The following is a 57,671-nucleotide window of genomic DNA, read 5'->3' as shown; positions in this document are numbered from 1 at the left end:
TGACCCCAGTAATTTTATTCGGATAAGAAATCTGTATAAAAACAATTTCAATGAACTAAAAAGCAAACTGTCTTCGTATTCTTTTACTGATGAAGAAACGAAACAAGCCATACTTAGTATTTATAATTCATGTAATTACATTGCTGATCCTCATGGCGCTGTGGGTTATTTAGGCCTCAAGGAATATCAGAAAGATAAATCGGATACGTTTGGTGTATTTCTGGAAACAGCACATCCAGTTAAATTTTTAGACGTAGTTGAAGAAACTCTAAAATTGAAATTACCCATTCCTTCTCAAATTCAAAATGTCTTAGAAAAAAATAAAGTTTCCATCAAGATAGATACCTACGATGAACTTAAAAGTTATTTGTTAAACAATTAGGACATCTTATTTCCATAAGTCATAAAACATTGTGAAATCCAATTTAGCTATCTATTAATTTTCTATAAATTTGCGCAGCCAAAATTGATGAAATATGAAGAATACAGCACTGACTAAAACCCATGAAGCGCTCAATGCCAAAATGGTTCCTTTTGCCGGATATTTAATGCCGGTATCCTATGAAGGTGTTAATGCCGAACATGAAACGGTTAGAAAAGCTGTGGGCATCTTTGACGTTTCTCATATGGGAGAGTTCTTAATAGAGGGACCCAACGCTTTAGCGCTAATACAAAAAGTCACATCCAACGATGCTTCAAAACTTACGGTTGGAAAGGCTCAATACAGCTATTTTCCAAATGAATCTGGTGGTATTGTGGATGATCTTATTGTATACAGAGTAAAAGAAGAAGTTTATCTCCTCGTGGTGAATGCCTCTAATATTCAAAAAGATTGGAATCATATTTCTCAATACAATAAAAACATAGGGGCCAACCTTAGGAATATATCAGAAAACTACTCATTATTGGCAATCCAAGGCCCAAAAGCAGTAGAATCCATGCAGTCTTTAACATCTGTAGATCTGTCGGCAATTAAGTTCTATAATTTTGTGGTTGGCGACTTCGCAGGGATAGAACACGTTATCATTTCAGCAACGGGATACACAGGTTCAGGGGGATTTGAAATCTACTGTAAAAACGAGGAAGTAAAGCAAATTTGGGATAATGTTCTGGAAGCAGGAGCAGATTATGGTATTAAACCAATTGGTTTGGCTGCAAGGGATACTCTTAGATTAGAAATGGGATATTGTTTATATGGTAATGACATTAATGATGATACTTCTCCTTTGGAAGCCGGTCTTGGTTGGATTACAAAGTTTAGCAAAGATTTTGTGAATAGCGAGGCGCTGGCTAAAGAAAAGGAGCAAGCTCCAAAACAAAAATTAATTGCCTTTGAATTGGAAGAAAGAGGCATTCCAAGACAAGGTTATGAAATTGTAGATAATAATGGCATTAAAATTGGCTTTGTCACTTCGGGTACCATGTCACCTTCTTTGAATAAAGGCATTGGCCTGGGTTATGTGTCTTCTGCAATGTCTGAACCAGGTAGCGAGATTCATATTCAAATTCGCAAGAATAAAGTAAAGGCAAAAGTGGTTAAATTACCATTTTATAAAGCATAGAATGTTATTAGACACGAGGAGGACAAAAGGGTGAAAGACGGAGGAAAGAAAATACTGATACTGGGAGGAAGCGGATTTATTGGAAATGCTATTTACAAGGAACTCTGTAATTATTTTGATACATACGCCACCTATTGTTCATCCGGAGGGGCTTTTGAAGACAATAAACAATTTATAAGGTATGACATGCAGGAAGATGATATCTATCAACTTCTGGAGAAAATACGTCCACAAATCATTATTTCGGCCTTAAGAGGCAATTTTAGCGCACAAGTTCAGGCACATCAGCACATCGTGGAATATCTCGTTAAAAACGACTGCAAACTATATTTCTTATCTTCTGCCAATGTGTTTGATGCATATAGCAAATTCCCTTCATATGAACATGACAAAACCTTATCTGAAAGTGTCTATGGGAGATTGAAGATAAGAATAGAGAATATGCTTTTACGATTGCCTAAATCTAAAATGGCTATTTTAAGAGTACCCATGGTATTTGGGAATTCCTCCCCCAGGGTTAAAGAAATGAAGAAATTTATTTGGAATAATGAACCTATAGAAGTTTTTCCAAATCTGATTATCAATGTAATTAGCGATTACAAGCTTACTCAGCAAATCCATTATCTAATTAATCGAAATAAGAGCGGAATTTTTCATTTGGGCAGCTATGACCTGGTTCATCATGAAGACTTTATTAAGGATATCCTTGAAAGGATCGGAAGCTTCAATCCCATTTTTAAGAGGGTGTTCACTACAAATGAGGAGCGTTATCTGGCAGTCTTGCCCAAAGACAATAAACTTCCGAAAAACCTGCGAATTAGTTGCCAGGAAATTATTGATCATCATGTTATCGGTTAATAGTAAGAAATCTGCCAATTTTTAATTGCCTAAATCATATTTTTCTAACTTTAAGAAAAATAGAAACTTATGGAAAAACTAAGCGAAGAAGAAATAACCGGCAGGCTAAAAGAATTGGCTGGGTGGGAATATAATGATGGTGCCATTGAACGAAACTATAAGTTTAAAAACTTTAAAGACGCTTTCTCAACAATGACACGAATTGCATTTGAATGTGAGGCACAAAATCACCATCCGGATTGGTCAAATGTTTATAACTCTCTTAATATAAGATTGAACACCCATGATGTTGGCGGTATAACCAGCAATGATTTTAAACTCGCCGAAAGCATTGAGAACATTGTAAACAGCTAGATATTTATCTCTAATTATTCATCTCTTGTCCCACCATTTAAATTTGTTAAATTTGCTTTCAATAAATAGCATATTAATTTATGGGAAGAGCATTCGAATTTAGGAAGGCACGTAAAATGAAGCGATGGTCAGCCATGTCCAAAGCTTTTACGCGGATTGGGAAGGATATTGTTATGGCCGTAAAGGAAGGTGGCCCTGATCCGGATTCTAATTCCAGATTGAGAGCGGTCATTCAGAATGCCAAGGCAGTAAACATGCCTAAGGACAATGTTGAGCGCGCCATTAAAAGAGCGAGTGATAAAAGTCTTGGTGATTACAAAGAAGTATTGTTTGAAGGATATGCACCCCATGGCATAGCCATATTGGTTGAAACAGCCACTGATAATAATACCAGGACTGTTGCTAACATTAGAAGTTACTTTAATAAATGTAATGGTAGTCTAGGTACTTCGGGATCTGTAGAATTTATGTTTGACCATACTTGTAATTTCCGTATTTCGGGAGAGGGAATAGACCCCGAAGAACTGGAATTAGAGATGATAGACTTTGGTACTGAAGAAGTATTTGTTGATGATGATGGGATATTGATCTACGCTCCTTTTGAAAGTTTTGGTGCTATTCAAAAAGAATTGGAAAACAGGGAAATTGAAATTCTATCATCCGGTTTTGAGCGAATACCTCAAATTACCAAGCAACTTACGGCTGATGAATCTGAAGATGTTGAAAAGCTATTAGAAAAAATTGAAGAGGATGATGATGTACAGAATGTCTATCATACTATGCAGGAATAAATTTCCATATGCTTAAATAAGTATATTCTTCCAGATTTTTCTCTTAATAACTTCCTTCACTTACCCAATTTATATTTTTACATTTTTTATAGAAAGTAAAGTGCAAAATACTTCTAATAACTGCACTGGATTTATTGTTTGTCAAATAATTTTGATGGGGTGATGATTCAGATGAAAGCACAATAACGGATACAGGCCCGGATTTTACAATAAGTGAATTAGCAGGAAGTTGGGAAGCAACCCAATTGGTATTTACTCCGGGAGATGCGAATAGCCCGTATGAGCAGGCTAGTATTATTGCTGAAGGTGGTTCCTCATCTATGGTGGTACAAAGCAGTGGAAGTTTTTCCCTAACAATTAATCCTGTTGACCGCGATGCCTATGTTGTTACAGGGAAAATGTTTTTTGAAGACAACAAGTGGTTTTCCATAGAGTATAGCGATTCTCCCGGGGATTGGGAAACCTATGGTGCTACTCTAACATCAACAACATTTACAATGAACGGTGGCCCAAATTCTGCTGAATATGATTTTGACAATAATGGCACATCCGAAATTACAAGTGTGTATATGGTAATGGTAAGAATTTAAAAACTGTATTCAGGAATTTTTCCAACCACGCCCTTATAGAATTCTTTGTATTTTTTAAGATCGATTTCCATGTTATCTGTCGGAAATTGAGGCTCCGAAACCTTGACTTGCTTTTTGCCAAAATCGAAAGCAACCATTACAATTGGGACTTTGGCCGTCTTGGCGATATAATAAAACCCGGTTTTCCAGTCAGCTACTTTTTTTCGGGTACCCTCTGGTGCCAGTGCTAACCTAAATTTTTTGCGCTCATCAAATATTTTAACAATAGCAGCCACCTTGTTTTGGCTTTTACTACGGTCTATGGGAGCACCTCCCATCCATCGGAAATACCAACCGAATGGAGGCCTGAACAGACTTTCCTTTCCAATATAATTAACTTCCTCATTAAATACCTTTCTAACCAACAAGCCCAGAAAAAAATCCACCCAACTGGTATGGGGAACAACTATTACAACGCATTTATCCACATCCGGAAAAGAACCAACAAGATTCCATTTTAATATTTTAAAAAAAATAAACTTCGACAGTCTTTGCATAAAAAGTGTGAGGGGTTTCTAAGGAAGAAAGAGATCAGTGCCTTCTCCATCAATTAGTATCAAATAATCATAAAATATTAATTCCGTACTAATTAAATGTTTTTAGAGCTTATATTTTCTGGTAAATGGATTTTAATTTTTCCGGAGTTATGTATTTAGCCCAATCTATGCCCAAAGCATTTTCCCAAAGGGGCACCATACCCAGTGACACTTTTATCATAGTATTAAATTGGTCATCAGTTAAATTTTCGCAAATTCCTTTAGGAAGTTGAATGTCATGCTTTTTCATCATTTCATTAAAACTAACAACGCCTTCCGGATAAAACTCTCCCAAGTGCTGAAAAACCAGACAATTACCAATACCATGCCTGGTTCCCAGTAAGTAAGAAAGACCATAACTCATTGCATGGGCAACACCTACCTGAGAATAGGCAATGCTCATACCTCCATGCCATGAAGCCATCATTAACTTATCTCTCGAATCTGAATCTGAAATATCACCTAAGAAAACTTCTTCACATAACTCCAGTGCTTTTTCACCATAACTTTGACTAAATGCATTTAGGTAGGTTCCATTGAGAGATTCCACGCAATGAATAAAGCAATCCATTCCGGTATAGAACCATTGTTCCTTGGGTACTCCCTGAAGTAGATCGGGATCCAGGACAACCTGATCGAAGGGGGTAAAATCCGAATTAATCCCCAGTTTCTTCTCGGGACCAAGTAAAACCGTTGTTCTGGACACCTCGGCCCCTGTACCACTTATTGTAGGTATCCCAACATGATAGACCGCAGGATTATGTACTAAATCCCATCCCTGGTAATTCGCCGAAGAACCTTCGTTATTTAACATGATTGCGACCGCTTTTGCTAAATCCAGTAAAGTACCCCCACCAATGCCAACTATCGCTGAAGGCAATTCTGTAAAATCTTCTTTTATCTGACTAACCAAATCATCTACCTGTCCTGTTTTTGGTTCTTTGTCAGCAGAAATAAGAATAGTCTTATCATTGAACTGAACAGGAATTCTTTCCATTAAGGCTGAGTTAGTGAAAACATCATCTACAAGGAAGATGACAGGGGCATTCGGACTGCTTCTATGAGGCATTAATATTTCTCCTAATTGGTCAAAGCTACCGGATCCAAATACAACACGCGGTACCATTGGAAAATTTCTGTAAGGCCCTTTTGTAATTTTTGCAGAATTCTTTAATGGCATTTCTTTGTCTTGTTTCATAATTTTAATAAAGGTATTTAAGAATATCGGATATCGCATTTAATGTGAGGTGGTTATTCGTCATTTCCTCCTGAGTAACCTGTTCATGAGCCCAGGTTGTATGAAATGGTACATGTACTGCCCTGGCGCCTATATTCAAAATAGGTATTACGTCTGATTTCAGCGAATTTCCTATCATTAAAAATTCGTTAACATTAATTTCCAGATGGTCCAGTAAATTTTTATAATTCTCCTCTTTCTTGTCACTTAATACTTCAACATGATGAAAATATTTTGTAAGTCCGGATCTCTCTAATTTTCTCTCCTGGTCTAATAGATCACCCTTTGTAAGAACAATCAACCGATATTTATTGGCCAGTTTTTGCAATACTTCTTCCACGCCCTGTAAAAGTTCTACAGGCCTTGCTATCATTGACTTTCCAAGATTCAATATTTCAGTTATTGTCTGTGGAGGTATATGATTATTCGATAATTCCATTGCAGATTCTATCATGGAAAGCATAAAACCTTTTATCCCATAACCATACAACTCTAGGTTGTTCATTTCCATTTTAAATAGTTCCTGGTCCACCTTATTTTTGGTTTCATAATTTTCAAGAAGGTTAGCAAACCTTTCTTCCGCTTCCCGGAAATAGGTTTCATTTACCCAGAGTGTGTCATCGGCATCGAAGCCAACTACTTTTATATTACCAAAATCTAATTCCATACCTCTTTAGCTTTCTCAAGATCTTCAGGAGTGTCAATTTCTATTCCATTTACTTCCGTTACCACCATTTTAATTTTCTTTCCATACTCTAAATATCGTATGGCCTCAATTTTCTCTGCAGCTTCAAGAGTTAACATAGGTAAACTTCTAAAATCCATAAGTGCTCTTTTTCGGAAAGCATAAACACCTTTATGTTTAAAATAGTCAATTTCCATATCTGTCGCCCTCAGGTAAGGGATGGTCGATCTCGAAAAATAAAGTGCGAAATTCCTGTTATCTACAATAACCTTAACAATATTAGGGTTATTAATTTCATCCGAATCGGTAATTTTTGTCATTAAGGATGCTAAATCAATTTCTTCGTCCAAATCATTTTCAAATACCTCTAACATACTAATTAAACTCTCCTTGTCTGTAAAAGGTTCATCGCCTTGTATATTCACAATAATATCCACTTCCATGTCAGTCACGGCTTCTGCTATTCTATCGCTGCCACATTCATGCTCTTCATTGCTCATAATAGCATTACCGCCGTCTTTGACGATAGCATCAAAAATGATAGGGCTGTCTGTCACTACATAAACCTCATCAAATAATTTTGTCTTTATAGCAGCCTCATTGGTTCTGACAATAACAGGTTTACCTGCTAAATCCTGCATCAATTTTCCGGGGAATCTGGTTGCGGCGTAACGGGCAGGTATCATAGCAATTATCTTAGTCATTGACTTTGTTTTTATTAGTGTTTAATTCTTGGCCTTAGTTTTCGATATATGAAAAAAATAAAAATCAGTATAATAATAACCAGTACCATAGCAAATATGGGAGCAAATATCGATGCCGTTGAAACCACTATAGCTGTTCCAGATTCTAAGGTAGATACCAATGGATTTGCCAAACCTCCTGTTGTTGTTGTAGAAACAACTCTTCCCGCCGCTGAAGCTCCTTTTATTGCTGTTGCAGTACCTCCCCCGGCAATAATGGCCAGGGACCAGGTAACAACCGGATCCAAATTGGCGACGGTAGAAACCATTACAGCTGTACCTGCAATTGCAGCAAGAGGAATAGCTAAACTATCAAGTAAGTTATCTACCCAAGGAATAAAATAGGCTAATAATTCTACTAAAGTAGCAACCCCAAGCACAATTAATGCCGCAAGACTGCCAATCCATACCCAGTGCTGGTTCAATTCCCAAACGTCAAAATATGCTGCAAGGCTAAGTGCAAACAATGGCAAAAACACCCGAAAACCTACGGATGCGGCAAGTCCAATACCAAGAAATATGCTAATAATTGTTTCAGATGTCATTATAAAAATCTGTTGTACTAATTTAAGTCATTCCTGATCAACAAAAAAATCGCTCTTAAACCCTATCAGGTACAATTTTTCTTTCGCTCTGGTGACTGCAGTATAGAGCCATCGCAAATATTCACGATCTATTCCCTTGGGAAGATAAGGTTGTTCTACAAATACTGTATTCCATTGTCCGCCTTGCGATTTATGGCAGGTAATGGCATATGAAAACTTCACTTGGAGGGCATTAAAGTATTTGTTATTCTTTACTCCCAAAAAGCGTTTGTATTTCGATTTTTCGTGAGCATAATCGTTTTGCACTTCCTGATATAACCTATTTCCTTCTTCATAAGACAATGAAGGTGTATCTGCTCTTATTGTATCTAATAATAATACAGTCTCAAATGGTCTTTGGTTAGGATAGTCTACCATTTTCACCTTTACCTCGGCAAACTTGAAGCCATATAGCTCCTTAATAGAAAAAATCTCGAGTATTTCAATAATATCGCCATTTGCAATAAAACCGGCCTCTGAATTAGGTTTTAACCAAAAATAATTGTTCTTCACCACCATCATATAATCACCGGGGGCTAACTCATTTTCCAGGTATAATATTCTGTTTCTTATGTTTTCATTATACAAATTTGCTCTTTTATTTGAGCGAACAATTAACACGGTCTCTTCCTTGCCATTTTCGCGGTATGAATTATCAATTGCTTCCTGAATGTCGTAGCCATCAATAAGTCTTATTATGTCTTTATAGGGGTTAACATCAAATTTAAATTCATCTAAGAAGCCAGATTGTAATTGCTCCCGCAAATTGGTTGCATTAAGCAATATCCCAGAATCCTCTGCCTGTCTTACTACCTCATCCAACTCCAGGGTTGTAACTTCTTTGTTATAATTAAAAGCCAGTTTTTCGCTGTCCAAAGCAGGACTGATATGCAAATGAACCGGCGGCAACTGGGCAGTATCACCAATTAAAATCAATTTACAATTATGGCCGGAGTATACAAACATCAACAAGTCATCTAAAAGTGAGCCATTCCCAAATAACTTGGAATCTGATGGTGCATCCGGGATCATAGAAGCTTCATCCACAATAAAAATTGTATCCCTATGCTTGTTAGGTGCAAGTATAAACTTTATGCCTCCCCCACTTTCTTTTTTGGGAAAGTAGATTTTCCGGTGTATTGTGAAGGCCTGACTTTTTGAATAATTACTCATCACTTTGGCGGCCCTTCCGGTGGGTGCCAGCAAAACCGCCTTCATAGTTGTCTTCCATAAATTAGATACTATATCCCCCACTATGGTTGTTTTACCAGTTCCCGCAAAACCTTTCAACAAATAAACTTCCTCCTTTTTTTCAGATAACACAAAATGTGCAAGCTGTTGCAATGCCACTTCTTGTTTTGGTGTGGGCGAGTGAGGAAAGTTATCCTTAAGAAGTTTATAGAAAGAAGGCGCGGTAAGCAATTTCATAAGCCTTCAAATATAAAGAGGATTTTTGCGACAAAACCTTTTACGATTAAAAAAAAATTGTAGATTTGTGAAGACCACTTAAAGTTAATTAATACCAGTTAAAAATGAAAACCATACTTCAGATAGTACTTTGGATAATTTGTGTAGGACTTGGATACTTAATCTATAGATCTGTTACAGGACCTATTGAGTTTAAAAAGATAAAGGAAGAACGTTTTTCTAAAGTTATTTCTAGTTTAAAGGATATTAGAAATTCTCAGGCAGCCTACAGGTCCGTTAATGGAAAATTTGCGAATGACTTCAAAAGTCTTGTAGCATTTGTAGATGCAGGTCAATATACCATAACTCAGCAAAGAGACTCTTCCTATATGGAGTTCGACAAGGTCTACGGAATTGACCTATTGCGGGAAGTAACAATTATTGACACCCTGGGATTTGTTTCAGTAAAGGATTCTTTGTTTAAAGGTGATGATCGATATAAAAGCATGATGAATGTGCCTTTTGCGCAAGGTGGAGAAACATTTACTATGAAATCTGACATTGTTGATAAGGGAGGTTACAAAGCACCCGTTTTTGAGGCCAAAGTTAAAAAAGATGTTATTTTATATGACCAACCTAAAGATCTTATGTCCAGGGAAAATGCTCAAATAAGTGTTGAAGAAGTAAACGGACCTGAAATTAGAGTAGGTTCGCTTACAGATGTAAGTACCAATGGTAACTGGCCCCCTATTTATGACAAAAAAGGAGATCAATAACAATATTGAAAATTATCATAAATTGTCCATTCAGGTTAGCTTGAATGGACTTTCTTTTTGTATTGTGGACACAATAGCTAACACGATCAAACATTTCAAGCGGCTGAACTTTGGAAAAGAGCTAAGCCCTTATGAGACGCTAAAGGAATTAAAGCAGCTCTTTAGAGATTCACAGGTTTCAGATTATTCCTTTACAGAGGTGGTAGTCATCCATAGAAATAACCTCTTTAACTTAGTTCCTAAACCATTATTTGATAAAGCAGAACTTGCCAACTACCTTAAGTTTAATGTCAAAATACTCGCCAATGATCTGGTTGAATATGATGAGATAGATAGTTACGACCTGGTAAATGTTTATGTACCTTTTGTTAATATCAACAATTATGTTTATGATCTTTTTGGGGAATTTGAATTCATGCACCACGGGACAATTATGGTGCAATCCTTATTAAATTCGCACAGCAATGGAAATGAGCCCATTTGTTATGTTCATGTTGCCGATAAGCAGATGGATATTACAGTACTTACTCAAAAGCAATTATTATTCTTTAATAGTTTTCAATTTATAACCAAGGAAGATTTTATTTATTACCTGCTATTTACCTTAGAACAATTGAAGCTAAATACGGAAACCATAAAATTAAGGCTTTTTGGTTCAGTAGATATGGGAGATGAGCTTTACAATATTGCCTATGAATATATACAGCATATTTCATTATTCATTCCACCAAGCGATATTTATTCTACTGAAGAGTTAGAGAAAGAAGTAGTAGATTTTACCGTACTAAACGCACTTTAATGCGCATTATCTCCGGTTCACATAAAGGCCGCCGTATAACGGCTCCCAAGGGACTACCTGTGCGTCCCACTACTGACATGGCTAAAGAAGCTTTATTCAATATTTTAAATAACAACTACTATTTCGAGGACTTAGAAGTACTGGACTTATTTTCCGGTACAGGGAATATAAGTTTCGAATTTGCCTCCAGAGGCAGCAAGGAAATTGTAGCTGTTGATAAAGATTACAGATGCATTAAGTTTATAGCAAAAATGGCTAAAGAACTTGACTTTAATATTTCTGCAATAAAAAGTGATGTATTTAAGTTTATTGAAAAAATAAATCTGAATTTTGATATCATATTTGTTGATCCGCCTTATAGTTTTACCATCGACGATTGTTCAAGAATTGCTTCAATTGTTTTCCAAAGACAATTATTAAATGAAAATGGTATGCTAATAATTGAGCATTCCAAACACAGAGATTTATCTGTTCTTGAAAATTTTAAATACATGAAGAAATACGGAGGTAGTATTTTTAGTTTTTTTGAATCAAATGAGGCTTCAGAATAAAAAATTCCCTCACTCTTAAATCTAAAATTGACCTTATAGAGCAAGGGAGTTTTTCTAAAAGCAGGTCATAAGCCGGATTCTGTAAAGCCTCAAAGAGACTTCCTTATCATTTATCTGGACTTAAGGTTACCCAAAAGTTCTAACCGCCTACCCTTCAGCTTGAACGTGCAGTTCTCAAACGCTGATATACATGACGTTTCACCGCATAGAGTTTACCTGATTTCACTACAGCATTACCTGTACTTGCTTTCTGTTGCACTTGTCCTTCTTCCGCTTATAACGGAAGAGACGGGCGTTACCCGCTATGCTGCACTGTGGTGTCCGGACTTTCCTCACTAACATATACTGTTAGAGCGATAAGGGGACCTGTTTAATGCAAAGGTACAATATCCTATTTCAAATTCTCACAAGAAAATAATAATGATTATTTTGGTGTTTTCAACCTTAGGCAATAGTTCTGTTACCAAACAATTGTTGATAAAAATTGGGCATATATATTTAAAATAAACCCCAGAATTAGCGGCTATTTCTATATTTGTATATAACACAGTAGGCGTTTAAATTTTGTTTGCTAAACCTTATTTAATTGGAACCATTTATTGTATCAGCGCGTAAGTACAGACCCAAAACCTTCAAAGATGTTGTGGGTCAGGAAGCCATTACAAATACTCTGCTGAATGCAATAAATAATAACCATCTGGCCCAAGCGCTTTTATTCTGTGGCCCCAGAGGAGTAGGTAAGACTACCTGTGCAAGGATTTTGGCCAAACAGATCAACCAGGACGGTACACAGAAAGAAGATGAGGATTTTGCATTCAATATTTTTGAACTGGATGCGGCATCCAATAATTCTGTTGATGATATCAGGAGTTTAATAGATCAGGTACGAATACCGCCTCAGGTTGGAAAATACAAAGTATATATCATAGATGAGGTACATATGCTATCTCAATCCGCGTTCAATGCATTTTTAAAAACACTTGAAGAACCACCTAAACATGCTATTTTCATTTTAGCTACTACAGAAAAACACAAGATTATACCAACCATATTATCGCGTTGCCAGATATTTGACTTTAAACGTATAACCGTTAAGGACGCCGCAGAGTATCTCAAATATATTGCCGAGCAACAAGGTGTTGAGGCAGAAGATGATGCACTTCACATTATTGCCCAGAAGGCAGATGGTGCTATGAGAGATGCATTATCTATTTTTGACCGGGTAGTTAGTTTCTCCGGAAAAAAACTTACAAGAGCGGCTGTAACAGAGAATTTGAATGTTCTGGATTACGATACATATTTTGCCACTACAGATTTTATTCTGGAACATAATATTCCTCAATTATTAGTTTTGTACAATAAAACGCTGGCTAAAGGATTTGAAGGACATCATTTTATTAGCGGTCTGGCTTCACATTTCAGAGACCTTTTGGTTTGCAAGCATGAAGACACCATTGCCCTATTGGAAGTTGGTGAAAAAGCAAAAAACCAGTATCTCGAACAATCTAAAAAAACCTCTGAATCCTTTTTGCTAAAAGGGATAACTATAGCAAATGAGTGTGACCTTAACTACAAAGTCAGTAAAAACCATAGATTATTGGTTGAATTAACCTTAATGAAATTAGCCTCCATTGATTTTAATGGTGAAAAAAAAAATCTTGAAAACCTCAACACCGCCTGGAATGGTGAAATTCAATTAATACCCACTTCATTTTTTATTGATACTCTGCCCGCTAGCCAGTCCCCTAAATCTCCGGAATCGGCTAAATTTTTGGGGGGAATCCAAAAAGTCATACCGGATGAAAAGGAAGTCGAAATCAGGGAGCAGGGAGAATCTCCTGAAACAGAAAAAGTTGAACCTCAGCCCTTAACGGAAGTTATGTCTGAAGAGGTATTGATATCAGATCCTAATAAAAACATTAGAATTAAAGAGCGATCTAAAAGAATTTCAGGATTATCATTATCCAGTTTAAAGGCGAAAAAAGAACATCAGCTCAAAAGGATAGAAGTAGTAATTGATGAAGACGAGCTACCTAAAGAAAGTTTTGCAAAGGAGGAATTATTAAAACACTGGGGAAGTTATATTCAAAAATTAGACAAAGCAGGTAAAAAGATTATGGCTTCAAATCTAAGTTCTGATCAACCTAAAATAGTTGATGAAACGGAAATATGGATTGAGCTTCCGAATGGTACAATGAAAAAAGAAATTGAAAGGGAACAATATCAACTTTTGAAGTTTCTAAGAAAGCAACTCAACAATTATAGCATTGATTTGAAAATAACCGTCAATGACGAAGTTGCCAAAAAATTTGCCTATACTCCTGAGGAGAAGTATCAAAAACTAAGAGAAATAAACCCTGCTATTGATCTCCTAAGAAAGGAGTTTGATCTAGACCTTTGATTTATTTGCCAATCGCAACCTAAGGGCATAAATCAGCATTACCATTGCTACTATTAGCAGCCCCAAAGACTCTCTTCCCCTTTCAATATTCACAATATCTCCATTACCAATAGTTACGCCTTCAAACTTATCCGGCCATAAAATAAAAGTGCCAACAAAATATATTCCACTTAGAATAATTGCTCCGGTAAAGTTCAATTTTCCCAAATAGAAGAACAAAGATGCCGCAGCAGCAACTCCGTAGATAGCATACCACAACAAGGCGTCAGGATCATTGTATTGAACATAAGCGGCCCATATAAATAACAATGTAAATATTAAAGAAAGGTATTTAAATAAATTTTTCATGATTAAAGATTTTAACCGGTTAACAGTTTAGTTATAAGCTGGTAAACCTCTGTTGATTTAAAAAGTTCCTGTTTTAATGATCCTTTATTATTTGTTATAAAAACCGGGTAATCTGATTCATCCTCAGGAATTCTACCATGGGAACCCTTTACCAGATTTGCTTTTAGGGGTATAATATTCATTACAGTTCTAAACCCGAGTTTCTTTTTTAAAAGTTTCAATATCACTTTGGTTATCACAAATTTGTCTTCAGGGTCTGTGAACATTTCTACCGGGTCATAACCTGGCTTTTTGTGGATATCCACCATTCTTGCATAGTCTGGTGCTTTTGAATCATCCATCCAGAAATAATAAGTAAACCATGAATTTTTATCCGCTATCAGCAGCAAATCGCCACATCTATCGTGACTTAAATGCGCTTCCTCTAATTCTTTGTCCACCAATACCTTATCAATACCGTCAACACCTTCTAATAATTCCTTTACTTTTCCCTTAATTGTTGGATCATTAAGATAAACGTGTGCTATCTGATGATCAGCCACCGCAAAAGCTTTACTGGCACCTGCATCTAAAAGCTCCAGGCCTCGTTCTTCCCTGATACTTATTAAATGCTCAGATCGAAGAATACGGTTAATGTGAATTGGGTTGCTTACATTGGTAATGCCGTATTCTGAGAGTAGAATGATATTCGTATTTCCGTTGTCATAGTAGCTTACCAGCTTTTTCACAACCTCATCAATTTCATTCAGATCTTTACTGATCTTGGAAAAATTAATACCATATCTCTGCAAATTATAATCCAAATGAGGCAGATAAACTAAAGTAAGGGTAGGATCATGCAGTTGGTCCGTACTGATGGCGGCATCGGCTATCCACTGACTGGACTTTACCGATGTTTTGGGGCCCCAAAAATTAAATAAAGGGAAAGTGCCCAGTTCTTGTTGCAATTGGTCTCTTAATTCAGGAGGATGTGAATAGATATCGGGAATTTTTCTGCCATCGGCAAGATAGTTAGGACGAGGTGTAACGCTATAATCCGCGGTAGAATACATATTATACCACCAGAAAAGATTAGCACAGGTAAAACTACTGTTCAATTGCTTCATCTCATCCCATAACTTGTTACTTTGAATCAATTTATTGGATTGCCTCCAGAATTTTACTTCGCATTCATCCTTGAAATACCATCCATTTCCAACAATACCGTGTTCTGATGGCCATTTACCGGTAAGATAAGTCGTTTGAGAAGTACAGGTTACCGCCGGTAAAACCGGTTCAATTGAAGCTAACTCGCCTTTATCCAAAAAGGATTTAATAAAAGGTGTATGTTCGCCAATGAGTCTACTGGTCAGACCAACAACATTTAGAACAACCGTTTTATTCATACCTTTTATAGTTTATCTATTAACCATTTCATTTCTCTGATTATCGATTCTGAGAGTTCTTTTTTAAGAGAACCTGGAAGTACATCCCAGGTATATGTTTCAACTTCGAGGTGTTCTGAAATGTTATTTTCCCTGAGAATGGTTATCACTTTCAATATATGATCCTGTGTGGAATATAATTCCTCAAAAGATTCCAGAAAAATAGGAACATGAAAATGAGCTCTTAATTCTGAAACATCAGTTTTATTTTTAAGAACAACGGGCAAGTCATTATAAGTCTTAACTCCCTCGTTGGTATTTTCAGTAACCTGGTGCAGGTAAGTAGGCTCATCAAATTGCGCCAATGATTCCCATATTTTGTCTTTATCAGATGTGTCAAATCTAACTTTCAAAGCTGCACTTACCTGTATTTTTCCTATCTTAATTCCGGCTTCCTTTAATTTTTCGAAAGTAAAGGTGGGTTCTTCATAGGCTAGTGAAAAATGACAAATATCATAACATAGGGTACAATAGCGCAAAACAATATCTTTTGCCTTTTCTTCACTCACATCGAGGGTTTTTATTAGCTCCTTTTTCGCAATTGGTAAAAGAAAGTTACGGTAGAACGTTAAAACATCTTCCGTATTCTCAAGCATCCCATCGGGTTCCGGTTCTATATCAAGATGAAGATACTTGGATGTTCTTTCTTCAAGTTCATAGAGTTTTAATATAAGCTCGGTCAAATTATTTGCGCCCTTTTCCAGAACTGTCTTTTTCCTATCAGTATTCTTGTGCCAGTGTTTGTAACTAATTGGTGATGTGGAAATACCACCGGAAATACCTTCGGGTATAAGATAGGCTAACTGTTCAAATAATCTAATAGTATAATTAACTCTATCTCTTGTTGTCCAATCGGGTTCATGAACTTTATCTTTTACAACTTCATCATGAAAATTTCCATATGGAAATCCATTCATGGTAAATACATAAAGACCGTTTTTTATTAACCAAGTTTTAAATTGTGGAAGATTATTATTCATAGCAAGTTCTTCGCTTGCCTTATTGGATAGTCGCAATCCTATACCAAACGGTTGTTCTTTTGATATTTTATTCTTTATAATAGGCAGGTATTTCACTAAACTCTCAAAAGTGCTTGCCCAATCTTGTCCCGGATGAATATTGGTACAATAAGTCAGATGGTATTTATCATCGATCAGCATAGTTTATGCCACATTAATTTTACATTTATTATTTAGGGAATTTACTGCATTCTTCATTAATTCCATATCTATTTGGTGCACATCCATCTTCTGCCCAATACCGTTTATTAATGTTATTGTTAATTCGCCTCCAAGATGCTCACGAAACTCCTGAATTCCCTTTAATAACTCTTGCATTTCCTTGTGTCCTGAAATCGGAATAGACAAATCAAAGCCAACGTCCAGCATGACCTCTAAAATTTCATCTAAAATTTCCACTGAAATAAAACCTGCGAGCTGCGAATATGTTAAATCTAGTGCAATCCCCTTTGCCACGGCTTCACCGTGTCTCAAAGAATAATTGCTCATCTGTTCTAACTTATGTGCGGACCAATGACCAAAATCCAATGGTCTGGAAGACCCACTTTCAAATGGGTCGCCACCTTTGGCAATATGTTCCATATGCATTTCGGCGCACCTGTAAATAGTATTAAGCATGGCACCCATATTGCGTTCTTTCAATTTGATCGCATTTTCTTTAATTGTATTAAAGAAAAATTCATCTTTGATAAGAGCAACCTTAATGGCCTCGGCAACACCTGCAATCCAATCGCGTTGTTCAAGGCTTGTCAAAAATTCACTATCGTTTATTATGGCATAAGGTGGTGCAAAAGTTCCTATAAAGTTCTTTTTATTATAAGCGTTTATGCCATTCTTTACCCCTATTGCAGCATCATTCTGGGAAAGGACCGTAGTAGGAATACGGATGAGTTTTACACCCCTGTGTGCAACTGACGCAGCATAACCGCACATATCGATTACCGCACCACCGCCAATAACAATCACAAAAGAATGCCTGCAAATAGCATTATTATTGATAGCACTTATTATTTTATCTACATTATCGTAGTTATTTTTAGCTATTTCTCCACCCGCTATTACAAGACACTCTGTAAATTGCAGTTGAGAGCCGTGCAGAAGACAATAATTTCTAATACTCTCAATTAACTTAGGACGCTTTTTAAGAACGCCATCGTCCACAACAAAAAGGAGTTTAACCTGTTCTTTCGGCTTATATGACTTAATGACCTCAGCTAACAGGCTATTGTTGCTTTCAAACACTTCGTTTGTAAAGTGCAAACTATATTTAAAGTTTACAGCAAAAGACTGCTCTATGGGTTTTAATTGCATGCTTTTAATTTAAGTTACCGCAAATATCCTAGCGAGTATGTATGACACTGGTAGCAATAGTAAAACAATCAAACCAAACTGCCAACTATCAAATGCTACAGTTAGTGAGGCATCCAAGACAATTATTGAAAGTACACCCCTAACCACCGCTTTTTTAATGTTTTCCGGTGAATTTATTCTATATGCTCTAATTAATGAACTATAAATCAGAAATATAAATAAACCCAGGAAAGGAAATAAACTAATCCACTGTCTCTGTATATCGGGCGTAATCATCAAAATGATAAAAACAACTAATGCATATAATAGTCCTGCCCAAATTATATGCTTTTTGTTTTGTCCATAAACCTCTCCCCTGCTAATTAACGTAATGGCAAAAATATATAAAAGAGGAATTACGGCATACATCCAGTGAGATATTTCACCAAATACAGACATCCCTAAAATTAGATTTAAGGCTCTGCAAAGTCCCATATTTAATGGCCCAAGAAATTGAAATTTTTTGGAGAATGTATCATAAAGTAAGACCGTTAAAGCCAGAATTAATGCAATGACACCACTAAGGTAATTCACAAAAAAGGATAAGAAAATTCCTGAAATCAATAACCCGGTTCCAAATAATGAAGCTGCTTTTAGAGATACATCTCCTCTAGGAATAGGTCTTTCGGGTCGTTCTATCTGGTCTATCTTAAAATCAAATACGTCATTTAGCGCAACCCCTCCGGCGTAAAGGAAAGTTGAGGACAATATAAGTAAGATTAAATTCAGATATACATCTCCGCCTATAAAAGTGTCCGATGTAATTAGTAAAGTAAAACCAGATATACTGGAACCCGCCATTATATCGGCCATGGCAGTGGGTAAATTTGCAGGCCTGGCAAGCTTTGCGTAACCCAGGAGTTCCACGTTCATTCTATTTTATTTGATCTGTGTCTACACGAGGTTCCTGCCCTCGTAAAACGCTATTATCATTAAAAAGAATTGATTGATTAATTCCGTGCGGATTTAGCCAGTCTGATTCTTTCATTTTACCATTTTTACTAAAAGCATCCAACGCATTTTGATAACAGGTTTTTATGACGTCTTTACGATCAATACCTCGTTTTAACATTAGGGCTGCAGTTTTTGGTACAGCTAATGGGTCACTAACTCCCCAGTCTGCTGAACTATCTACAATGATATTTGAGCTGCCATATTTGCGCACTACTTCTACCATCCGTTCATTCCCCATTTTGGTTTTGGGGTAAATGGTAAAAGCAGCTATAAAACCTTTATCTAAAACTTCTTTTACTGTTTCCTCATTGTTGTGATCAATTATGACATTGCCGGGATCAAGTTTATGCTCCATGCACACTTCCATACTCTTGATTGTTCCAGCCTTTTTATCCCTATGAGGGGTATGAACCTGAACTGTCATATTTAGTTCTTTAGCCAGTTCTAATTGTTCCCTAAAATACTTGTCCTCAGCAGGAGTTTGATCATCATAACCTATTTCTCCTATAGCTACAACATTTTCCTTGTGAAGATATAAGGGTAAAAGTTCCATTACCTGCTCCGCCAGGGCTTCATTATTTGCTTCTTTAGAATTCAATCCAATGGTACAATAGTGTTTTATGCCAAACTGACTCGCCCTAAATGGTTCCCATCCAACAAGACTACTATAATAATCCTGAAATGATCCAACCTGGGTTCTTGGCTGACCCAACCAAAAAGAAGGCTCAATAATTGCAACAATTCCTGCTTCTGCCATAGCTTCATAATCATCTGTTGTCCTTGATGTCATATGAATATGTGGGTCAATTATCATCATTTTATCCTTCATAGCTTATTTTTTTAAATTTTCCCAGGTGACAGCCTTATTTGCAACCTCTTCCTTTAAATGAGGATACTTATCCAATAGTTTGATTGCTTCCGGCTGCTGTGAGTAATAACAACAAAGGGCAGCCGCCAGATTTTCCATTCTATCTTTACTCTTAAACAAATGATCCATATCCTGTAATAAATTACCTTCCAAAAATCTTGTTACAGGCCGCCAGAACATCGGGTCTATATCCCTTGAAGCCGCCCAGCGCTCATGGGCATAATCCGAAATAATTCTCGCCAAATCGCCATTGGCGCGTTTTTCAACATCAACAATCTCTCCCAAATTACGCTGCATAAATGCTGCTTTCAAATACATTTGATTCCATTGCTGATCATTAAAATATTTCGAGGGATATGGATTGTTTAACGCTATCGCGTCAAAAATTATCCCAATATTAGTTCGCAATGCTTCAACTCCTACTTGCTTATAGTCACCGGCATTTGGTAAAAGTATTAAAAACTTCAAAAAGGTCTCCAGTTCGCCGGTATCGGAAACTTGAATAAGATTTGCCACCTTAGTTGAAAAATATGCTATATCTGACTCAAGTACTCTAATAAGCAGATAAATCCTGGCTATTTGGAGTAGGTCTGCATTCTGGGCGATTAGATATTCTTTCAATTCCTGATTTATCCCTTGGATTCTTGGTTTTTTTGCAGGATCAATTTTTCCTGCAATTAAACTATAGGACAGATACAACTCCTTTGCAGATTTTGACTTAATAATTAAATCTGACTTATTCTCTACCCAGGTAAGTGTATCTTCAGATAAACTATCGCCCAGAATTTTAGATAATTGTTTGCGAGTATCCAAATGCTTTATATATTCCAATTACAAAATAAACAAGAAGTTAAACAAAAGAAAAATCTTTGGAAGAACAAATATATTAAGATAACAGCAAACCTCTGCTTTTAATAAGCGTATATAGTTTTAATAAAACCGATACGTGTTTCAAAGGTTCTTTTTAATTTAGCAAAAATTTAAATCATGTTAGGACTAAAATTACCAACTGATCCCCGTTGGGTAAACATAGTGGAAAAAAATATAGACGAAATTCTTACAGATCATGCCTATTGTGAGCAAAAAGCGGCCAGTACTGCTATATCATTGATTATTACTTTTCCTGAATATCCTGAATTGGTGCAGGAAATGATAGCATTATCAAGGGAGGAAATGGGTCATTTTAAAATGGTACACGATAAGATCCTTAACCGCGGTAAAACCCTGGGAAGATATAGAAAGGATGAATATGCTATTCAACTTTTGAAATTTTTCCCGAAAGGAGGAAACCGAACAACTCAGCTCGTACATCGTCTCTTATACGCTGCATTAATAGAAGCCCGAAGTTGTGAGCGGTTTAGGTTGCTTTCTGAAGAACTAAAGGACAAGGAACTGGCAGATTTTTATCATAAACTTATGGTTAGTGAGGCTGGACATTATACTATGTTTTTGAAATTTGCCAGAAAATATGGGCAGAAGGAGGAGGTAGATAAAAAATGGCAGGAACTTTTGGTATATGAAGCAGAGATAATGAAGGATTTAGGCAGAAAAGAAACCGTACACGGGTAGCATAAAATTACCTTAGAATAACAAGTCCATAGGCTTCCCGCCTATAATTTTTGAATAAATTAAAATTCGATATCAAGACTTTTCATAGTATAAGGTCTTAATAATCCCATCTGAAAGGCCAATTTTCGGAACTTCAAACTTTTAAATTTTTAGAATTTACTTTGTTAAGGTAATAATCATACATAGCAAATTGAGAGCGCAATTTAGGTTGTTCGTTATTCTTATAAACATTGTTCTGTTCCCCATTAAAAATCCGGGCTTTAACATTGTCACTCCAGGAGATTTCAAAGGTATCTATTAATTCCTGCTTAATGTCTTCGTCATAAATTGGACATCCAACCTCTACCCTATTATCTAAATTACGTGTCATCCAATCTGCAGATGAGATATAGATTTTAGGGTTACCCTCATTACCAAAAATAAATACCCGGGGATGCTCTAAAAATTTATCTACAATACTTATAGCTTCAATATTTTCGCTCATACCAACAACACCAGGAATAAGACAACACACACCTCTTATAATTAGCTGTATTTTAACCCCAGCCATACTAGCCTCATATAATTTATCCACCATTTCATAGGAGGTAAAACTGTTCATCTTTATTTTAATGTAAGCATCCCTGCCGAGTTTTGCAGACTCTATTTCATTGTCAATAAATTTCTTAAACAAACTTTTAGTATAATGAGGGGAAACAACCAAATGTTTGTATTTATATATTTTGTAGGTGGTTTCAAAAAAATCGAAGACAATTTTGACTTCTTTTAAAATAGCTTCGTTAGCTGTAAATAGGGTATAATCTGTATATATTTTGGCAGTTGATTCATTAAAATTTCCGGTACTAATAAACCCGTATCGCTTAATTATGTCATCCTCTTCCCTTTCAATTACACAAATTTTACTATGTACTTTTAAACCCGGGACCCCAAAGATCAGTTTTACGCCTTCAGCCTGTAATTCTTCCGCATAATTGATATTGGCCTGCTCATCAAAACGAGCCCTTAATTCTATCTGCATGGTAACTTTTTTACCATTTTTCACTGCATTTATTAAGGATGCCGCCACTTGTGAATTCTTGGCGAGCCGATATACAGTAATCTTAATGCTTTTTACTTTTGGATCCAGTGCGGCTTCCCTAAGAAATTTTATAATGTATGAAAAGGTATGGTAAGGTGCATACATCAGGTAGTCCTTTTCGGCAATACGTTCCAATAAGCTTCCTTCCAGACTTAGCCCTTTAACCGGTAGTGGATTGATTTTATCATACATAAGATCTTGTCTTCCTAAACTTGGGAAGCCCATATAATCCCTTCTATTGTGATAACGTCCTCCCGGAATCACACTATCTGTATCCTCAATACCCATTTTCCCTTTTAGAAATTCTAAGGTATCCATGGATATACTCTTATCATATACAAAACGAACCGGATCACTAATTTTTCTTCCCTGAACGCTTGATGATATTTTTTCTATAAATGTTTTGCTTAAGTCATTGTCTATATCCAATTCGGCATCTCGAGTAATTTTAATCATGTGTGCAGAAATGGCTTCATAGTCAAACATAGGAAATATCCGAGCCAGACAAAACCGAATCAGGTCATCGAGTATAATGATGTAATTTTTATCTCCTTCCCTTGGTAGTACAACAAAGCGGTCTATGCCTTTTGGAATTTCTATAAGTGCATATCGTTTTTCAACTATTCCTTTGTCATCTTGGTTTTTTTCGGTTTGCTTATGAACCATTCGTACGGCCAGATAGGCTTCGGTATCCTTTAAAAGTGGAAATTGGTTTAGATCATTCAGAACTATAGTCATTAACTGTGGACTTACCTTTTCCAGAAAGTAGTTTTTAAGAAATTCCGCCTGACTTTCAGATACCTCCGTTTCGTCAATAAAATAAATACCCTCAGATTCTAATTCTCGTTCAATATCCCCGTGAATTTCCAGGCTTTTAGTTTGCTGATCGATTACAATTTTGGTGATTTCTGCTAATAGGTCCTTTGCTTTTTCACCTCCTAAGGCACTTTTACCTTTCTTACCTGCAAGGACAATTCTTTTAATTGTAGCATACCTCACTTTAAAAAATTCATCCAAATTATTTGAAAAAATACCTAAAAATCGAAGTCGTTCTATTAATGGAACATTTTTATCTGCACTTTCCTGTAATACACGATCATTAAACATCAACCAGCTTATTTCCCTGTTGATGTATTGATTTTTAGATTTAATCATTATCTAAGTCGTTTTGGAATAAGAATATGTTCGGTAATACCGTTTTTAATCATTTGCCAACTAGAGACATCAAAGTTGATTTGCACCAAAGCCGAGGTAGGTACATTTTCTAAAGCCTTGTTCCCCCACTGATTTACGATGTTGGTGAGTGCATAGTTATGGCCAAAAATTAGGACTTTATTTTGGGTATCATCCAGTTGTTTTACAAAAGACATTACTGCCTCTCCGGAAAAATCATATAGCTGATCAGAAATTTTTAATTTTTCCAAAGGATAATTAAAAGTCCTTAAGAATATCATACAGGTGTGAAGAGCCCTGTTTGCAGGGCTTGAATATGCTGAATCTATGTTCTTTGATAGTCTTTTGAATTCGGCGCTTACCAGATGGGCATCATTAATTCCCCTCACTTGCAAGGGCCTGTCCTGATCGCTTACTCCGTAATCCCAGGATGATTTGCCATGCCTGACAAGAATAACTGTTTTCATAATTAAAATAGTTTTATGGAGCCAGTCGCTCTATTTTCCAATCAAAATCTGCTTGAAGTGAATACCGGATTCTATCGTGTAACCTGTTATCCCTACCCTGCCAAAATTCCATAGAAACAGGCCTGACAAGATAACCACCCCAATAATCCGGACGTTCAATTTCTTTGCCTTTATATTTTTCTTCCAATTTCTTTAATTCACTTTCCAAAGCTTCTCTCGACTCAATTACAGTACTTTGATCAGATACAATGGACCCTAATTTACTACCTTCTGGTCTAGACTCAAAATAACCATCGGAAAGATTTTGGGCTATTTTCTCAGCCTTTCCTTTAATAATTATCTGGCGTTCCAGATTGGGCCAAAAAAATGACAGACAAACTCTTGGATCTGCCTCGATAGCTTTTCCTTTTTCGCTTTGGTAATTAGAATAAAAAATAAAACCCTCAAATGTATATTTTTTTAGAAGGACCATTCTGCTCTTTGGAAATCCATCCAGTCCCAATGTCGAAATTGACATTGCATTCGTTTCATCCAAGCCGTCAGCAGCTTCAACTTCGTAATACCATTTCTGAAAAAGCTCCATGGGATTGTCCGAGATAGCGTCCTCAGTTAAGGCACTCTTTTTGTATGATTTCCGATGATTCCCTAAATCTCTATGCATTGTTTAAAAGACGAGCATTAGTTCTACAAAGTTGGGGAAAAGATGTATAAAAGTGAAGTGTTATTGAATTTTTATAACATAGAGGTAAGTATTACATATTAGTCTTATAATATAAACTAAGGTGTGATTTATATTTTCTAAAAACAGCTATTATCAAATTTCAAAAGTCTTACCGTCATCAGCCAAATCAACATTATTAAAAACTTCGATAGCCTCCTCTCTGAATGGTAATATAGATTTATACCTTGTAGAAAAATGTCCTAGAATTAATCTTTTTACGCTAGCTTCTTTGGCAACTGTTGCCGCCTGCCTGGCTGTAGAATGCTTTGTTTTTTTAGCCAAAAGTACTTCGGTCTCTAAAAAAGTTGCCTCATGATACAGTAGGTCAACACCGTTTAGAAGGGGTGCCAACTCAGCATTAAACCCCGTATCACTGCAATAGGCATATTGTTTTGTCTGAGGGGGATCCAGGCTGAGTTCTGAATTTGCTATAACCGAACCATCATCCATTTTTATATCCTTACCTTGTTTTATACCCGAAAAATACGCTTTGTCAATTTTATATTTTGCGGTTGCCAAAACATTCAATTTGCGCTCGCCGGGCAGTTCGCTAAATAAAAAACCGTTGGTATATACTCTATGATCCAAAGGAATTGTCTTCACCATTACCTTGGTATCTTCAAAAATAATTTCAGGATTTTTTGAAGTTAGTTCGTGAAAAATAAGCTTATAATTGGTCCAGGAATTGCCAAGCTTAAGAAATAAGGTAATAGCCTGTTGAATCCCTTCCGGGCCATAAATATGCAGGTCTTTTTCTCTACCCAATAGTCTAAACGTAGAAATAAGTCCGGGTAAACCAAAAAAATGATCTCCGTGTAAATGAGAAATAAAAATATGCTCAATCCTTGAGAATTTTATCTTATTCTTTCGTAACTGTACCTGTGTTCCTTCACCACAATCTATTAAAAAAAGGTGGTTCCTTATTTCCAATACCTGAGACGTTGGGTTAGACAATGTTCTAGGCGTAGCTGCATAGCAACCCAGGATATGCAGCTTCATTTTTGTTTCCGGGTTTCCAATTTATACATGCTGGCCTGTTTTGACGTAAAATTGCTCTTTAATGTAAACGCATAGGGACTTTCCCCATATTTATCAAGATATTCAAGCCGATCTTTTGCCTCTTGAGGTGTAGGATATTTACCATTTGGCACATACCAGCAAGCCATATGCATTTCTTTCATGTTAGAGAACCATTCCTTTCTCCTTTTGAATACATCCTTGTGTTCAGACCTATAAGTAAAATCGAAAAGTGCTTTTATTGATTCCCATACAGACATATTAACAACAATATAATCGTCATGGAAAACCTTAGTAGCCGATTCGTTATTGTCTTCTATAAATCGCCAGATAAAGCCCTCACTTGTCTCCGCTAATTGGTTTATTCGATCCAGGCTATTTACAAAATCTAACATAATAGCACTGTCCAGAGGGGCCAACATCCGGGCAATATTAATTTGTGCAAGGTTATAATTCATCAATTAAATGTCAAGGTCCCGTTCAATTTCTTCCATTTCAATAATATCCTTTGCCTCCCGGATAGTAGGGACCAGACAAATTTCATCTGGCACCTGATCATATTCCACTTTATTGGTAACCAATACAAAAGATTTATTAGCAGCCCGGTGTGTATTTGATAGCTGAAGAAACTCCAGGATATCATTTGAAGAAATTTTAACGAACGAAAACAAGTTAATAATTAAATGGTCGTTTTTTATATTTCTATAGGACCTGTTCAGGTTCGCCATGAATTTTTTCAAGGAAGTGTTTTCCTGGTAAACGATAGTAGTATTACCTGCTTTATCAAAAATCATAATTTACTATTTAATTTTCGATGCTAATAAATATATTACTGCCATACGAATTGCTACTCCGTTTTCCACCTGGTTTAGAATTATGGATTGTTTGGAATCGGCCACATCACTGGTTATCTCAACCCCCCGGTTTATTGGCCCCGGGTGCATAATTACAATTTCCTTATCCAGGTCATCAAGAATTGCTTTATTAACTCCGTATTGTTGTGTATATTCCCTGGTCGTTGGAAAATAACTTATATCTAAACGTTCATTCTGAATCCGTAACATATTGGCCACATCACACCAATTTAGTGCCTTTATAAGATTGGACTCTACCTCGATCCCTAAAGATTCTATATATTTTGGAAGCAAGGTTCGGGGACCGCACACCTTCACATTTGCACCTTGTAATTTTAGGGCGAAAATATTTGATAAGGCTACTCTGGAATGAAGAATATCGCCCACAATAACTACATTTTTCCCTGCAACATCACCCAATTTTTCACGAATAGAATAAGAATCCAAAAGGGCCTGGGTAGGATGTTCATGTGCTCCGTCACCTGCATTTACAATAGCTGCATCTACATGCTGTGAAAGAAAAATACCTGCTCCGGGACTGGGATGGCGCATTACCACCATATCTACTTTCATGGAAAGGATATTGTTAACCGTATCAATAAGTGTTTCTCCTTTCTTTACGGATGACTGGGCTGCGGAAAAATTTATTACATCGGCGGACAACCGTTTTTCGGCCAGCTCAAAAGACAACTTGGTTCTTGTACTGCTTTCGAAGAAAATATTTGCAATGGTAATATCACGAAGTGAAGGAACTTTTTTAATTGATCTGTTAATAACCTCTTTGAAGTGATCGGCGGTTTCAAAAATGAGTTGAATATCTCCTTCTTTGAGATATTTAATACCCAATAAGTGTCTAACACTCAATTCGCTCATATACTCTCTATTTACTTACCAAATAAATAATATCCTTTCCATCGTTTTCCTTCCACATGACCTTTACCCTCTCTTCATTTATTGCATCTACCTGTCTTCCCCGATAGTTTGGTTGAATGGGTAAATGCCTGCTAAAACGACGGTCAATAAGGGTTAATAATTCTATTTCCTTAGGCCTTCCAAAAGATTGGATGGCTGTTAAGGCAGCCCGAATACTTCGACCTGTATAGAGTACATCATCTATCAGGACTACCTTTTTACCTTCCACCAAAAAATCAATTTTAGTGCTGCTGGCTTCCAGGGTTTTTTCACCTCTTCTAAAATCATCCCGATAAAAAGTAATATCAAGGAGCCCCAGATTTATTTGTTTAACTCCGTAATCCTCTTTAAGAATTTTGGAAAGTCGTTGTGCAAGAAAAATTCCGCGTGGTTGTATTCCTATTAATACGGTCTGTGTAAAATCTAAATGATGTTCTAAAAGTTGACAAGCCAGGCGGTGTAGTATAATGTTAATCTCTTTAGAAGAAAGCAATACTTTTTGACTCATGCGCTAGATAACATACTCTTTTCGACTACAAAAGTAGGGATTTCTCCTTAATATAAATGATGGATTCAAATATTGTATAGGTCTTTCTCTTTCAATTTTATGGAAACACACCAAAAATAAAAAAAGTCCTGACGAATATATCAGGACTTTTTCTTTACTACTAGTGAAGCAGACTTCTTAGAAACCTATTTTTTCTTATCGGCTTCCATCTTGTCTTTCAACGCTTGTAATTGCACATTGGCATCACCCAAAGTTGGTTTAACCTCTTCTGCTGAAGCAGCTGCTTTTTTCTTAGCCGCTTTTACATTGCGTTGTTCCTCTTCTCTGAAAATAGCGGTGTGACTTGCTACTACACGTTTGAATTCTTTGTTGAATTCAATAATCTTGAATTCAGCTTCTTCACCTTTATTCAATTTCTTGCCATCCTCTTTTTCCAAATGGCGTTGAGGTACAAATGCAGTTATATCCTCATTAAAATCTATAATGGCACCTTTATCTACCATTTCAGAGATTGAAGCTTTATGAACAGTGCCCAGGGCAAATTCCTTTTCGTATTTATCCCATGGATTTTCTGTAGTTTGTTTATGGCCCAAACTTAATTTACGACCTTCTACATCAAGCTCTAATACTTCAACTTCTAAAGTATCTCCAACTGTTACAAATTCTGAAGGATGCTTTATTTTCTTGGTCCAGGAAAGATCTGAGATATATATTAATCCATCTATACCTTCTTCCAATTCAACGAAAACACCAAAATTGGTAAAGTTTCTGACAATTCCTTTATGTCTGGAACCAACAGGATATTTAGTAGTAATATCAGTCCATGGATCTGGTGTTAGTTGCTTAATTCCCAACGACATTTTACGATCTTCTCTGTCAAGGGTTAAAACGACTGCTTCGAGTTCATCACCAACCTTTACAAAATCCTGTGCTGATCTCAAATGAGTTGACCAAGACATTTCGGAAACATGAATCAATCCTTCAACTCCTTCGGCAACTTCTAAAAAGGCACCATAATCTGCAATTACAACTACTTTGCCTTTTACTTTATCACCAATTTTTATTTCATCTCCCAGGGCATCCCAAGGATGTTTTTCCAATTGTTTAAGACCTAATTGAATTCTGGATTTATTGTCATCAAAATCAAGAATAACAACATTGAGTTTCTGATCTAATTCCACAACTTCGTTAGGATGATTTATTCTGCTCCATGAAAGATCAGTGATATGAACTAAACCATCAACGCCGCCAAGGTCAATAAATACACCATAGGAAGTAATGTTCTTGACTATACCTTCGAGAACCTGGCCTTTTTCGAGCTGACTGATAATCTCTTTTTTCTGCTCTTCAATATCTGCCTCAATCAATGCTTTGTGTGAAACTACAACGTTCTTGAACTCATGGTTGATCTTTACAACTTTGAATTCCATTGTTTTACCAACATACTGATCATAATCCCGAATAGGTTTAACATCAATCTGTGAACCCGGTAAGAATGCTTCAATTCCAAAAACATCTACTATCATTCCTCCCTTTGTTCTGCATTTTACAAAACCGGTTACCACTTCTTCTTTATCATGTGCCGCATTAACCCTATCCCAGGCCATAATAGTTCTGGCCTTTCTGTGTGATAATACCAACTGTCCGCTTTTATCCTCACGGATGTCAATAAGAACCTCAACCTTATCACCAATCTTCAGGTCTGGATTGTATCGGAACTCATTAAGCGAGATAACACCCTCAGATTTAGCATTAATGTCGATAATGGCTTCGCGGTCGGTTAAATGAGTAACCACACCTTCTACAACCTCTTCATCTGCTGTATCTACAAAGTTTTCTGCAACTAATTTTTCAAATTCTTCCAGCTTGGAATCTTCAACACGCTCTATTCCTTCTTCGTATTTCTCCCAATTGAAATTCTCCAAAAACTCTTTAGGATCCTGTTTTGGAGTCTCTACTTTTTGTTCTTCTTTTACTTCAGCAGTCTCTACTGCCTCTGTTATCGCTTTTTCTTCAGCCATGTGCTGATTAAATTTGTATTCCGTAGTACTTTCAGGAGTTAAACAATTCCTACAGAAGCTGTTATTTGATTTTTTTTGTCCTTCCTTTTTCTCCTGATTATTTGTAAAAAAGGAGTGCAAAAGTACAATTAAAAAGTTGTTTTACAAAGTAGTGTTAGGGAAGGATTAAAATAAGGGTCCAGATTTACGTATTTCTTGCTAAAATCAATGGGTATTTTGTAACTTCGGGATCACAATTAGTAACAATTAAAATATACAAATATGAGTGTTAAAGCAAAATATCAGGCAGTCCTCAATTTAGGTGAACAATTAGGAATAAAGGATGGTAATGTGGCTGAAGCAGAAGGCGTTTTAAAGATTAAAGGAGAAGCCAATACCCAATATGAAAAAGATCTAATTTGGGATAAAATAAAAGAAATTGGTGGTGAACACCCCGCAGATATAAAGGCAAATATTTCCGTAGGTGACAGCTCTGTTTATCATCGCCATGTTGTAATAAGTGGAGAATCTCTAAGTAAAATAGCAAAGCACTATTATGGGGACCCAATGAAATATAAACAGATATTTAGTGCGAATACAAATATTCTGAGTAACCCGGATATAATTCATCCAGATCAGGTATTGATAATCCCTAACGTTTAGTTAACTAATTTATATAAAAAAAAAGAACGCTTTTTAAGCGTTCTTTTTTTGTTTTTCAATAACCTGGAGGGCGTAATAATGGATTCGTTCAAACTGTTCCATTAAGCCCATATCGCTATTATCAAAAACAATAGCATCCTCAGCTTTCAACAAAGGTGAGGCCGCCCTATTTGAATCTATATAATCTCGCTCACGAACATTTTTAAGCACCTCTTCGTAAGTTACCTTTTCTCCTTTTGAAATCAATTCCTTATAACGCCTAGATGCCCTTATATCGGGAGAAGCCGTCATAAATATTTTAAATTCTGCGTCTGGAAAAACTACGGTTCCAATATCCCTGCCATCCATGACTATCCCTTTTTTCGTTCCCATTTTTCTTTGCATGCTTACCAATTTTGCTCTTACCTCGGGGATTACCGAAATTTTGCTCACCTGTTTAGAAACTCGCATACTTCTGATTTCCTGCTCTACATTTTTGCCGTTGAGAAACATTTCGGAATAGCCTAATTCCTTGTTTAATTGAAATTTTAGTTTCGCTTTTGGAAGGAGTTCGACAAGTTTATTATGGTCAATATTTTCGTTGTCAATACATTTATTTTCTAAAGCAAATAGGGTAATTGCCCTGTACATAGCGCCCGTATCTACATAAAGATAATTTAAAGCGCTCGCCAGTTCTTTGGCAATAGTACTTTTTCCTGTTGACGAATAACCGTCAATTGCAATAGTAATCTTTCCCATATGTTAAAAGTAGAGAGAAATGAATAAAAGCCAAATTAAAAAGCCCTCTTTACTTAATTCTAAGTATGAAAGGGCAATTTAGTATCATGAATATCGGCTATAATTTCTTGGCGTTTTTTACTTTCTGGTCAGTAATGGCCTCATCTATTACCTCGCTCATATCCGTTACATAATGAAAGGTTAGCCCTTTTAAGTATTCCTCTTTTATTTCGAGGATATCTTTTCTATTCTCCTCTGATAGTATAATCTCCTTTATCCTGGCTCTTTTAGCTGCAAGTATTTTTTCTTTTATACCACCTACAGGTAAAACTTTACCTCTTAAGGTTATCTCACCTGTCATAGCCAGGCTTTTTTTGACCTTTTTCTGAGCAAATAAAGAAACTAGTGATGTAAGCATGGTAATGCCGGCACTTGGACCATCTTTGGGTGTTGCTCCTTCCGGTACGTGAATATGAACATTATACTTTTCAAAAACCTCAGGATTTATACCAAAACTTTCCGCATTAGATTTTATATACTCCATTGCAATGGTAGCAGATTCCTTCATTACTTTGCCTAAGTTCCCTGTTATATTGAGCGTACCTTTTCCTTTAGACAAAATAGATTCTATAAAAAGAATATCACCACCAACACTGGTCCAGGCCAATCCGGTAACAACTCCGGCTATATCATTATTTTCGTATTTATCGCGTTCCATCCTGGCAGGACCCAATACTTTTTCAACATCATCATTGCTAATCTTCACGTTATATAACTCCTCAATAGCAATTGATTTAGCTGCATATCGGACCATTTTCGCTATTTGCTTTTCCAGACCACGAACACCAGATTCGCGGGTGTATCCCTCAACAATTTTTTCCAGCTGACGTTTCCCAATTTTTAAATCTTTGGACGAGAGTCCATGTTCTTTAAGTTGTTTGGGTAGCAAATGTCGTTTGGCAATTTCCACTTTTTCTTCAATGGTATACCCGGTAACATTTATTATCTCCATTCTATCGCGCAAGGCAGGCTGAATTGTAGATAGATTATTAGCTGTAGCAATAAACATGACTTTAGAAAGATCATATCCAAGTTCCAGGAAATTATCGTGGAAATCACTGTTTTGCTCAGGATCTAAAACCTCTAACATAGCAGAAGATGGATCACCCTGATGACTAGCCCCTAATTTATCTATTTCATCTAAAATGAAGACCGGGTTTGAAGTCCCCGCTTTTTTAACACTTTGTAAAATCCTGCCGGGCATAGCTCCTATATAAGTTTTACGATGACCTCTAATTTCTGCTTCATCTCGCAAACCACCTAAAGACATACGCACATATTCCCTGCCTAATGCTTCGGCCACCGATTTACCCAGGGAAGTCTTTCCAACCCCAGGAGGTCCATAAAGACAGAGAATTGGAGATTTCATATCATTTCGGAGTTTAAGAACCGCTAAATATTCAATTATTCTTTGCTTAACGTCTTCAAGTCCATAATGGTCCCTGTCTAAAATTTTCTGAGCCCTCTTAAGATCAAATTTATCCTTGGAATACTCATTCCATGGCAAATCGAGAAATAAATCCAGATAATTCCTCTGTATAGAATACTCCGCCACTTGCGGATTCATGCGTTGCATTTTAGCCAATTCCTTTTCAAAATGTTCAGCCACCTTTAGTTCCCATTTTTTGTTCTTGGATTTGGCCTGCATTTCATCAATTTCCTCATCATAAGAAACACCACCAAGTTCTTCCTGAATAGTTTTCATTTGCTGATGTAAAAAATACTCGCGCTGCTGCTGGTCCATATCACTGCGTACCCTGGATTGAATATCTTTCTGAAGTTTCAATTTCTGCAGTTCCACATTCATATATTTTAATGTGGCAAGTGCCCTGTCTTGCAGATTAGGAATCTCTAATAAGTCTTGCTTATCTTTTACATCAAGATTAAGATTGGAAGAAACAAAGTTTATCAGGAAAGAATTACTTTCTATATTCTTTATAGCAAAGGAAGCTTCACTTGGGATGTTAGGATTATTTTTTATGATTTTTAAAGCCAGTTCCTTTATCGAATCAATTATAGCCAGAAATTCCTGATCACCAGGTGTGGGTCTTACTTCATCCGCTTCGCGAATTGTAGCTGTCATATAAGGATTCTCCGTGAGGACCTCCGCTATTTCAAATCTTTTTTTACCCTGTATAATTACTGTCGTATTACCATCAGGCATTTTTAATACCCGTAAAATCCTGGCTACAGTCCCTAAAACATTAATATCCTTAATCCCCGGGTTTTCAGTCTCCTCATCTTTTTGAGAAACAACACCTATAACCTTCGATCCTTTATTAGCATCTTTAATCAAATTTATTGAGGTATCCCTTCCGGCCGTAATAGGAATTACTACACCAGGAAACAATACGGTATTTCGAAGAGGTAAAATAGGTAAAACCTCTGGTAAGCTTTCATTATTCATTTCCTCTTCATCCTCAGGAGTTAATAATGGTATTAATTCAGAATCTTCATCAATTCCTTGTAACGTCATATTGTCAAATTTTGAATAATTGGAATATCCCATAGCATTTTATTCGGTCATTCTGTCATTAGAGGACAGATTCACTATTATTATGTTCCACGCATATTTTACTAAACCATACGTATTTAGCCCAAAAAGGTCCGTGAATACACCCTTTTCTACTTCTTTAAGACAATTCTTGTGCCAACAAATGGATATTTTTCCAAAAAAAGTGTAACATTCCTTAAATTAATAAATCTTTTATATAAAGCATTTACTTTTTGAGCCAAAATAAAGTACATACTGAAGCCTTGTTACAATTGTGTCTGGAAGGCAATCAAAGTGCACAATTGGAAATTTACAACCGCTATTACAAAGCCATGTTTAACACGGCATATAGGATAGTAAAAGACAGTGCGGAAGCTGAAGATGTCATGCAGGAATCGTTTTTGAATGCGTTTACGAAACTGCATACGTTTAAAGGGGATGTTACTTTTGGTGCGTGGTTAAAGCGCATAGTTATTAACAAAAGTATCTACCATTACAGAAAACAGCAGAAAAAGAAAGAGGTAGGATTAGATGAAATATTGTACAAGGTCGAAGATAATGATGGCGTTGCCGAGGATCATGGGAGTACAGAACGAATGGCTCAAAAAGTGCTGGAAACCATGAAACAATTGAAAGACAATTACAGAATTTCTTTGACCTTACATCTAATTGAAGGGTATGATTACGAAGAGGTTAGTTCAATAATGGATATAAGTTATGCGAATTGCAGGACTACAATATCAAGAGCGAAGGAAAGTTTAAGAAAAAAAATGATAAATGCTTAATTATGAAAGAAGATCGAATAGAGGAAATGTTTAAAACCCTGGAAGGCTCTTTTGATACAAAAGAACCAGAGGCAGGTCATGAACAAAGATTCCTGAAGAAATTGAGCAATGAAAATGGTGTAGTAAGACTAATCCCTAAAAAGAATAGTTGGTGGAGACCATTATCAATAGCAGCTTCTATAATGTTGCTTTTCGCAGTTGGGGCTTCACTTTATACTAATCAACCATCCATTGATGAACAGCTGGCTGAAATTTCTCCGGAAGTTTCACAAACTCAGTTTTACTTTGCAAGCCTTATTGAAGAGCAAGTAAAGGAGCTGGAGAACGAAAGCACACCTGAAACTAAAAAATTAGTGGATGACGCTATGGTACAATTAAATAAACTGGAAATAAACTATAAGAAACTTGAACAAGATCTACTTAATGGAGGAAATAGTAAACTAATACTTAGTGCTATGATTACAAATTTCTCAACCCGAATAGATTTACTGCAAGAAGTTATGGACCAAATAGAAAATATTAAAACCTTTAAAAATTACGATGATGAAAACATTACTATTTAAATATACATTAATTGCACTTCTGGCAGTTCCGGTTATGACCCTCGCCAACAATGGGGACTTAAAAGGCAAATATTCCAAGGAGAAAACCATTAAGAAGGAATATGATGTTAATTCAGATGCCTTGCTAAAAGTTAGTAATAGTTATGGAAATCTTACTTTGACTTCCTGGAACGAGAATAGAGTGGTAATAGAAGTTCATATTAAAACCAGCGGCAATAACGAGTCTAAAGTACAGGAAAAGCTTGATAAAATTACGGTGGATTTTGAAGCCAGCAGCGATATGGTTTCTGCAAAAACTATTTTCAATAAAAATAAAGGAAGCTGGGGTTGGAATTGGGGGAAAAGCAACAATGTGAACATGCAAATAAACTATACTATTAAACTCCCTGTGAAAAACAATGTCCATCTAAATAATGACTATGGAAATATTATGCTGGACCGTATTGATGGTCATGCCAAAATTAGTTGTGATTACGGCAGGTTAGAAATAGGAGAACTACGTGGCAGGAATAATGAATTAAAATTCGATTACACATCCAAATCAACTATTGAATATGTAAATAGTGCTAAGATCTCTGCCGATTATTCAGGGTTTACCATACAAAAAGCTGGAAATTTATCCGTCAGTGCCGATTATACAAATGCGGCAATCGGACAAATGGAAAATTTAGAATACACCAGTGATTATGGTAAATTGGAAGTAGATGAAGCAAACAATGTACAGGGAAATGGCGACTACATAAACGTTAAGTTGGGTACTATTCACGGGAATGTAGACATTAATGCTGATTACGGTTCTGTGGGCATAGCTAATATGGCTCAGGATGCTGGAAATGTTTCAATTCGAACAGAATATACGGGCATCAAAATAGGTTATGATCCTATGTATAATTTTAATTTTGAAATTACGACCGAATATGCCGGTGTTAGCGGGAAAGATGATTTTGATATCAGTATTAGCAAAGAGAAATCAGATGAGCTTTATTACAAAGGATTTTACGGTAACTCAGCTAGCGAAAATATGATCTCCATTACGAGTGATTATGGAAGCATTACTTTCTCTAAAAATTAAACGAAACACTCAATATTAAGCACTAATAACTTAAATATTTTATCATGAAGAAAATAATAACTCTTGGAATAGCCATATGCACTTTTGCCGTCACAAATGCGCAGAAAATAAAAGGAAACGGCAATGTAGTAACCATTGAAAGATCTACTGACGATTACGATGTGATTGCCGTGTCTGGATGGTTTGATGTTATCCTGGTTGATGGGGAAGAGGGAAAAATAAGTATTGAAGGGGACGAAAATTTGCTTGAACATATTAAAACTGAGGTGAAGGAGGGTAAATTGGTAATCAAAGTAAAAAAAGGTAGAAACCTTCAACCTTCTTCATGGAAAAATAATGGCGGTATTTACATTACGGTTCCTGTAGAGAGCGTTAATGAAGTTTCCCTCTCAGGATCGGGTGATATAGTTGGTAAAAAAACAATTTCCACTTCAGACTTTAGCACGAGAATGTCGGGCTCCGGGGATATAACTCTGGATGTGGAGTCCAAAACGGTTAGTGCGTCAATGTCTGGTTCCGGAGATATCAATTTAAGTGGTACTACCGAATTGTTTGATATTCAAATTTCGGGCTCCGGTGATATAAAGGCTTATGACCTTATAGCCGATACAGTAGATGCAAGTATTTCAGGATCTGCCGACATTAAAGTAACGGCTAATAAAATGCTGAAAGCAAGGGTATCTGGCTCCGGAGATATTCATTATCGTGGAGATGCAACAAAAATAGATAGTAAAGTTTCGGGATCCGGAGATATTACCAAGGGATAGAACTACATCAAAAAACGAACAACAATCATACCCTGGCGGAAACGTCAGGGTTTTTTATTTACCCTGGTCAGTAAAAACAATCCGCATAGGAAAAAAAGTCCCAGGAATATGGTTGCATTTCTCATGCTTCCTGTAAACTGAGCAATAAACCCGTATAAAAAAGTACCAATTACAATCCCAAGTTTTTCTGCAACATCATAAAAACTAAAAAAAGAAGCCGTATCTCTTGTTTCCGGGATAAACTTGGAATAGGTAGATCTCGACAATGCCTGTATACCGCCCATGACTATTCCCACACAACCAGCTGCAATATAGAAATCTGTTGGAGTAATTAAGAAATAAGCATATATACAGATAAATACCCATAAAACATTTATCACCATAAGCGTTTTTATATTTCCAAATCTTTTTGACGCCTTTGCGGTCATAGTTGCACCAAATATTGCTACTAACTGAATCAACAGGATACTTACAATTAAGCCTGTGGTACGTTCACTATCTGAACCCCAGTTAATCTCCTGCTCTCCAAAATAAGTGGCAATCAACATTACAGTCTGTACAGCCATACTATATACAAAAAAGGCTACGAGATATCGTTTTAGCTTTACCTCATCCCCTAATTGATACCATACTCCTTTTAACTCCTTAAATCCATTGAAAATAATATTTTTACGTACCCCTGTTCGCTTAATCCCTTTAGGCAGGTAGTAGAAGGTATATTGACTGAATAAAATCCACCAAATACCTACTGTTACAAACGAATATTTCATAGCTTTAATCTCCGCTACCTCAGAAGCATCGCTCTCTATCCCAAAAATATCCGGTTTCATTACCATGGCAAGGTTTAATAGAAGTAAAATAACGCTTCCTATATAACCCATGGAGAATCCTTTGGCGCTTATACTATCCTGTTGTTCAGGGAAGGCAATATCAGGGAGGTAGGAATTATTAATTGCAAAACTCACCCAGAAGCCTACAAGGCCAAAAAAGTAGCAAACAAGGCCGAAATAAATATTTTCCAATGAAAACCAATAGAGCCCAATACAGGAAATTCCTCCCAGGTAACAAAAAAATTTCATAAAGATTTTCTTATTACCCAAATAATCTGCAATACCTGATATGAGTGGTGTGATTAAAGCAATGAATAAGAAAGCTGCAGAAGTGAGATAACTTATCAATGGAGCTCTGGAAATTTCACCTCCAAACACTGATACTTTCTCAATTTCTGCAACTCGGAAGAGGGCGCCATAAAAAATTGGAAAGATGGCAGAAGCAATTACCAGGCTATATACGGAATTAGCCCAATCATAAAATGCCCAGGCATTTAATAGTTTCTTACTTCCTTTTATTGCAAAAGTTCTGGCCATTTATAAAATAAGCTGCCCTACACGAGCAGCTTCGAATATACAACTATTAGGGGAATCACTAATTTAAATTAGCCTATTGAAATGAAGTTACACCAAACTTCTGTGCTTCCTGTTTAGCCAAAGGAGCCCATTGGGTTAAATTAGCAATCCTGGTGTCATTAGAAGGATGGGTACTTAGAAATTCCGGTGGTGCATTACCTCCTGCATTGGCCTTCATACGTTTCCACAGTTCAGCAGCCTCAACCGGATTATAGCCTGCAATGGCCATAATCTGAAGTCCTATTCTATCTGCCTCTGATTCATGACTACGGCTAAAAGGCAGCATAAGCCCTACCGTAGAACCAATACCATAAGCCTGGTTAAACAAATTTCTAGATTTTTGGTCCTGAATCGCAATATTTCCTGCCACAGCTCCAAGTTGTTGCAAGGTGCCCGCGCTCATGCGCTGTGCCCCATGATCTGCTAATGCATGTGCCACTTCATGACCCATAACCACGGCAACTCCCGTTTCTCCCTGGCAAATAGGCAGAATACCGGTATAAAAAACAATCTTGCCCCCAGGCATACACCAGGCATTAATAAGAGTATCTTTTACCAAATTGTATTCCCAACGGTAATCTTTTAAGTAACCTGGATATCCATTCGCAGATAACCATCTTTCAGCAGCAGAAGAAATTCGCTGCCCTACCCTTGTAATCATCTTTGCCTCCGTATTGCTTTCTATGACATCATTTTGACCAATAAATTCATCGTATTGGGCGAAGGCCATTGGGAAAATCTGACTGTTGGGATAGAAATTCAATACTTTTTGCCCTGTAAATGGATTTACTTTACAAGAGGCAATCCCCAGAAGTAATATGGATACCAGTAAAAACTTTTTAGCGCTCATTTTATTGATTATCTAGGTTCAAAATACAAAATATTTATTTCCCTATTATGTGCAATACTGTAAATTCTTTTGTTACATGTATTGTATTATTGCCATTTGGCTGTAATTTTTTAATTGGAACTATTTCATTATCTATCTCTATCTCTTTAATCTTAAATGGTAAATCAATCAGATTAATTTTAAATGAGTTGTAAGAAGTAATAAAAGCGCCATTTTTAAACTGCTGGATTATCAATTCATTTTTCTTACCATTCAATTTAAAATTCCTTAAACTATAATTTCCTTTGGTGTAATCATAGCCATCCTGTTCATCCTCATAAACTGAGGACTTTTCAATACCATACTTGAAGTAGACATCGAGGATTAATTCTTCTATAGCTTTTTCACCTACATACTGCTGGACAGGGTATTTGGGAATTATTGCTCCTTCTTTTATAAAAATTGGAATTTTATCAAAATCAGCGGCAACCCATTTCTCCATTCCTCCATCTACAACCTCACCAGTCCAAAAGTTATGCCATTTTCCTTTAGGAATATACATTCTTCTTCCCAACGCGTTGGGTTCCTGTATTGGACAGACCAATATTTGATCCCCAAATATAAACTCATCAGTTCTAAAATGCGTTTGCAAATCTTCCTGATCATAATACACCAAGGGTTTAAGCATAGGTATGTTTTCCCTAGAATATTTCCAAAACATGGTATACAAATAAGGTAGCAGCTGGTATCTTAATTCAATAAACTTCCTGACTATATTAGTAACTTCCTTATCAAATGACCAGGGTTCCTGATCGCCGTGGTCTCCGCTTGAATGCACTCGGAAAAAGGGATGAAAGACACCCAATTGTATCCATCTCGCAAAAAGTTCTCCGTTGGGTTGTTCCGCAAATCCTCCTATGTCTGAACCAACAAAGGACATACCACTCATACACATTCTTTGCACCTGTACATTGGCAATCCACAAGTGTTCCCAGGTAGCAACATTATCACCGGTCCAGGTAGAGCTAAAACGTTGTGCCCCTGCATATGCCGCCCTTGTTATAACAAAAGGACGTTTGGGGTAAACGTATTTTTTTACGCCTTCATAAGTCGCCCTAACCATTTGAGTGCCATAAATATTATGAGCCTTTCTATGACTACAGCGATGACCATCAAAATCGTGTCTGGTATCTAAAGGAGCCGTTTTAGATGGAACTTCCATAATAGCAGGTTCATTCATATCATTCCATACGGCATGGACCCCCGTTTCTGCCATCAGTTCTTTATAGAGACCCGCCCACCATTTTCTAACCTTTGGGTTGGTAAAATCAGGAAAGCTACATTCTCCCGGCCAAACTTTACCGCGCATTATAGGGCCATCTCCCCTTTTACAGAAATAATCATTCTTCATGGCTTCCTGATAAACCCAATAATCCTTATCTACCTTTATTCCAGGATCTATCATGACCACTGTTTTAAAGCCGTCTTCGTATAAATCCTGTATCATGGCCTTAGGGTCAGGAAATTTTTTCTTATCCCAGGTAAAACATCGAAATCCATCCATATAGTCTATATCGAGGTAGATAGCATCACAGGGAATTTTAAGGGATCTGAATTTTGCAGCAATTTTCTTAACATTGCTCTCCGGAAAATAACTCCATTTAGATTGATGAAAGCCCAATGCCCAAAGCGGGGGAATTTCCGGTGTACCGGTTAAATCTGTATATGCCCTTACCACTTTTGACATCTCAGGGCCATAAAAAAAGTAGTAATTCATTTCTCCACCGTCTGCCCAAAAACTGGTTATATTTCTTCTTTCATGAGCAAAATCGAAATGAGTTTCAAAGGTATTGTCAAAAAATATCCCATAGGCAATATTATTGTGAAGTCCGACATAAAAGGGAATTGCTTTATACAACGGATCCTGATCTTTTGCATATGCATATGAATCTGTAACCCAATTTCTAACCCTTTTGCCTTTAAGGTTAGAGTGTGTGGCTTTATCCCCCATTCCATAAAAGCTTTCAGCAGATTGAGTGATTTTGCTCATCTTTACCGAATTACCCCCAAATTCATAATTCTCCTCCCAATGAAAACCAAGTTCATCCTCATTTATGATATTCCCTTCTAAATCTGAAATCTGGGTTCGCATTGTTTTTTTATCAATCAGAACGGTGATCTTAGAAGTAAAAATTAAATATTCTGTTTTGGTTTCTTTGGATTCAAGCTTGTTATAACCCCTACTGGCATCAGGACTTATTGCATATGAAAAATCTGGTTGAAAAACTTCCTCCGTAGCATATCTGAATCGTATAGCACTATTACGTAGTACCGTTATCTCCAGAACAACACCATTCTCTGAAGTAAAATAAAATTTATCGGAATCGCGCTTAAACTCTGCAATCCTGTTAGGGTATAAATTGCCTTTGTATTCTAATTCTGTATTCGTAATCATAAAGGGTGATTTTAGAAACCCACAAAAAAAAGACTTTAACTTTTAAAAGAAAAACGATATTACAACCAATTATGAACTACAACGTTATAGTTGGCCATATTTATTGGAAAACAACCATCCCAAGTGGTGGAATTGTAATTTCAATTGAAGTTTTATGACCATGCCATGGGGTTTTGGAAACTTTTATGCCAGTATTTTTACTTCCGCTTCCACCATATTTTTTCGCATCACTATTAAAAACCTCCTTTAAAGTTCCCTTTTTTGGAATTCCTATTCGATATCCTTCTCTTGTGACCGGAGTGAAATTACAGGCTACAATTAGGTCATTTTTAGGTTCGTGACCGCGACGGATATAAGTAAGTACAGAATTCTCAGAATCTCCATAATCAATCCACTGAAATCCTTCAGGGCTGAATTGTTTTTCATAAAGGGCAGGTGATGAACGATAAAGTTTGTTGAGGTCCTTTACCAACTCCTGAATCCCGGAGTGAAAATCATATTGTAACAAATGCCAATCGAGGCTTTGCTGAAAATTCCATTCGGAAGACTGTCCAAACTCTGCACCCATAAATATGAGGTTAGCACCGGGGTGAGTAAACATATATCCATAAAGCAATCGTAAATTAGCGAATCTTTGCCATTCATCTCCCGGCATTTTATATAATAGAGACTGCTTTCCATATACTACCTCATCATGGGAAAAAGGCAACATGAAGTTTTCGGTAAAGGCATAGGTCATGCTAAATGTAAGGTCATTTTGGTGGTGCATTCTGTAAATAGGTTCTTTTTTAAAGTATTCCAGGGTATCGTGCATCCATCCCATCATCCACTTCATTCCAAATCCCAGACCTCCTATGCTTACTGGCTTTGAGACCATAGAAAAGGAAGTTGATTCCTCGGCGATGGTTTGAATCCCTTTAAAACTACTATACACCTCTTGATTGAGTTCGCGAATAAACGATATAGCTTCAAGATTCTCGTTATTGCCATAAATATTTGGCTCCCACTCACCTTCTTCACGAGAATAATCCAAATATAACATTGATGCAACCGCGTCAACTCGAAGACCATCTGCATGATACTGATCCAACCAAAAGTTTGCATTGCTTATCAGAAATGCACGAACTTCGTTTCTTCCATAATTAAATATCAAACTTTTCCAATCCGGATGGTACCCTTTTCTTTTGTCGGGATTCTCATATAGGCAGGAGCCGTCAAAAAATCCTAAACCATGGGCATCTTCAGGAAAATGAGAAGGCACCCAATCGAGGATGACCCCTATATCATTTTGATGAAGTTTATCAACCAGAAGTTTAAAATCTTCAGGTTTACCAAATCTGGATGTTGGCGCAAAATAGCCCGTAAGCTGATAACCCCATGAAGGATCATAAGGATATTCCATAATCGGCATGAATTCTACATGCGTAAAATTCATTTCCTTTAGGTATTTAACCAGGTCTTCGGCCAGATCCACATAAGACATAAAATCATTCTCCTTAGTACGTTTCCAGGATCCAAGATGAATTTCATATACTGAATACGGTTTGTCTAAACCATTTTTGTTCTCACGCGTATCCATCCATTTCTTATCCTTCCATTTATAAGTATTATCCCATACTACAGAGGCTGTATTAGGGGGATGTTGACAATATCTTGCAAAAGGATCTGCCTTCTCAGTTTTAATATCGTTATTATGTGAATGTATTTTATATTTATACAAAGCACCTTGCTCTACTCCCGGAATAAACCCTTCCCAAATACCACTTTCATCCCATCTTACATTAAGCTGATGCTCTCCTTCTACCCAGTAATTAAAATCGCCTATTACGGAGACCGATTTGGCTGTAGGTGCCCAAACAGCAAAATACGTTCCCTTCTTACCCTTGTATTTCATGGGGTGTGAACCCAAATGATTATAGAGCCGATAATGCTTGCCTGATTTAAAAAGATTGATATCAAAATCCGATAATAAGCTATAGGGAATTACATTGCCCATATTTATGTTGTTAGTTAGGTTCGTTAATAATACTCATAATACCTTGCAAAGGTATCACGGCCCATCTGGGTCTTGAATTCATTTCATATCCAAGTTCGTAAACTGCCTTTTCGAGCATGCAATATTCCAAAAGAAATATTCGTTCCTGGCGATAACCTATATTTATATTATGTTCCTGTATAAGGGTGGCATAGGTCTCCAGAAAGACTCCAATAAAATAACGATATAGAATCTCCCCTGCCAGAAAAAGATCTTCCTGTGAATATGCATATTCCTCCATATGGTTGAATATTGTTGCATAAACCGCGTAATGAAAAGACCGGAAAAGACCTGCTATATCTTTTAAAGGTGGCTGCTTTACCTTCCTGTCTCTAATTGTACTTTCTGGCTCTCCTTCAAAATCAAGCAAATAAAAATCATCCTCCTGAACCAATACTTGTCCCAGGTGATAATCTCCGTGAACACGAATCCTTTCTCCTTTGAGCTTGGTCCAATCAAAGGTTACAAAGCGTTTTCTAATCTCATTTTTACGTTCTAAAAACTCGTTAGCCAGGTCCAGCGATAAACCTTCCAAACGATGAAGGTTATTTTCAACAGTATTTAATCTATTTTGAAATTGGTAGAGCAATCTATTCTTTAACCATACCTCGTAATCTCCATTAAAATGAGTGGGTGTGAATGCAGTGTCTTCAAACTCTGAACCCAATGCAATATGCATCTCTGCGGTTCTCTGTGCAAGTACCTGCAGTTTTAGGAAAACGTTCAAACCTGCCCAATCAATGATTTCAGGCGGAACATCCCTTATATTTAACCTTTCAAACAATTCCGTTCGTGGTAAATGATGAACGTTTATCCCCTTATATTCAAGGTTACTAAAGATCTTATGTAATTCTTTCAACATAAAATCCCATGCATCGCCTTGATTGGGAACCAATTCCTGCATTAATGCAATGGTAACGTTAACATTATCTGCGTCCATGATGCTTATGCTACCCTGATATGCCGGCGTATTTTTGTACCCCTTGCGTTCCGAAAGGAACTGACTCATTTCAAAATCGGGATTTTTATCTGCATATATCCTTCTGAAGAACTTAATAACAGATTTATCATTGATTATTACCGAAGTATTACTTTGTTCAAGACCCATAAAACGAGATGATTCATAAACATGATCATGAAATTCAAGACTTTTATGGTACCTCACACGGGTAGTATCATTTGGTTCCGCGTTAACAATGCGCTCAAAAACTAACTTCCTAAAAGCTTCAAGGTTTATTGCATCTATAATAAAACCTTCTTGTCCGTTAATACTTAGTGGCAGAATTCTTTCTTTTTCAGCAAAATTCTCGTCTGTAACAAACGCAATGGGTAAAAAATAGTGCTGGTAAAATGCTTCTTCAAAGTTCACTTCGAGCAATAATCCATAATATATTTCGCCCTTCTGCTGTATCCTGAAGTATTCCCGGAGCTCTATATATTTTAGTTTACTCGCTTTACCCCCATACCATCTTTGCTTAACCACGTATGCCTCAAGGACATCAGAAAGAAATACTTTTATAAAGTTCTTATCATCCAACAAATTTTCCCAGGCTACATTAAATGAGTAGGGAGGCTGTAGAATAGAGTCCTTCTTTTTCTTAGGCATTCTTATTTTTTAATGTGAAACAAATGAAATGGCAATGCAGGGTGTAATTCTACAAAATTCCACTCATCATGCCAAATATAACTATTGTCCGTGACAAGATCATGAATTGTTAACCCTTGTTCAATATTAAGGGACAAATCACTAATGGGAAGTTGTAGCATTCCTCGTTGCGCATAATGTGAGTCAAGATTAATTATAACCAAAACTTCATCTGATTTATCTTCGTTCCATTTATAGAATGCTAAAAGATGGTAATTCTCTATATGGCAAAACCTGATATTGTTGGTTTGTTGTAATGCTTCATGATTTTTCCTGGCCTGGTTTAAGCGAGTTATGATTAGGGTTAATTTATTTTTAACAGACCAGTCCCAAAATTTCACTTCATATTTTTCTGAATTCAGATACTCTTCTTTTCCTGGCATGGCGTCAGAAATCATATACTCAAAAACAGGTCCGTATATTCCAATATTGCCACATAAAGTTGCCGCCAGAGCATAACGCGCAATGTGCATTGCCTCATTGGCTCCTTGTAGATGATATGGGTTAATATCCGGTGTATTAGGCCAAAAATTTGGACGGTAATACTCCTTCATTTCTGTTTGGGTAAGCTCAAGCATATATTCTATAATCTCGTGCTTGTGCACCCTCCATGTGAAATAGGTATATGACTGTGAAAACCCCTGTTTGGCCAGCTGCTGCATTACCTTAGGTCTGGAAAAGGCTTCCGCTAAAAAAAGTACATCAGGATGTTTCTTTTTAACCTCAGCAATTAACCAATTCCAAAAATAATAAGGTTTGGTATGAGGATTATCTACTCGAAATATTTGTACTCCAAGTCCAACCCATTTTAGTGTCACCGCCAACAGCTCTGACCAAAGTTCTTTAAATGCCGGAGATTCAAAATGGAAGTTTACAATATCCTGATATTTTTTAGGTGGATTCTCAGCATACTGCATAGTACCGTCCGGTCTTTTTCTGAACCATTCCGGGTTAGTAGTTATGTAAGGATGATCAGGTGCTGCCTGAAAGGCTAAATCCAATGCAATTTCCAAATCCAGTTCATTTGCTTTTTTTATAAGACTCTTAAGATCTTTCTCGGTACCTAGCTCCGGATGTATTTCCTTATGACCTCCAAGCTTAGAACCAATTGCCCATGGCACCCCGGAATCACCTTCCTGGGCATTTGTAGTATTGTTTTTTCCTTTTCTGTTAACTTCACCAATTGGGTGTATTGGAGGTAAATAAAGAACGTCAAAGCCCATTTCAGCTATTTTAGGCAGTAAAGCCTGGCAATCATTAAAAGTACCATGTTTACCATTCACAGGAGAAGATGACCTTGGAAAAAATTCGTACCAGGTACTGAAATTTGCTTTAAGCCTGTCTACATAAACCTGAAGGTCCTCACTGGTATTAGCCAAAATACGATTTGGATATTTAACAAATAACTTATGTAGTTTATCTGAAATAGCTTCTTTAACAGCATTTTCATATAAATCTTCATTTTGAAAAGATTCAATTAAATCATTTATATATTTCTTCTCAGAAGAACTTATTTTTTTTGTCAGAACCTGCAAATGCTGAACACCGTCTAGGAGTTCACTGTTTACATGTTGATTGTCCTTTAACTTGGCCTCTATACCATGTTGCCAGTTTTGAGCATGATCTACCCAGGCTGAAATTCTGTAAATATAAATGCCCTGCTTAAGAACTTTAAAGGAAACCCTATGGACATCGTCGCCAAGGTGTTCCATGCGTGTAGTATTAAAAGATTTCTCAGAAGAGTGTTTGTATTGAAGCTCTGCCTGAATTATATCATGTCCATCTCCTATTACATCTGCATATACCGTAACAGATTCTCCAACGACTCGCTTAATAAAAAAAGCTCCACATTGAAGCTGAGGATTAATATTTTCAATTACAACACGTTGTTGTCTTAACATAATAATTAGTTAGTTGGGTTTTTGTTAAAAATAGGGAATTATCTGAAATACAATACCCCAAAGCCCAATTTTTGCCGAATTACAAGATAATCCTTTTGTAAAATCTATTTTTGGAACGCTTTTTGTTTCCTGGGTTAAGATAATATGTAAAACTTTAAAAAAAATTAAAAGACAGACTTAAAATATTAATCATTAAACATTTACATTATGAAAAAAGTTACACTACTATTTGGCGCATTTTTAACCTTAATTATTTTGTCGTGTGAAGGGCCGACAGGACCTCCCGGACCTCCTGGTTTTGATGGGTTAAACGGGGAAGATGGGGTTAATATTTTGGGCCAGGTCCTTGAGATTGAAGGTACTTTTGATGCCGGTAATAACTATTCCCTATTTTATGAATTCCCACAAACAGTGGAAGTTTTTGAATCTGATGTAGTATTAATTTACATTTTATGGGATGTTGCGGAAGACGGTAATGGAGAACCCCTGGATATCTGGCGGTTATTACCACAAACCCGTATTTTAAATCAAGGGTTGCTACAATACAATTATGACTTTACATTTCTGGATGTAAGTGTCTTTTTAGAATCAGATTTTGACCTTGGAACCCTATCTCCCGGAGATACAGACAACCAAGTGTTTAGAATTGCCATTGTACCGGCTGAATTTGCCCAATCCTCAAAAATGGATACTTCTAATATTGGGGAAGTTATGAGCAGCTTAAACGTAAGGGAAATAGATATTAACAGAATACAACTATAGTTGCATCTATAAATTAAAGAAAAATAATCCCTGCAATATTAATGCAGGGATTTTTTTATGAAGTTATCCTTAACTTTGAAAGGTTTTGAGTTCAAAACCGTCAAAAAAAATAGAAAAAGAAAAAATAAATTTAGTATGAAAAAGTACGTGTTCATTATCCTTTTGATTTCTATGGGATGCAAAGGGGTTTCACAGGAAAAAGAAGCTGTAGCTGAAAAAGGGGAAGAACAAACAGAGACATTTAAAGTTGTGAAATCTGAACAAGATTGGCGTAAAGAACTTACGGACCTACAGTTTTATGTGCTCAGAAAAGCGGGTACTGAAAATTCGGGATCCAGTGAGCTATTAAAAAATAAAATGACGGGGACTTATGTCTGCGCTGGCTGTGGAACAGCTTTATTTAACAGCGAGCACAAATTTGATTCGGGTACGGGATGGCCAAGTTTCGACAGAGAAATTGAGGGGAACGTGGCCTTTGATGTAGATTACAAGATTGGGTATAAAAGAACAGAAGAGCATTGTGCAGTTTGTGGCGGCCACCTTGGCCATGTCTTTGAGGACGGCCCCCGGGAAACCACCGGACTGAGACATTGTATAAACGGAGCTGCCTTGCAGTTTGTGCCTGAATCACAATAGACCACTATCTGTTAAAACAAAATATTTTAGATTTTGATCTCAGCAAAATAAAATATGAATTTAAAGGAAGATTACATCAAAAGTTTATTATTTGAATGCAATCGCTATAAATCCCTTGGCGACAAAACCTTTGTTCAACTAGATGATTCAGACATTCATTGGAAATATGATAGTTCAGGTAACAGCATCGCGGTACTAGTAAAACATTTATCAGGGAATATGCTTAGCAGGTGGACTAACTTTCTTACCGAAGACGGTGAAAAAATGTGGAGAAACAGGGATTCGGAATTTGAAGCGTCATACAGAACAAAAAAGGAAATGCTTGTTGCATGGGAAACAGGTTGGAATTGTTTTTTTGATGCCATTCAACAAATAAAACCGGTGAATTTTGAGAATAAAATAAAAATACGAAACGAAGCTCATACGCTTACAGAGGCCTTAAACAGGCAATTAGCCCATTATTCCTATCACATTGGTCAAATAGTACTAATTGGTAAGACTATAAAGGGTAAAAACTGGGGTTCTCTTTCCATTCCAAAAGGCCAATCAAAGGCCTATAACAAGGCAAAGTTCGGGGATTAATTTAAGATTCTTTACGAAGTTTAAAAGCTTTCCATTTGGTTTTGTAACTTTGCGACCTCATAAATCTGAATCACAAAAAATACTGGAATGGGCAAATTCGATATTATTGTTTTAGGGAGTGGACCTGGGGGTTATGTAACCGCTATTAGAGCATCACAACTTGGATTTAAAACGGCTATTGTAGAAAAAGAGAATCTGGGAGGTGTATGTTTAAATTGGGGATGCATCCCTACCAAAGCCCTCTTGAAATCGGCCCAGGTATTTGAATATTTACAACACGCCGCAGATTACGGGCTAAAAGTAGATGGAGTGGATAAAGATTTTGATGCAGTTGTAAAACGAAGTAGAAATGTGGCGGATGGAATGAGCAAAGGGGTTCAATTTCTTATGAAGAAAAATAAAATTGAAGTTATTAATGGTTTTGGAAAATTGGCACCCGGAAAGAAAGTAGTTGTTACTGATGCGGAAGGCAAGGATACAGAGTATAGCGCAGAACATATAATTATTGCCACAGGAGCCAGGAGTAAGGAACTACCCGCTTTACCTCAGGATGGGAAAAAAATTATTGGTTACCGCAAAGCAATGACTTTGGAGAAACAACCCAAGAAAATGATAGTTGTAGGAAGTGGGGCAATAGGAATTGAATTTGCCTATTTCTATAACGCTATGGGTACCGATGTTACAGTTGTTGAATTTTTACCAAATATTGTTCCCGTAGAGGACGAAGAGGTTTCCAAACAGTTGGAACGCAGTTTCAAGAAAGCTGGTGTCAAAATTAAAACGTCATCTGAAGTTACACATGTTGACACTTCGGGGGATGGAGTTAAAGCTACCGTAAAAACCCTCAAAGGAGAAGAAATTCTGGAAGCCGATATAGTACTTTCGGCAGTGGGTATTAAATCAAATATTGAAAATATAGGCCTGGAAGAAGTAGGTATCGCTACCGATAGAGATAAAGTTATTGTAAATGACTTCTACTTAACCAACATCCCGGGTTATTACGCCATTGGCGATGTTACCCCTGGTCAGGCACTTGCACACGTTGCTTCTGCCGAGGGAATCCTTTGTGTGGAAAAAATAGCCGGAATGCACGTAGAACCATTAGATTATGGGAATATTCCCGGTTGTACCTACTGTATGCCGGAAATCGCATCTGTTGGCCTCACAGAGAAACAAGCTATAGAAAAAGGCTATGAACTTAAAATTGGTAAATTCCCTTTCTCTGCAAGTGGTAAAGCAAAAGCTTCAGGAAATGCCGATGGTTTTGTAAAAGTTATTTTTGATGCAAAATATGGCGAATGGTTAGGCTGCCATATGATAGGTGCCGGTGTAACAGATATGATTGCAGAGGCCGTGGTTGCACGGAAATTAGAAACAACTGGTCATGAAATCCTAAAGGCCGTTCATCCTCACCCTACAATGAGTGAGGCAGTAATGGAAGCGGTCGCAGCAGCCTATGGCGAAGTTATACACCTCTAACACAGCAAATATTTTAGATTTTAATGCTTAGAACATTTCGAATTAGTGCCATTCTGGAAGGTATTTCCTATTTGCTTTTATTTAGTTTTAGTATGCCCTTGAAATATTGGGCAAACATTACAGAACCAAATATATATATTGGGTATGTACACGGTTTTCTATTTGTTGCCTATATGATTTTTGGTCTAATCTTTTCTATAGAAAGACAAATAGCGCCAAAGAAAATAATTATGCTTGTATTGGCCTCTCTCCTACCCTTTGGTACTTTCTATATGGACGAGAAATACCTAAAACCAATTGCAAACTTATAAAAAACTTAGGATTGCCAGTTCATAACTTTTTAATCCAAAACCAAGAATAACTCCTTTTGCGCCTGAAGAGATATAGGAAAAATGTCTGAAGTCCTCACGTTTGTGCGTATTGGAGATATGAACTTCAACTACTGGTGTATTGATTGCTTTTACAACATCACCCAAACCCACAGAAGTATGGGTATAGGCAGCGGCATTAAGCACTATTCCATCATAGGAGAAACCAACTTCCTGTATTTTATCTATGAGTTCACCTTCTATATTAGATTGATAATATTCCAGCTGTAGCTCACTAAATTTTGACCGAAGTTCTTCAAAGTAGGAATCAAAGGTTTTACTTCCATAGACTTCAGGTTCTCTTTTTCCCAGAAGGTTTAGATTAGGCCCGTTAATAATTATAATTTTCATGAGGTTAAAAGTAATAAAATGTATAGTGCAAAAAAAGCGCTTGAAGTACCCTTCGTTTTTAATAACAAATTAGCCTGTTTATCAGGTATTATATAGCTATAAAAACTGGTTAAACCACTTCTTTTATAAGCTGTAAAACGGAATTAAGGGGATAAAAAAACTCGAAACATAAAATTAAGAGAAACAAGCAATATCTTTATACGGTGAATTGGAATCAGGCCATAACAGATTTTGAATACTATTTAAAGATAGAAAGAGGTTTGGCAGCTAATTCCATTACCAATTATATCAGGGATGTTGAAAAACTAAAATTATTCTTGGAAGACAATGGAATAGGTAAAACCCCTGTGTCTCTGGATCGTGAAACCTTACAACTTTTTATATATGAGGTGGCTAAAGAGGTAGGGCCAAGATCTCAGGCCCGCATAATTTCCGGACTCAAAAGCTTTTTTAATTATTTAGTTTTTGAAGATTACCGAAAAGACACTCCTTTAGATTTAATAGAATCACCAAAAATAGGCCGAAAACTCCCGGATACCCTTTCAACTGAAGAAATAAATAGTCTTATTAAAGCTATTGATTTATCTAAACCCGAAGGGGAGCGCAACAGGGCCATGCTGGAGACATTATATGGATGTGGACTTAGGGTATCGGAATTAACCGGACTCAGGATATCTGATCTGTTCTTTGAAGAAGATTTTATTAAAGTGACCGGGAAAGGAGATAAGCAGCGTTTTGTTCCAATTAGTGATGTAAATAAAAAATATATCAACATCTATCACAAACAGGTTCGCAGTCATCAAAAAATTCAAAAGGGATTTGAAGATATCCTATTTCTCAATCGAAGAGGAAAGCAACTCAGCCGTGCTATGCTTTTTACAATCATCAGGCAACTAGCTATCAAAATTGGTCTTTCAAAAAGTATTAGTCCGCATACTTTCAGACATTCATTTGCCACACATTTATTGGAAAATGGCGCCGACTTGCGCGCTATCCAGCAAATGTTGGGTCATGAAAGTATTACCACTACGGAAGTTTATATGCATTTAGATAGATCACATCTGGCTGAAGTGGTTAACAAATTTCATCCAAGACAAAATTAATTACCACCCTCTATTTTCCTTTAAATGAAGTGTTCATTTGCTTGAGATTAAAAAGCTAATACTTTTAGAATCGGATCTATAAATTGCAAACTCTTATGATTTCTTAGCACGATTACATCAGTATTTGAGCGTTTGATTATATTTATCTCGAAAATCAAAAATATAGATCATGGGAAAATTAATATTTCTTGCTGCGTTAATTGTATTATGTATCAATTCTCTTAGCGCACAAGATACCAAAGACGAAGTTGTCATGGAATTAGATAAGAAATCTGAAGCTTATGCAGACATAGCGCAGAATATTTGGGAGTTTGCAGAAATGGGATATTTGGAAGAAAAGAGTTCCGCTTTGCTACAAAAAACAATGAGTGATGAGGGTTTTACGATAAAAAAAGGTGTAGCGGGTATTCCGACGGCATTTATCGCTGAATATGGCAGCGGTGCACCAATAATTGCCATCCTGGGTGAATATGATGCACTTCCGGGTTTATCTCAAAAGGCAGTTCCTGAGAAAGCATCAGCAGATAAGGAAGCTGGCCATGGGTGTGGTCATCATCTTTTTGGTACCGCTTCTGCAGCTGCTGCAATAGCAGTAAAAGACTGGATGTCTGCCAGTAATACAAAAGGAACTATCCGATTTTACGGATGTCCCGCAGAAGAAGGCGGTTCGGGTAAAGTATATATGGTACGAGATGGGTTATTTAACGATGTAGATATCGCATTACACTGGCATCCAGGCGCACAGAATGCCTCAAGTGCTGGTGCCGCGCTCGCCAATAAATCCGCTAAATTTAGGTTTTATGGGGTTTCAGCCCATGCAGCAGCTTCTCCCGAAAAAGGGCGTTCTGCCCTTGATGGGGTAGAGGCCATGAACGCAATGGTAAATATGATGAGGGAACACATTCCGGAAGAGACGAGGATTCATTATGTTATTACAAGTGGTGGTAAAGCACCTAATGTTGTACCTGATTTTGCCGAAGTTTACTATTATGCTCGTCATGACAAGAGGGATGTGGTGCTTAATATTTTTGATCGCATATCCAAGGCCGCAGAGGGAGCCGCTTTAGGTACGGGAACTAAGATGGACTATGAACTTATTGGAGGTACACATGAACTTTTACCTAATCTGACCTTGCAAAAATTAATGCACGACAATCTTACCATAGTCGAAGGAATTACGTACACGGAAGAAGAAATAGTATTTGCAGATAAGATTGCAAAAACAATGGGGTATGACAAAGCTGATTTAGAAACCGCCCAAAGCATACAACCTTATAAAACGGAGGCCAAGGCTTTTGGCTCAACAGATGTAGGTGATGTTAGCTTTACTGTCCCTACAGTAGGGATGAGTTCTGCAACCTGGGTTCCCGGAACTCCTGCTCATAGCTGGCAGGCTGTGGCCGCAGGTGGGACAACAATTGGTAAAAAGGGAATGATGGTCGCGGCAAAAACCCTGACACTAACTGCTATAGATCTGATGGCCAACCAGGAACTAATTAATCAGGCGAAAGCTGAATTTTTAGAACGAAGAGGTGCAGATTTTGTTTATATCCCATTATTAGGAGACAGGCCACCTGCCCTGGACTATAGAAAATAACTAACTCATACTTAATGTTGCACAATAGAGGTTTCCAATGTCCAGGAAAAAATATGTTTGCATTTAATTGCAAAGTATGTAACAATCTCGCATTAATACCTACTAATAATTAATTTACCACCAACCCGAAGCGTGAACAAAGAACTGGAGCACAAATTTGTTACGGAACTTGAGAACAATCAGAATATTGTTCACAAGGTATGTAGTTTATACACAACAAACAGGGATGCTCATAACGATCTTTTTCAGGAAATAACCATACAGCTATGGAAAGCATACCCGAAATTCAGAGGAGATTCTAAATTCAGTACATGGATGTACAGAGTAGCTTTAAATACAGCTATTACGCTGTATCGGAAATCCAAAAAAAGTATAAAAACGCAGGATTTTGATTCAGTTATTTTTAGAATTAAAACAGACGAATATGATGCCACTGAGGAACAACAATTACAGTTAATGTACAAAGCAGTAAGACAGCTGGGAGACATTGACAAAGCGTTGGTTTTTCTTTATCTGGAAGACAAAGATTACCATGAAATTTCTGAGACATTGGGAATTAGTGAGGTGAATGCCAGGGTGAAAATGAACCGTGTTAAAAATAAACTTAGAACCATACTTAATCCTTAAGGTTATGATGGATGAATTAGAATTACTAAAGAAAGATTGGCAAAAAAAGGAGGAGCACCATCCCAAATTGTCATATGACCAAATCTACAGGATGATTAAAAAGAAGTCGTCATCAACTGTAAAATGGATCTTTTATATAAGTATAATCGAATTTGTCTTTTGGGCCATTCTTAATTTGTTTTCCTACACTAAGGAATCTTTGGAGCTAGAAAAAACCTGGCATGTTTATGAAATCACAACCGCGCTTACAATCATAAATTATATTGTATTAATTTATTTTATTTATAAGTTTTATTCTAATTACAAACTCATATCCATAACGGAATCTTCAAAAAAATTAATGAAGAACATCCTTAATGTGAAAAGAACGGTCACCCAATATGTCTGGTTTAACATAGGAATATTTGTGGCGTACTTAATTGTAAGCCTATATGGTAATCTTAACTACGGTGTGAATAGTGAAAAAATTGCAGAAGCCGCTTCACAGGCAGGAAATGAAATGATTTTTTGGGTAATGCTTACAGGAATGGTGCTAGTGGCTATTACTATTGTTCTGTTATTGATCTGGTTTTTTTATAAATTGCTTTATGGAATTCTCCTGAGAAGACTACGAAAAAACTACAATGAATTAAAGAAGCTGGAAGTTTAACTTCTCCACCTGCGCTCTTTATTCTTTTCTTCATATGCGAGTAACTCCTTTTCGGGTATTACCTTAAGAAATGAAGGATGTTGTTCAATTGCATATTCCAATTTTTCAATAATTGAATCAACCGATTCATTTTCATAGTCTATCTCTAAAGGTTCCTTTACCACCAATGATTGAAGAATACCCTTTTTCTTAATGAGCAATCCTTTTTTATCGAATGATCTTCTAAAACCATCAATAACAACGGGGACTACAACAGGCTTGTACCTCTTAATAATATGTGCTGTCCCTTTTCGTAATGGCTTCCAGGGTGTAGTGGTTCCCTGAGGAAATGTAATAACCCACCCATCATTAAGGGCCATTCCTATATTGGAAATATCACTCATTTTAACCTGTCGGTTTACATCTTTTCCTTCTGCGCGCCAGGTTCGTTCTATACTAACAGAACCTACATAAGCGAAAATTTTGGTCAGGAGGCTTTTACGCATTGTTTCTGCAGCGGCCACATAATAAATATTCAATTTGGGGTTCCATAGGTACCCTATGTTTTTTATAGAATCATCCCTTCCGTGTAAACTGGCATTAAATACATGGAACATAGCAACCACGTCCGCAAAATAGGTCTGGTGATTACTGACAAATAAAACATTTTTTTCGGGAAGATTTCGTATTATTTCAGAACCTTCTATTTCGAGTGTATTAAAGCCTTTGTAGCGCTGATGCGTAATAAGTCCCAAACTGCGGATTAACCACTTCTTTAGAAATAAAATGTGTCCAAACGGATTTTCCTTAAATAACCCCATAGTTTACAAAACTACAAAATATGCCTTATAACACCTGTTTGAAAAGTTCTTTGATTTCACTAAGCATCATAGCAGTTGCCCCCCAAACGGTATAACCCTTTAATTTAAAGGCAGGTACCTCAATATTTTCTGCATAAGAAGTTGTCAAAATCTGAGTAATCATTTTGGAATCATCCATAAAATCAATCAGAGGTACCTCAACTAATTCTTCTACTTCATCTTCCTGTTTTACAAAAGCTTGTCTTTTATCATATAAACCTATGTAGGGTCGTACCTCAAAGTTACTTGGTGGTATGTAAATTTCGCTTAAAGACTTGATTATCTGAACATCCTCGGGATTTACACCAACTTCTTCATGAGTCTCTCTCAAGGCTGTAGCAAGTAAATCTTTATCCTTTTTTTCCGCTTTACCACCGGGAAATCCAATCTGATTTGAATGTACCCCGGGATAGGAATTTCGAAGTATGAGTAATAGATTTGTTAACTGCCTTTCATCAGGGTAAAATAAAGCAACAACACCTGCCTTTTTTGGATTTGTGTTCTTCTTTTTCATAGATTCTAATTCCTGAATACGGATTTGCGGAGCCATTTTGTAGTGTGATGTTGTCCCCGGAAGAGGTAGTTTTTTTATTTTTGTTACCTGAATCGTAAAATCAGTATAGTTCATGTCTTATATAAAATTTACCTGCCTTGCAATATTACCACTATTTTTTTTTGTTGCCTGCAAGCAATCCCCTGCTTCGAACCCTAAAGCAGAAAAACCAAAAGCAGTTAAAACAGATTCCGTAATAGCTGATTCAATAACAGAAATTAAAGAAAAGGACCCTTTTGTGCTCACCGAAGAAAATGCAATAGATTTCTTTTTTGATTACCAAAAAAATCTTAAAACATCAAAAGTAAAGCTTACTACAAGTATGGGTGATTTTACGGTACAGTTATATGATAATGTACCTTATCACAAGGCAAACTTCATTTACCTTACGAAAAAAGGATATTTTGACAATACCATGTTCCACAGAGTTGTAAAAGATTTTATTATACAGGGAGGTAATGCAGACAATGTGGAAACCGCTCGTAAACGGAGAGAAATTGGCCGATACCTTCTACCCCCTGATACCAGAAAAGGTTACAAACACGATAGAGGAACAAT

At 36.7% G+C, this 57,671-nt stretch carries 59 protein-coding genes and 1 other RNA gene (2 of these 60 only partly in view); 26 read left to right on the top strand and 34 right to left on the bottom strand.

Going from position 1 to position 57,671, the window contains the following annotated elements:
* From thrC to ABJH90_RS16630, 6 genes are all read left to right on the top strand, one after another.
* On the top strand, positions 1-382 hold the 3' portion of the coding sequence (gene thrC / locus ABJH90_RS16655; RefSeq protein WP_348140110.1) for a threonine synthase. 914 nt of this gene lie to the left of the window's left edge; only the last 382 of its 1,296 coding nucleotides appear in the window; the start codon falls outside the window, past its left edge; it ends in the stop codon at positions 380-382.
* Between the two features lie 94 nt (positions 383-476).
* Entirely contained in the window at positions 477-1,562 is a 1,086-nt protein-coding gene (gcvT, locus tag ABJH90_RS16650) for a glycine cleavage system aminomethyltransferase GcvT (protein WP_348140108.1), read from the top strand.
* 30 nt (positions 1,563-1,592) lie between these two features.
* On the top strand, positions 1,593-2,420 hold the full coding sequence (locus ABJH90_RS16645) for a sugar nucleotide-binding protein (RefSeq protein ID WP_348140106.1): 828 nt from the start codon (positions 1,593-1,595) through the stop codon (positions 2,418-2,420).
* 69 nt (positions 2,421-2,489) lie between these two features.
* A complete protein-coding gene (locus ABJH90_RS16640; RefSeq protein ID WP_348140104.1) occupies positions 2,490-2,774 on the top strand; it encodes a 4a-hydroxytetrahydrobiopterin dehydratase in 285 nt (94 codons plus the stop codon).
* 80 nt (positions 2,775-2,854) lie between these two features.
* Complete coding sequence (locus ABJH90_RS16635; protein ID WP_348140102.1) at positions 2,855-3,565, top strand: YebC/PmpR family DNA-binding transcriptional regulator; 711 nt, start codon at positions 2,855-2,857, stop codon at positions 3,563-3,565.
* A gap of 245 nt (positions 3,566-3,810) precedes the next feature.
* Positions 3,811-4,155 carry a hypothetical protein gene (locus ABJH90_RS16630; RefSeq protein WP_348140100.1) on the top strand — a complete coding sequence of 115 codons (345 nt, stop codon included), beginning with the start codon at positions 3,811-3,813 and terminating at the stop codon, positions 4,153-4,155.
* Here ABJH90_RS16630 and ABJH90_RS16625 read toward each other — a convergent pair.
* From ABJH90_RS16625 to ABJH90_RS16600, 6 genes are all read right to left on the bottom strand, one after another.
* Complete coding sequence (locus ABJH90_RS16625) at positions 4,152-4,691, bottom strand: 1-acyl-sn-glycerol-3-phosphate acyltransferase (protein ID WP_348140098.1); 540 nt, start codon at positions 4,689-4,691, stop codon at positions 4,152-4,154. The two genes, ABJH90_RS16630 and ABJH90_RS16625, sit on opposite strands and share 4 nt — an antisense overlap.
* 109 nt (positions 4,692-4,800) lie before the next feature.
* Positions 4,801-5,928: an iron-containing alcohol dehydrogenase family protein gene (locus tag ABJH90_RS16620; RefSeq protein ID WP_348140096.1), complete on the bottom strand. Its 1,128-nt coding sequence runs from the start codon at positions 5,926-5,928 to the stop codon at positions 4,801-4,803.
* Positions 5,929-5,932: 4 nt separating this feature from the next.
* On the bottom strand, positions 5,933-6,634 hold the full coding sequence (locus tag ABJH90_RS16615; RefSeq protein WP_348140094.1) for an HAD family hydrolase: 702 nt from the start codon (positions 6,632-6,634) through the stop codon (positions 5,933-5,935).
* Positions 6,625-7,338, bottom strand: a complete 714-nt coding sequence (kdsB, locus tag ABJH90_RS16610; protein WP_348140391.1) for a 3-deoxy-manno-octulosonate cytidylyltransferase — start codon at positions 7,336-7,338, stop codon at positions 6,625-6,627. The genes ABJH90_RS16615 and kdsB overlap by 10 nt, the downstream gene beginning before the upstream one ends.
* Before the next feature lie 32 nt (positions 7,339-7,370).
* Positions 7,371-7,940 carry a DUF4126 domain-containing protein gene (locus ABJH90_RS16605; protein WP_348140092.1) on the bottom strand — a complete coding sequence of 190 codons (570 nt, stop codon included), beginning with the start codon at positions 7,938-7,940 and terminating at the stop codon, positions 7,371-7,373.
* A 27-nt stretch (positions 7,941-7,967) separates the two neighbouring features.
* Positions 7,968-9,407, bottom strand: a complete 1,440-nt coding sequence (locus tag ABJH90_RS16600; protein WP_348140090.1) for an ATP-binding domain-containing protein — start codon at positions 9,405-9,407, stop codon at positions 7,968-7,970.
* A gap of 104 nt (positions 9,408-9,511) precedes the next feature.
* On the opposite strand from ABJH90_RS16600, the gene ABJH90_RS16595 reads away from it, so the two are divergent.
* The 3 genes from ABJH90_RS16595 to rsmD are packed head-to-tail and all read left to right on the top strand — an operon-like array spanning position 9,512 to position 11,512.
* Complete coding sequence (locus ABJH90_RS16595) at positions 9,512-10,162, top strand: hypothetical protein (RefSeq protein WP_348140088.1); 651 nt, start codon at positions 9,512-9,514, stop codon at positions 10,160-10,162.
* Complete coding sequence (locus ABJH90_RS16590; RefSeq protein WP_348140087.1) at positions 10,140-10,961, top strand: DUF3822 family protein; 822 nt, start codon at positions 10,140-10,142, stop codon at positions 10,959-10,961. Before ABJH90_RS16595 ends, ABJH90_RS16590 begins: the two co-directional genes overlap by 23 nt.
* Positions 10,961-11,512, top strand: coding sequence for a 16S rRNA (guanine(966)-N(2))-methyltransferase RsmD (rsmD, locus tag ABJH90_RS16585; RefSeq protein ID WP_348140085.1), 552 nt, complete (start codon positions 10,961-10,963; stop codon positions 11,510-11,512). Before ABJH90_RS16590 ends, rsmD begins: the two co-directional genes overlap by 1 nt.
* A 53-nt stretch (positions 11,513-11,565) precedes the next feature.
* On the opposite strand, the gene rnpB is transcribed toward rsmD, so the two are convergent.
* Positions 11,566-11,885, bottom strand: an RNA gene (rnpB, locus tag ABJH90_RS16580) — RNase P RNA component class A.
* 213 nt (positions 11,886-12,098) lie between these two features.
* On the opposite strand from rnpB, the gene ABJH90_RS16575 reads away from it, so the two are divergent.
* Positions 12,099-13,913 (top strand): DNA polymerase III subunit gamma/tau, encoded by a 1,815-nt coding sequence (locus ABJH90_RS16575; RefSeq protein WP_348140083.1) that lies wholly within the window; start codon positions 12,099-12,101, stop codon positions 13,911-13,913.
* Here the strand turns inward: ABJH90_RS16575 and ABJH90_RS16570 are convergent.
* From ABJH90_RS16570 to ABJH90_RS16540, 7 genes are read right to left on the bottom strand one after another with little or no spacing between them, the layout of a single operon-like run.
* Positions 13,902-14,261, bottom strand: a complete 360-nt coding sequence (locus ABJH90_RS16570) for a transmembrane 220 family protein (RefSeq protein WP_348140081.1) — start codon at positions 14,259-14,261, stop codon at positions 13,902-13,904. The genes ABJH90_RS16575 and ABJH90_RS16570 overlap by 12 nt on opposite strands.
* Positions 14,262-14,272: 11 nt before the next feature.
* A complete protein-coding gene (locus tag ABJH90_RS16565) occupies positions 14,273-15,646 on the bottom strand; it encodes a nucleotide pyrophosphatase/phosphodiesterase family protein (protein WP_348140079.1) in 1,374 nt (457 codons plus the stop codon).
* 5 nt (positions 15,647-15,651) lie between these two features.
* Complete coding sequence (eboE, locus tag ABJH90_RS16560) at positions 15,652-16,845, bottom strand: metabolite traffic protein EboE (protein ID WP_348140077.1); 1,194 nt, start codon at positions 16,843-16,845, stop codon at positions 15,652-15,654.
* A gap of 3 nt (positions 16,846-16,848) precedes the next feature.
* A complete protein-coding gene (locus ABJH90_RS16555; protein WP_348140075.1) occupies positions 16,849-18,015 on the bottom strand; it encodes a 3-dehydroquinate synthase in 1,167 nt (388 codons plus the stop codon).
* A gap of 9 nt (positions 18,016-18,024) precedes the next feature.
* A complete protein-coding gene (gene eboC / locus ABJH90_RS16550) occupies positions 18,025-18,927 on the bottom strand; it encodes a UbiA-like protein EboC (protein ID WP_348140073.1) in 903 nt (300 codons plus the stop codon).
* A gap of 1 nt (position 18,928) precedes the next feature.
* Positions 18,929-19,837 carry a TatD family hydrolase gene (locus ABJH90_RS16545; RefSeq protein WP_348140071.1) on the bottom strand — a complete coding sequence of 303 codons (909 nt, stop codon included), beginning with the start codon at positions 19,835-19,837 and terminating at the stop codon, positions 18,929-18,931.
* Between the two features lie 3 nt (positions 19,838-19,840).
* A complete protein-coding gene (locus tag ABJH90_RS16540) occupies positions 19,841-20,689 on the bottom strand; it encodes an EboA domain-containing protein (RefSeq protein ID WP_348140069.1) in 849 nt (282 codons plus the stop codon).
* Positions 20,690-20,863: 174 nt separating this feature from the next.
* On the opposite strand from ABJH90_RS16540, the gene ABJH90_RS16535 reads away from it, so the two are divergent.
* Positions 20,864-21,445: a tRNA-(ms[2]io[6]A)-hydroxylase gene (locus tag ABJH90_RS16535; protein ID WP_348140067.1), complete on the top strand. Its 582-nt coding sequence runs from the start codon at positions 20,864-20,866 to the stop codon at positions 21,443-21,445.
* Between the two features lie 133 nt (positions 21,446-21,578).
* On the opposite strand, the gene ppk1 is transcribed toward ABJH90_RS16535, so the two are convergent.
* From ppk1 to rpsA, 9 genes are all read right to left on the bottom strand, one after another.
* Complete coding sequence (gene ppk1 / locus ABJH90_RS16530; RefSeq protein ID WP_348140065.1) at positions 21,579-23,678, bottom strand: polyphosphate kinase 1; 2,100 nt, start codon at positions 23,676-23,678, stop codon at positions 21,579-21,581.
* Positions 23,678-24,163 carry a histidine phosphatase family protein gene (locus tag ABJH90_RS16525; RefSeq protein WP_348140063.1) on the bottom strand — a complete coding sequence of 162 codons (486 nt, stop codon included), beginning with the start codon at positions 24,161-24,163 and terminating at the stop codon, positions 23,678-23,680. The genes ppk1 and ABJH90_RS16525 overlap by 1 nt, the downstream gene beginning before the upstream one ends.
* A 13-nt stretch (positions 24,164-24,176) precedes the next feature.
* Positions 24,177-24,824 (bottom strand): pyridoxamine 5'-phosphate oxidase, encoded by a 648-nt coding sequence (gene pdxH, locus ABJH90_RS16520; protein WP_348140061.1) that lies wholly within the window; start codon positions 24,822-24,824, stop codon positions 24,177-24,179.
* Between the two features lie 153 nt (positions 24,825-24,977).
* A complete protein-coding gene (locus ABJH90_RS16515) occupies positions 24,978-25,883 on the bottom strand; it encodes a ribonuclease Z (protein WP_348140059.1) in 906 nt (301 codons plus the stop codon).
* A complete protein-coding gene (locus ABJH90_RS16510) occupies positions 25,880-26,359 on the bottom strand; it encodes a DUF3291 domain-containing protein (protein WP_348140057.1) in 480 nt (159 codons plus the stop codon). The genes ABJH90_RS16515 and ABJH90_RS16510 overlap by 4 nt, the downstream gene beginning before the upstream one ends.
* Before the next feature lie 3 nt (positions 26,360-26,362).
* On the bottom strand, positions 26,363-26,695 hold the full coding sequence (locus tag ABJH90_RS16505; RefSeq protein ID WP_348140055.1) for a ribonuclease Z: 333 nt from the start codon (positions 26,693-26,695) through the stop codon (positions 26,363-26,365).
* Between the two features lie 6 nt (positions 26,696-26,701).
* Positions 26,702-27,628 carry an aspartate carbamoyltransferase catalytic subunit gene (locus ABJH90_RS16500; protein ID WP_348140054.1) on the bottom strand — a complete coding sequence of 309 codons (927 nt, stop codon included), beginning with the start codon at positions 27,626-27,628 and terminating at the stop codon, positions 26,702-26,704.
* Positions 27,629-27,635: 7 nt separating this feature from the next.
* Positions 27,636-28,175 carry a bifunctional pyr operon transcriptional regulator/uracil phosphoribosyltransferase PyrR gene (gene pyrR, locus ABJH90_RS16495; RefSeq protein WP_348140052.1) on the bottom strand — a complete coding sequence of 180 codons (540 nt, stop codon included), beginning with the start codon at positions 28,173-28,175 and terminating at the stop codon, positions 27,636-27,638.
* 185 nt (positions 28,176-28,360) lie between these two features.
* Entirely contained in the window at positions 28,361-30,196 is a 1,836-nt protein-coding gene (gene rpsA, locus ABJH90_RS16490) for a 30S ribosomal protein S1 (RefSeq protein WP_348140050.1), read from the bottom strand.
* Between the two features lie 261 nt (positions 30,197-30,457).
* Between rpsA and ABJH90_RS16485 the strand changes: the two genes are divergently transcribed.
* Complete coding sequence (locus ABJH90_RS16485; protein ID WP_348140048.1) at positions 30,458-30,838, top strand: LysM peptidoglycan-binding domain-containing protein; 381 nt, start codon at positions 30,458-30,460, stop codon at positions 30,836-30,838.
* A 33-nt stretch (positions 30,839-30,871) separates the two neighbouring features.
* Here the strand turns inward: ABJH90_RS16485 and cmk are convergent, their stop codons facing one another.
* Entirely contained in the window at positions 30,872-31,576 is a 705-nt protein-coding gene (cmk, locus tag ABJH90_RS16480; protein ID WP_348140046.1) for a (d)CMP kinase, read from the bottom strand.
* A 97-nt stretch (positions 31,577-31,673) separates the two neighbouring features.
* The gene (gene lon, locus ABJH90_RS16475; protein ID WP_348140044.1) at positions 31,674-34,124 is read right to left on the bottom strand and encodes an endopeptidase La; all 2,451 of its coding nucleotides are present in this window, start codon (positions 34,122-34,124) and stop codon (positions 31,674-31,676) included.
* A 218-nt stretch (positions 34,125-34,342) separates the two neighbouring features.
* Here lon and ABJH90_RS16470 point away from each other — a divergent pair, with 218 nt between their 5' ends.
* The 4 genes from ABJH90_RS16470 to ABJH90_RS16455 are packed head-to-tail and all read left to right on the top strand — an operon-like array spanning position 34,343 to position 37,296.
* The gene (locus ABJH90_RS16470) at positions 34,343-34,894 is read left to right on the top strand and encodes an RNA polymerase sigma factor (protein WP_348140042.1); all 552 of its coding nucleotides are present in this window, start codon (positions 34,343-34,345) and stop codon (positions 34,892-34,894) included.
* Between the two features lie 2 nt (positions 34,895-34,896).
* Positions 34,897-35,457 (top strand): hypothetical protein, encoded by a 561-nt coding sequence (locus tag ABJH90_RS16465; protein WP_348140040.1) that lies wholly within the window; start codon positions 34,897-34,899, stop codon positions 35,455-35,457.
* The gene (locus ABJH90_RS16460) at positions 35,438-36,529 is read left to right on the top strand and encodes a hypothetical protein (protein ID WP_348140038.1); all 1,092 of its coding nucleotides are present in this window, start codon (positions 35,438-35,440) and stop codon (positions 36,527-36,529) included. Before ABJH90_RS16465 ends, ABJH90_RS16460 begins: the two co-directional genes overlap by 20 nt.
* Positions 36,530-36,573: 44 nt before the next feature.
* Positions 36,574-37,296, top strand: coding sequence for a head GIN domain-containing protein (locus ABJH90_RS16455; RefSeq protein WP_348140036.1), 723 nt, complete (start codon positions 36,574-36,576; stop codon positions 37,294-37,296).
* A gap of 44 nt (positions 37,297-37,340) precedes the next feature.
* On the opposite strand, the gene ABJH90_RS16450 is transcribed toward ABJH90_RS16455, so the two are convergent.
* From ABJH90_RS16450 to ABJH90_RS16425, 6 genes are all read right to left on the bottom strand, one after another.
* Complete coding sequence (locus tag ABJH90_RS16450) at positions 37,341-38,663, bottom strand: MFS transporter (protein WP_348140035.1); 1,323 nt, start codon at positions 38,661-38,663, stop codon at positions 37,341-37,343.
* A 73-nt stretch (positions 38,664-38,736) separates the two neighbouring features.
* Positions 38,737-39,552: a M48 family metallopeptidase gene (locus ABJH90_RS16445; protein ID WP_348140033.1), complete on the bottom strand. Its 816-nt coding sequence runs from the start codon at positions 39,550-39,552 to the stop codon at positions 38,737-38,739.
* A gap of 34 nt (positions 39,553-39,586) precedes the next feature.
* Positions 39,587-41,986 (bottom strand): glycoside hydrolase family 31 protein, encoded by a 2,400-nt coding sequence (locus ABJH90_RS16440; RefSeq protein ID WP_348140032.1) that lies wholly within the window; start codon positions 41,984-41,986, stop codon positions 39,587-39,589.
* Between the two features lie 100 nt (positions 41,987-42,086).
* A complete protein-coding gene (gene glgB / locus ABJH90_RS16435) occupies positions 42,087-43,982 on the bottom strand; it encodes a 1,4-alpha-glucan branching protein GlgB (protein ID WP_348140030.1) in 1,896 nt (631 codons plus the stop codon).
* 10 nt (positions 43,983-43,992) lie between these two features.
* A complete protein-coding gene (locus tag ABJH90_RS16430; protein WP_348140028.1) occupies positions 43,993-45,627 on the bottom strand; it encodes a trehalose synthase in 1,635 nt (544 codons plus the stop codon).
* Between the two features lie 2 nt (positions 45,628-45,629).
* Entirely contained in the window at positions 45,630-47,567 is a 1,938-nt protein-coding gene (locus tag ABJH90_RS16425) for an alpha-1,4-glucan--maltose-1-phosphate maltosyltransferase (protein ID WP_348140026.1), read from the bottom strand.
* Between the two features lie 207 nt (positions 47,568-47,774).
* On the opposite strand from ABJH90_RS16425, the gene ABJH90_RS16420 reads away from it, so the two are divergent.
* From ABJH90_RS16420 to ABJH90_RS16400, 5 genes are all read left to right on the top strand, one after another.
* Positions 47,775-48,329 carry a collagen-like protein gene (locus ABJH90_RS16420; RefSeq protein WP_348140024.1) on the top strand — a complete coding sequence of 185 codons (555 nt, stop codon included), beginning with the start codon at positions 47,775-47,777 and terminating at the stop codon, positions 48,327-48,329.
* 135 nt (positions 48,330-48,464) lie between these two features.
* Complete coding sequence (gene msrB, locus ABJH90_RS16415; protein WP_348140022.1) at positions 48,465-48,965, top strand: peptide-methionine (R)-S-oxide reductase MsrB; 501 nt, start codon at positions 48,465-48,467, stop codon at positions 48,963-48,965.
* A 54-nt stretch (positions 48,966-49,019) separates the two neighbouring features.
* Positions 49,020-49,547, top strand: a complete 528-nt coding sequence (locus ABJH90_RS16410) for a DUF1572 family protein (protein WP_348140020.1) — start codon at positions 49,020-49,022, stop codon at positions 49,545-49,547.
* 87 nt (positions 49,548-49,634) lie between these two features.
* Entirely contained in the window at positions 49,635-51,026 is a 1,392-nt protein-coding gene (gene lpdA / locus ABJH90_RS16405) for a dihydrolipoyl dehydrogenase (protein ID WP_348140018.1), read from the top strand.
* Positions 51,027-51,049: 23 nt separating this feature from the next.
* A complete protein-coding gene (locus ABJH90_RS16400; protein WP_348140016.1) occupies positions 51,050-51,337 on the top strand; it encodes a DUF3817 domain-containing protein in 288 nt (95 codons plus the stop codon).
* On the opposite strand, the gene aroQ is transcribed toward ABJH90_RS16400, so the two are convergent.
* Positions 51,332-51,745, bottom strand: coding sequence for a type II 3-dehydroquinate dehydratase (gene aroQ, locus ABJH90_RS16395; protein WP_348140014.1), 414 nt, complete (start codon positions 51,743-51,745; stop codon positions 51,332-51,334). The genes ABJH90_RS16400 and aroQ overlap by 6 nt on opposite strands.
* Before the next feature lie 203 nt (positions 51,746-51,948).
* Between aroQ and ABJH90_RS16390 the strand changes: the two genes are divergently transcribed.
* The 4 genes from ABJH90_RS16390 (at position 51,949) to ABJH90_RS16375 (ending at position 55,721) form a co-directional block, all read left to right on the top strand.
* A complete protein-coding gene (locus ABJH90_RS16390) occupies positions 51,949-52,848 on the top strand; it encodes a site-specific tyrosine recombinase (RefSeq protein WP_348140012.1) in 900 nt (299 codons plus the stop codon).
* Between the two features lie 169 nt (positions 52,849-53,017).
* Positions 53,018-54,445, top strand: coding sequence for an amidohydrolase (locus tag ABJH90_RS16385; RefSeq protein WP_348140010.1), 1,428 nt, complete (start codon positions 53,018-53,020; stop codon positions 54,443-54,445).
* Between the two features lie 132 nt (positions 54,446-54,577).
* A complete protein-coding gene (locus ABJH90_RS16380; RefSeq protein WP_348140008.1) occupies positions 54,578-55,072 on the top strand; it encodes a sigma-70 family RNA polymerase sigma factor in 495 nt (164 codons plus the stop codon).
* 4 nt (positions 55,073-55,076) lie between these two features.
* Positions 55,077-55,721, top strand: a complete 645-nt coding sequence (locus tag ABJH90_RS16375) for a hypothetical protein (protein WP_348140006.1) — start codon at positions 55,077-55,079, stop codon at positions 55,719-55,721.
* Here ABJH90_RS16375 and ABJH90_RS16370 read toward each other — a convergent pair.
* Positions 55,718-56,521, bottom strand: coding sequence for a lysophospholipid acyltransferase family protein (locus tag ABJH90_RS16370; RefSeq protein ID WP_348140004.1), 804 nt, complete (start codon positions 56,519-56,521; stop codon positions 55,718-55,720). The two genes, ABJH90_RS16375 and ABJH90_RS16370, sit on opposite strands and share 4 nt — an antisense overlap.
* Before the next feature lie 25 nt (positions 56,522-56,546).
* Positions 56,547-57,188, bottom strand: coding sequence for a CoA pyrophosphatase (locus tag ABJH90_RS16365; protein WP_348140002.1), 642 nt, complete (start codon positions 57,186-57,188; stop codon positions 56,547-56,549).
* Here ABJH90_RS16365 and ABJH90_RS16360 point away from each other — a divergent pair.
* On the top strand, positions 57,187-57,671 hold the 5' portion of the coding sequence (locus ABJH90_RS16360; protein ID WP_348140000.1) for a peptidylprolyl isomerase. Its footprint extends 229 nt past the window's final position; only the first 485 of its 714 coding nucleotides appear in the window; it begins with the start codon at positions 57,187-57,189; its stop codon lies off the right edge, out of view. The genes ABJH90_RS16365 and ABJH90_RS16360 overlap by 2 nt on opposite strands.

The organism is Eudoraea sp. (genome assembly GCF_039969275.1).
Taxonomy (GTDB): Bacteria; Bacteroidota; Bacteroidia; order Flavobacteriales; family Flavobacteriaceae; genus Eudoraea.
This window is presented reverse-complemented; position numbering and strand designations above follow the sequence as displayed.

Coding starts and splice junctions, on each gene's coding strand:
- gcvT (WP_348140108.1), top strand. CDS start 477: ATGAAGAATACAGCACTGACTAAAACCCATGAAGCGCTCAATGCCAAA.
- ABJH90_RS16640 (WP_348140104.1), top strand. CDS start 2,490: ATGGAAAAACTAAGCGAAGAAGAAATAACCGGCAGGCTAAAAGAATTG.
- ABJH90_RS16635 (WP_348140102.1), top strand. CDS start 2,855: ATGGGAAGAGCATTCGAATTTAGGAAGGCACGTAAAATGAAGCGATGG.
- ABJH90_RS16625 (WP_348140098.1), bottom strand. CDS start 4,691: ATGCAAAGACTGTCGAAGTTTATTTTTTTTAAAATATTAAAATGGAAT.
- ABJH90_RS16620 (WP_348140096.1), bottom strand. CDS start 5,928: ATGAAACAAGACAAAGAAATGCCATTAAAGAATTCTGCAAAAATTACA.
- ABJH90_RS16615 (WP_348140094.1), bottom strand. CDS start 6,634: ATGGAATTAGATTTTGGTAATATAAAAGTAGTTGGCTTCGATGCCGAT.
- kdsB (WP_348140391.1), bottom strand. CDS start 7,338: ATGATACCTGCCCGTTACGCCGCAACCAGATTCCCCGGAAAATTGATG.
- ABJH90_RS16605 (WP_348140092.1), bottom strand. CDS start 7,940: ATGACATCTGAAACAATTATTAGCATATTTCTTGGTATTGGACTTGCC.
- ABJH90_RS16600 (WP_348140090.1), bottom strand. CDS start 9,407: ATGAAATTGCTTACCGCGCCTTCTTTCTATAAACTTCTTAAGGATAAC.
- ABJH90_RS16595 (WP_348140088.1), top strand. CDS start 9,512: ATGAAAACCATACTTCAGATAGTACTTTGGATAATTTGTGTAGGACTT.
- ABJH90_RS16590 (WP_348140087.1), top strand. CDS start 10,140: ATGACAAAAAAGGAGATCAATAACAATATTGAAAATTATCATAAATTG.
- rsmD (WP_348140085.1), top strand. CDS start 10,961: ATGCGCATTATCTCCGGTTCACATAAAGGCCGCCGTATAACGGCTCCC.
- ABJH90_RS16570 (WP_348140081.1), bottom strand. CDS start 14,261: ATGAAAAATTTATTTAAATACCTTTCTTTAATATTTACATTGTTATTT.
- ABJH90_RS16565 (WP_348140079.1), bottom strand. CDS start 15,646: ATGAATAAAACGGTTGTTCTAAATGTTGTTGGTCTGACCAGTAGACTC.
- eboE (WP_348140077.1), bottom strand. CDS start 16,845: ATGCTGATCGATGATAAATACCATCTGACTTATTGTACCAATATTCAT.
- ABJH90_RS16555 (WP_348140075.1), bottom strand. CDS start 18,015: ATGCAATTAAAACCCATAGAGCAGTCTTTTGCTGTAAACTTTAAATAT.
- eboC (WP_348140073.1), bottom strand. CDS start 18,927: ATGAACGTGGAACTCCTGGGTTACGCAAAGCTTGCCAGGCCTGCAAAT.
- ABJH90_RS16545 (WP_348140071.1), bottom strand. CDS start 19,837: ATGAAGGATAAAATGATGATAATTGACCCACATATTCATATGACATCA.
- ABJH90_RS16535 (WP_348140067.1), top strand. CDS start 20,864: ATGTTAGGACTAAAATTACCAACTGATCCCCGTTGGGTAAACATAGTG.
- ppk1 (WP_348140065.1), bottom strand. CDS start 23,678: ATGATTAAATCTAAAAATCAATACATCAACAGGGAAATAAGCTGGTTG.
- ABJH90_RS16525 (WP_348140063.1), bottom strand. CDS start 24,163: ATGAAAACAGTTATTCTTGTCAGGCATGGCAAATCATCCTGGGATTAC.
- pdxH (WP_348140061.1), bottom strand. CDS start 24,824: ATGCATAGAGATTTAGGGAATCATCGGAAATCATACAAAAAGAGTGCC.
- ABJH90_RS16515 (WP_348140059.1), bottom strand. CDS start 25,883: ATGAAGCTGCATATCCTGGGTTGCTATGCAGCTACGCCTAGAACATTG.
- ABJH90_RS16510 (WP_348140057.1), bottom strand. CDS start 26,359: ATGAATTATAACCTTGCACAAATTAATATTGCCCGGATGTTGGCCCCT.
- ABJH90_RS16505 (WP_348140055.1), bottom strand. CDS start 26,695: ATGATTTTTGATAAAGCAGGTAATACTACTATCGTTTACCAGGAAAAC.
- ABJH90_RS16500 (WP_348140054.1), bottom strand. CDS start 27,628: ATGAGCGAATTGAGTGTTAGACACTTATTGGGTATTAAATATCTCAAA.
- pyrR (WP_348140052.1), bottom strand. CDS start 28,175: ATGAGTCAAAAAGTATTGCTTTCTTCTAAAGAGATTAACATTATACTA.
- rpsA (WP_348140050.1), bottom strand. CDS start 30,196: ATGGCTGAAGAAAAAGCGATAACAGAGGCAGTAGAGACTGCTGAAGTA.
- ABJH90_RS16485 (WP_348140048.1), top strand. CDS start 30,458: ATGAGTGTTAAAGCAAAATATCAGGCAGTCCTCAATTTAGGTGAACAA.
- cmk (WP_348140046.1), bottom strand. CDS start 31,576: ATGGGAAAGATTACTATTGCAATTGACGGTTATTCGTCAACAGGAAAA.
- lon (WP_348140044.1), bottom strand. CDS start 34,124: ATGGGATATTCCAATTATTCAAAATTTGACAATATGACGTTACAAGGA.
- ABJH90_RS16465 (WP_348140040.1), top strand. CDS start 34,897: ATGAAAGAAGATCGAATAGAGGAAATGTTTAAAACCCTGGAAGGCTCT.
- ABJH90_RS16460 (WP_348140038.1), top strand. CDS start 35,438: ATGAAAACATTACTATTTAAATATACATTAATTGCACTTCTGGCAGTT.
- ABJH90_RS16455 (WP_348140036.1), top strand. CDS start 36,574: ATGAAGAAAATAATAACTCTTGGAATAGCCATATGCACTTTTGCCGTC.
- ABJH90_RS16450 (WP_348140035.1), bottom strand. CDS start 38,663: ATGGCCAGAACTTTTGCAATAAAAGGAAGTAAGAAACTATTAAATGCC.
- ABJH90_RS16445 (WP_348140033.1), bottom strand. CDS start 39,552: ATGAGCGCTAAAAAGTTTTTACTGGTATCCATATTACTTCTGGGGATT.
- ABJH90_RS16440 (WP_348140032.1), bottom strand. CDS start 41,986: ATGATTACGAATACAGAATTAGAATACAAAGGCAATTTATACCCTAAC.
- glgB (WP_348140030.1), bottom strand. CDS start 43,982: ATGGGCAATGTAATTCCCTATAGCTTATTATCGGATTTTGATATCAAT.
- ABJH90_RS16430 (WP_348140028.1), bottom strand. CDS start 45,627: ATGCCTAAGAAAAAGAAGGACTCTATTCTACAGCCTCCCTACTCATTT.
- ABJH90_RS16425 (WP_348140026.1), bottom strand. CDS start 47,567: ATGTTAAGACAACAACGTGTTGTAATTGAAAATATTAATCCTCAGCTT.
- ABJH90_RS16420 (WP_348140024.1), top strand. CDS start 47,775: ATGAAAAAAGTTACACTACTATTTGGCGCATTTTTAACCTTAATTATT.
- msrB (WP_348140022.1), top strand. CDS start 48,465: ATGAAAAAGTACGTGTTCATTATCCTTTTGATTTCTATGGGATGCAAA.
- ABJH90_RS16410 (WP_348140020.1), top strand. CDS start 49,020: ATGAATTTAAAGGAAGATTACATCAAAAGTTTATTATTTGAATGCAAT.
- lpdA (WP_348140018.1), top strand. CDS start 49,635: ATGGGCAAATTCGATATTATTGTTTTAGGGAGTGGACCTGGGGGTTAT.
- ABJH90_RS16400 (WP_348140016.1), top strand. CDS start 51,050: ATGCTTAGAACATTTCGAATTAGTGCCATTCTGGAAGGTATTTCCTAT.
- aroQ (WP_348140014.1), bottom strand. CDS start 51,745: ATGAAAATTATAATTATTAACGGGCCTAATCTAAACCTTCTGGGAAAA.
- ABJH90_RS16385 (WP_348140010.1), top strand. CDS start 53,018: ATGGGAAAATTAATATTTCTTGCTGCGTTAATTGTATTATGTATCAAT.
- ABJH90_RS16375 (WP_348140006.1), top strand. CDS start 55,077: ATGATGGATGAATTAGAATTACTAAAGAAAGATTGGCAAAAAAAGGAG.
- ABJH90_RS16370 (WP_348140004.1), bottom strand. CDS start 56,521: ATGGGGTTATTTAAGGAAAATCCGTTTGGACACATTTTATTTCTAAAG.
- ABJH90_RS16365 (WP_348140002.1), bottom strand. CDS start 57,188: ATGAACTATACTGATTTTACGATTCAGGTAACAAAAATAAAAAAACTA.